This window comes from Rhizobium sp. WYCCWR 11146 (genome assembly GCF_013591995.1).
In the GTDB taxonomy this organism is placed as follows: domain Bacteria; phylum Pseudomonadota; class Alphaproteobacteria; order Rhizobiales; family Rhizobiaceae; genus Rhizobium; species Rhizobium indicum.
The window spans coordinates 1-56,172 of sequence record NZ_JACCEY010000039.1 but is presented as its reverse complement, the minus strand read 5'-3'; the positions used below and the strand labels follow the sequence as shown (position 1 = coordinate 56,172).

Genomic DNA, 56,172 nt, shown 5'->3' with positions numbered 1-56,172 from the left:
AATTGCTCGATTACGTGCTCAGCGCTGCCGACCATATGGAAGACCTGATCGTCAAGGTCTCGGGCTTCACCAAGCTCGAGGCCTCCGGCGGACTGGAGCTCAAGCCGGTCTCGCTCTCCGATGTGCTCGACCAGGTGGAGGACAATCTGCGCCAGCAGACCGAAAGCCGCGGAGCCATCATCATCCGCGGGGCGCTGCCGGAGGTCATGGGCGATGCGACGCTGCTGACCCAGCTCCTGCAGAACCTGGTGTCGAATGCCGTCCGCTATTGCGAGCAGAAGGTTCCGGAGATCAGCATCACAGGCGAAGCGCTGGGCGATACCTGCCGCCTCACGGTACGTGACAACGGGCCCGGCATCGACCCCGAGCACCGCGAGCTGATCTTCCAGCCGTTCAAGCGTCTCGTCGGCCGCGGCATCGAAGGCACCGGGCTCGGCCTTGCCATCTGCCGCCGCATCGCGCAGATGCATGGCGGCTCGATCTGGTGCGAGGCAGAAAATGGGCCGGGCGCCACCTTCATTCTCGAAGTGCCGCTCGCCGAGGCGAGGCCCGCGCCATCAGCCGCATCGGCCGTGCCGCACAGCGCCAGGCCGGCGGAGCAGCCAGGCGAAGGTTCGGGCAGGCTCGCCGAAGTGCTGCTCGTCGAAGACAGCCCGGCCGACATCCAGCTTCTGAAGATCAAGCTGATGCGGCGGGACAAGGTGAATTTCAACCTGCATGTCGCCACCAACGGACGCGAGGCGATGCGGCTGCTCGAAGAGCGCGCCGGCATCGCCGATGTGCCGCAGATCGATCTGATGCTGCTCGACATCAACATGCCGATCATGGACGGCTTCGAGGTGCTGCATGCGCTTTCAGCCGACATCCGTCTCAAGCGAATTCCCGTCTGCATCCTCAGCACGTCAAGCGACGAAAGCGACATGCGGCGGGCCAGAAATCTCGGCGCGCGCGCCTATATGATCAAGCCGCCGACCCTGCAGCAACTGGAAGAGGCACTCGAAGATGTCGAACATTTGGAGTTGTTGCAGCGCGGCGATTCGCTTGCGCTTTGTGCGGAACAAAATTAAGCGATCGTCATTGGCAACGGTATGACCTTCGCAGCTCTCATACTCGCGCTCCTGACGACACCGCTTCAATCAGGACTGCTCTCGATGGTATCAGGCATACATCACATCACGGCCGTCACCCGCAAGGTGCAGGCGAATGTGGACTTCTACGCGGGATTTCTCGGCATGCGGCTCGTCAAGCAGACAGCCGGTTACGAGGACGCGACACAGCTTCATCTGTTCTACGGCGATGCAGTGGGGGCACCGGGCTCGTTGCTGACCTTCCTCGCCTGGGAAGATGGCGCGCCCGGCCGGGCCGGTTACGGCCAGATCAGCGAAATATCGCTGTCGATCAATCCCACCAGCATCGGCTACTGGCTGACGCGCGCCATGAGCTTCGGTCTGAGCTCCGAGGGACCGGCCGACGAATTCGGCGAGCCAGTGCTCAGGCTGAAGGACCCTGACAACATCATCCTCAAGCTCGCGGGCGCAAGGAACCTCGCATCGCCAGCCGCCTGGGACGGCGCCTCGATCCCGGTCGAGCATGCCGTTCAGCGCGTGCGCGGCGCGACCATGCTGACGGAGAAGCCCGCCGAAAGCCGCAGCTTCCTCGAAACGCATTTCGGTTACCGCTTCCAGGCCAGCCGCGGCACGATCGACAGGCTGGTGTCGCAATCCGGCGACGTCATCGACGTGCGCGATGCGCGCGGCTTCTGGTCCGGCGCGCCTGGCACGGGGACGGTCGATCACGTCGCCTTCCGCGCCGCCGACGAGGAGACGCTGCTTTCCGTCCGCAAGGCTCTGGAGGCGACCGACGCCTCGCCGACCAACATGCATGACCGCAAATATTTCCGCTCGCTCTATGCCCGCGAGCCCGGCGGCACGCTGGTGGAACTCGCCACCGACAAGCCCGGCATGACCGTCGACGAAGAGCAGGCCGCCCTCGGGGGGAAGCTGTTCGCGCCACCCGAAGCCATCACCAACCTTCACGACCTGAAGGTGATGTTGCCGCAATTTTCGATGCCCGGCCAGCCGCGTGTCAATTATCGCGAACTGCCATTCGTCCACCGGTTCTATACGCCCCCGGACCCCGATGGCAGCGTCTTCGTTTTGTTGCACGGCTCCGGCGGCAATGAGACGACGCTGATGCCGCTCCTGAACAAGGCGGCGCCGCGGGCGACGCTGCTCGGCGTGCGCGGCCGGGCGACGGAGGAAGGGTTTCCGCGCTGGTACAAGCGCATCACCCCCTTCTCCTTCGACCAGAACGACATCAAGACCGAGGCGGAGGCCTTCGCGGCCTTCATCGAGGGCGCCGTCAAATCCTACGGGCTCGATCCTCAGAAGGTCGTCTATGTCGGTTATTCCAATGGCGCCAACCTTTTGAACTCGCTGCTCTACCTGCACCCGAACCTGGTTCACAAGGCGGTGCTGCTCCGCTCCATGCCTGTACTCAGCGACTATCCGCATGCCGATCTGAAAGGCACGGACCTGCTCGTCATCAGCGGCAAGACGGATGCCTATGGCAAATATGCGAGCGAGTTGGAAGAAAGGCTGAAGAGTTCGGGGGCCACCGTCGATTCCGACGTCATCCCCGGCGGCCACGATCTCGGCGATGCCGACATTCCGATCATCCAGAAATGGCTGTTGCAGGAAAATCGCTGACGATCAGCCGCGGCGAGCAACCATGATGCCGGCAAGCACAACGCCGCCGCCGAGCGCCTGCATCGTCCCGATCGCCTCGTTGAGCAGAGCCCAGGCAAGGATTGCCGCAACGACCGGCTGCAACAGCAGCGTCAGCGAGGAAAAGGCCGCCGGCAGATAGGCGAGCGCATAGGTGATCGCCACCTGCCCGCCGGCATGGCTGATAAAAGCCAGGCCGAAGACGATCGACCAGCCATAGACGGTCGCGGGCAGCATATAGCCCTCGTAAATCAGGCCGATCGGGAAGATGCAGACGGCAGCGCAGGCCGTGCTCCACAGCATGATGCGGATCGTATCGAAGCGGCTGCGCAGCCTGCCGATCGCAAGGATGTAGCAGGCATAGAAGAAGGCGGCGATCATCGCCATGCCGTCGCCGCGAAGGTCGCCATTGCCGATGGCTGCCGGTCCGCCCTTCAGAATGACGACGCCTGATAGCGCCAGGACAAGCCCGAGCGCGAAGACGCGGCTGATCCTCGCGCTGAAAAAGGCGAAGGCGATCAGCGTGACGAAAACCGGTGCGAGATTGGCAAGCAGCGTTGCGTTGGCGACCGACGTCATGGTGAGCGAAAGGTGCCAAGCGGCGAGATCGAGCGCCAACATGACGCCCGGGAGAACCAGCATGCCATAGTCGGAAAGGCTTTGCGGCTTCGGCCCCCTTTCCTTCTTCATGAGCGCGACGATGACGATCGGGATCAACGCCAGCGCCACGCGCCAGAAGGCCGTCGCCATCGGACCGACTTCGGACAGCCTGACGAAAATCGGCGAGCCGCCGATCGCCGCCCCGCCGAGAAGGAGCGCGGCAAGAGCGAAACGATTGGAAGGCGAGGCTTCGGAAAGGGTGGGAGCGGCCTGCGACATGATCTCGATATTTCTGGTCGCCCAAATGCCGGGCCGGCGGGATATTACAGCGCCGCGCGTCTTTTCGAGAGCCGCAAAGGACGCTGTAACACTTTAAATTGCTGCATAATTTTATCCTTAAATCGATTTCGATTTAAGGAATTATGCAGTGATGGCCGACGGACTATCAGAAGTCGATCACCGGGGACAGTCGAAGAGCGGCGTATTGGTGGAAAATCAGGCAGGATGCCTATTCGTCGTGCTGGTCCGCAGCTTTTCGGCGATCTCGGTCGCGACGAAGAAGGCATGCTCGGTCACCTGCGGCAGTCCCATCAGCTCGCCGAAGGTCCCGCGCGCCAGCGGACCGGAGATCAGCAGCGAAGGATCTGCGTTTCCTGACGGACCGATCGCCTCCGAGCGCTCGGTGCAGGCAAGGCCGAGGCCGGTCGGGTCGAGCGTCAGATGGCCACTTGCCGCCAAGGCTGCGAGCCAGGGCTGGGTTTGGAGAATACCGCCATGCGCCGGGCCGGTGGTGACGACGACGGCGTCATAGCGTCCCTCCAACGGCTGGCGCTGATGACGCGGCTGCAGGGTGCAAAGAATGAGCTCGCCCTCGATGCGCGTATCGGCAACCGACCCGGCCAGGATATCGAGGCGACCCGCAGCAACCGCCGCGTCGAGCACGGCCTCGACCTGCGGTGCGATACGGAAACGATGCACATCCCAATAGGGACGCAGATGGCGGACGAGACGGCGTCGTTCGGCAACCGGCAGCGTCTGCCAGAGATCGTATCCCTGCGCCCGCACCTGATCGATCACCCCATGCCAGCTGATGCCCTCTTCCTTCGCCGCATCTACGGCGGCGCGGATCCCTCTCAGCAGCGACACGGCGGAATGGGTCGCATCGGAGATGAAATCGCCGAAGAGCTCCTGCGGTACCGGCGGATGGCCGCGAGACCGCAGACCGCGGCGCGAGATCGCGGTCACCGGACCGTCATGCCCGCGCTCAGCCAGCGAGGCGATGACATCGGCGGCCGTCAGGCCGTTGCCGATGACCAGCACCCGGTCCTGCGGGCGGATCACGTCGAGCGCGCCGGGCTTGGTGGTGTCGGCGACGAAACGGGGATGGGCGGCAAGCCGGCTCGCAAGCCGGCCCGGGGCTGCCGGCGGCGGATGGCTGGTGGCGATCGCGACGATATCGGCCTCCGTCACGCCGCCTCTGTCGTCGAGGATCGACCAGCGGCCGGCACGGCGTTCGACAGCCGTCACTGCGGCGCGGCAATGACGCACGCTTCCGTCTTCCAGCAGCGGCTTCAGCAGCGAGGCGACATATTCGCCGAACAGCCGGCGCCGGGGGAAGAGCGAGCCATCGGGCTGCCTGGCCTCAGGGTCGCCGGCGACGGCGTCGCGGGCTTCGATCCAGGCCAGGAATTCGCCCAGGTCATCGGGCTGCAGGCTCATCTTGGCGGCTGGAACATTGATGCGGTGGGCCGGATCGACCGTGTCATAGGCAAGGCCGCGGCCGAGTTCGGCGCGCGGCTCGAAGACCATAATGGCAGGGCGCTCGCCGCAGTTGGCTCTCGCGAGATGATAGGCGACACCGGCGCCGGAGACACCGCCGCCGATGATGGCGACGACGGGCTGTTCAGACGTCGGGAGAGGCTTGGGCTGCATGGTGGCCGGGATCATTGCTTTCGGTGCCCGAGCATAGAAGCCGGGCATTGGTCACGCAATCCTCCGCCCCCGATTGTCTATAATTATTATGTAGATTTAGCCTTACCCCGATATCGTCGTCGAGAACTCGGGATTGCCGCGGATGGTGTTGCTCACCGTGCAGATCTCGTCTTCGGCGACATGGGCGATTTTCTGCCGGGTTTCTTCGTCGATATCGCCCTTGATCGAAAAAGCGATGTTAAACTTGGCAACGCGCGAAAGGCCTTCCGTCGCCTTCTCGCCGGTGACCTCGGCATTGATCTCGCTGATCTTGTCGAGAATACCCATCTGGCTGGCGGCGATGCGGGCGCTGAGCACCAGACAGGCCGAGAGCGAGGAATAGAGCAGATCGAGCGGATTGAAACCCGGCTGTGACGGCGCGGTGACGATATCGATCTCGCCCTTGGTGGCGGAGGTGATGTGCGGGAAACCGGTACGGCCGACAACGGCGGTGGCGCCGGTCGGGCGGGGACGAGCCTTGAGATCGGGCATGTTGAAAATCCTCTGACGAACATCTTGCAGATGGTGATTTCCGCCTGAGGCGGCAATGGCAAACGCCGCCCATGGGTTTCGGAACCTTTCCACCCGTCATCAGTTGAATACACCTGAACGAAATCCGTGACAAAGGTGGATTGCGATGCCTGACGTCCGCAGCATGGATAACCAAGGCCGGCGGATGGATGCTCGCGATCGACTGATCGTTGCGCTCTATGCGCAGTTGAAAGCCGAGCGGGAAACCCGCGAAACGCTGGAATGGGCGATCCGAAATGGCGCCGTCTCACAGGAGGTGCTGGAAGCCATCGCTGCCGATCCGGTTCCGGTCGTCACCAGCGAGGATATCGCCTCGCTAGAGAAGATCATTGCGCTCGATGAACGGCGCAAACCAAATCGGAACTAGCCGACGACGACATGCACTCTATTTGAGTGAGAAGAGGAGATCCGAAATGGCCGATCTCACCTATCAGGTCGTGCCGCATGACAATGGCTGGGCCTATAAGCTCGGCGACACACTTTCGGAGACCTATGCGACAGCGGACGAGGCGATCGTCCATGCCAAGGACGCCGCATCGCGCCAGAAGATCGGCGATGGCGATGCGCTGCTCGCCTATCCCGCGCCCGACGGCCGCGGCTGGGCATTTCAGGAACTCGAAACCGACAAGAGCGGCAGCCGGCTCTGATCTGCAACGGAGGATGGAATGGCCGCTCGGGCAAGCTGGAAGGGTCATCTGAAGGTGGGCGACCTTGCCTGCGCCGTCGGGCTCTACACCGCCGTTTCCTCCTCCGACCGCGTCTCCTTCAACATTATCAACCGCAGGACCGGCCACCGGGTGGAACGGCAATTCGTCGATAGCGAGACCGGCAAACCGGTCGAACGGGGCGACCAGGTCAAGGGCTACCAGATGGAGAACGGCGACTACATCGTCATCGAGGGCGACGAGATTGCCGAAATCATGCCGGAAAGCGACAAGGTCCTCAATATCAAGGCTTTCATCGCCTACGACGATATCGACAAACTTTATTTCGACCGCCCTTACTATCTCGCGCCCGTCGACGAACATGACGAGGAGGCGCTGTCGCTGATCGCCAGGGGCATGCGTGACGGCAAGGTCGCGGCTCTGGCCGAAGCCGTGCTTTTCCGGCGCAACCGGACGCTGCTGATCCGCCCGCACGACAACTACATCGTCGCGACGATGCTGAATTTCGACTACGAGGTGCGCTCGGCCGATACGGTTTTCGAAGACATTCCCGACATCAAGTTCGACAAGGAAATGATCGAGCTTGCCGGCCATATTATTGGCACCAAGCACGGCAGCTTCGAACCGAGCACATACGAAGATCGCTACGAGGCTGCCCTTGTTGAGCTGGTGAAGGCGAAGATCGAGGGCCGGGTGCCACCGAAGAAGAAACCGGCTCCGGAACGCAAGGTCGTCGACCTGATGGAAGCGCTGCGCCAGAGCGCCAAGATGAGCGGCAAGGCGCCAGCAAAGAAGGCCCCGGCGAAGAAGAAGGCGCCGGCGCGCAGCGACAGCAGCAGCAAGAAGGCAAGCTGAGATGGCCTCGCCCCCTGGCGGGGGATGGGCAATCTCAGGCGCACCCGACCTCGCTCGAATGCATCGGTTTGTCGCGCCGGCGAAGCTACTGGACCTGAAGCGCGTCAAAGTAGATTCCCGCGGTGCGCTTTAAGTCCTTGATCTATTTATGTCGTTTCCCAAAATCGCTGGCCACTTTTTCATTGGGTCGGCTTCTCGCCGCCTTCGGCCGCCAGGCTCTTTTTCAGCGCATCCATGATATTGATGACGTTGCCGGTCGATTTCACCGGTGCAGGTTTTTGCGCGGGCGCTGCCTTCTTCAGGTTCTTCTGCTTGCCGCGGATCATCGACTTCAGACGTTTCTGGATCGGATCCTGCACCATGGTCGGGCTCCAATCCTTCGTCTCCTCCTTCACCAGTTGCGTCATCAGCGTCAGCAGCTTGGTGTCGATCTCGGTTTTGTCGTCGAGTTCAGCCACGGGATCACGCACCTCGTCGCCATAACGCAGGGTCCAGAGAACGATGCCTTTGCCCAGCGGTTCCAGCAGGACTGCACGCTCGCGGCGATAAAGGACAAGGCGGGCAATGCCGACAACGTCATTTGCCTTCATCGCCTCGCGGATGACGCAGAAGGCTTCCACCCCGACCTTGTCCTCCGGCGCCAGAAAATGCGGTTTGTCGTACCAGATCCAATCGATCGAGCCGCGCCGCACGAATGTGTCGATCTCGATTGTGCGGGTGCTTTCGAGCCCGACTTCCTCGATCTCCTCGTCTTCGAGAAGAACATAGTCGTCCTCGCCGCGCGGATAACCCTTTACCTGGTCCCTCTCGGCCACCGGCTTATGGGTGACGCTGTCGACATAGCGGCTTTCGACGCGGTTCTTCGTCTGGCGATTGAGGACGTGGAAACGGACCTTGTTGCTTTCGGTCGTCGCCGGCGTCAGCGAGACGGCGGCGGTGACAAGCGAGAGCTTGAGATAACCTTTCCAGAATGTCTGACGTGCCATGTCTGTCCTGTCTCCCGGACACGGTTGAGCATGGCAATCAACGGCGAGTTCGGTCTTTGGTTCCGGCAATTGAAGATTTCGTTGATCAGATACGGTCGGTGCATTTCCATTTCATGGATCGGCTGCCGTTGGGCCGAGCATTGTAGGCGGAGAGACCAGAGCCACTCTTTCCTTGCCACCGCCATTTTCCTCTTCAATAATGAAAGCCCCAAGACGTCAGGATATCGGTAATCTGAATGTTGCGACTTTTCGCCAACCTCGTCATCGTCCTCGCATGCAATTTCTTTCTCATCGTCGTCAATGCTGGCGCGTCCTTCGCACAGGAATGCCCCGACCCGACAAAAGCGACGAATGCCTCGGCCCAACAAAAGCAGGCAAGCAAGCGATTAAACGCGCTCTTCCCATCTATCGCGCCAGATCGGCCCGATACAATCTGGCTCTTGTCGGCGATTCGCTCGTCGAACTCTGGCAGCCCTGGATCAAGGACAGCTTTCCTACGCGCCCGGTGATGAACCTCGCGGTCGCCGGCGACACCACGCAAAATGCATTGTACCGCCTCGATGGTTTAGACCTTCCGGATTTCCATCCCGCGGATGTCGTCTTGCTTATCGGCACGAACAACCTGGGTGCGAAAACTACGCCATGCGCAGTGGCAGCTGGTGTCGTGGCTGTTGTCAGCAAGGTTCGCGCTCTTTGGCCGGGCGCCCATATTTATGCGTTGTCCATACCGCCTCGGGGCAAGCGCTATGCCTTCTACGAGGATGTCAGAATTCCGGCCAACCAACTTGTCGCATCGTCATTGGCTGAAATGCCGGGTGTCACGTTTGTTCAAATGAACGATGATATGTTGCGGTGCGGTAAGCCAAGCGATAAAGAATGTTCCAACTACAAGCCTGACCATCTTCATTTCAATGAAGGGGCATACAAGCTGATCACGAGCTTCCTCGCCACAGCGGGTCTACAGCTTTGATTTTTGCCGCTCAGGTGGTTACCAAAACGTAAGGCGGAATGTCATGAGCACCTCATTTGACAGCTACCAACCGATTGGCCTGCAAAGACATAGACCCAGAGCTCGCGCGCAATATCGCATTCGGCGTGAAACCCTCGTTCGGATCCTCCTCTCGGCAATATTTTATATTTCCCTCTGGAGAGCGACTGGCATGTGGTACGGGCTGCCCGCCGACTTCCAGGAGGGTGTCGGCAAAGATCCCATGCCAATGCGACTCTTGCTGATGTCGCTCGTTCCACTCATTGGCCTCTACTGCCTGCTGGAGCCCAGGCGAGTCGTTGAATTGCTCCGCAGCGCCTCGCCGCTGGTCGGCATAGTCTGCTTATGTGTCTTTCTCTCAATCGCTTTTTCCGTCAGCGTTACAGCCTCGCTCCGGGCTCTCGTCGCCGTCGCATTGCTGACAGCTGGACCCCTTCTTTACAGAGCCCGTTATGGAGCCGTTGACACATTTGAAAGCTTGGCGAAATTTGCCATTGCGACGGCCTTCATCAATATTCTTTACACGGCAGCCTTTCCCCGGTTTGCGGTGATGAGAGGCAGTTATGCCGGGATGGTGAAGGGGGCGTTCTACCACAAAAACATGCTCGGCCAGTTTTCGGCAACAAACTTCATCCTGCTGCTTCCAGCCCTGCCGATGTGGCGTCTGCGCTATTATGATCTCCTGCGATGGGCGGCAATGCTGCTCTACCTCGTGCTCATCGTGCTGGCGAAATCATCAACGGCGATCATCCTGCTTTCGATCGGAGTAGCCGTATACTACGGAATGAGCTGGATTCAGCGCTTTCCGGGCCGCATCTTCAGATCCTTCGTCGTTCTTCTTGCATTCGCCCTGCTGGGCTTCGTCGTCTCCGTCGCGTTGATGGGTGTGGCACAGGCGATTGCCGAGTCATTCGGGAAAGACCTTACGCTCAGCGGACGCACGAATGTCTGGGAACAGTTGCTGCCGCTGATCTACGAGCGGCCGCTTTCAGGCTGGGGATTTGCCTTGTTCCGACAACCCGACATCATGGAGCAATATGTTCGCCTTACGTGGGACGCTCAATCCACCCACAACACCTATATCGAACTTGCGCTGAACATGGGCATACCCGCCACCATCATCTGGACCTCGTTCGTCGTGGTGCGGCTCGTGGCGAAGATGACCTCGTCGCCCCTCAATCAAGCGCTCGCCATCACCAAGAGAAAGGAGGTTGTCATCATCCTCCTGATCTTGATCGGCGCGTTTACCGAAGCCGGAATGATGCTCGCCCCCTTCATCTTATGGCCCCATACCGTGATCGCACTTACGAGCCTCGGCCCGGAGTTCCTGTCCCGCTTCCGCAAACCGACCCAGGCAGGCGCGCAACATGCATCAGGCTAAAAAGATGACTTCAGATAATCGTAGACTGGTGGGCCTCGATGGGATTCGTGGCTTGGCGGCTATTTGTGTGGCAGTGCATCACACCGAAGGTTTTGTCGGATTTGATGCAGCACCTGCTGCCTATCTCGCCGTCGACCTGTTTTTTTGTCTCAGCGGCTTCGTGATCGGCCACGCCTATGAGAGGAAACTCATTCAAGAGTCTTCGCTCTCTGCCAATGATTTCGCCATCAAGCGTCTCGTCCGCTTATATCCCCTCTATCTGCTCGGCTTGTTGCTCGGTGTACTCGCATATGCAGGCATGTCGCTCAGCAGAAATCAGCAAATGGATCCGATGCTGTTTGCCACCTCGTTGATTGCCTCGATGTTCTTCCTGCCGGCGATCGGTGGAACATCGCTGAAGGCGCCGAACCTGTTCCCCTTCAACGGTCCGTCATGGTCTCTATTCCTGGAGATCGTGATCAACCTCGCCTACGGCTATACGGCGAGATTGCTGTCCAACGGTGTGCTCGCTGTCATCCTGCTTGCGTCATGGGTTTGGTTGGCGGCGCAAACGCTGGCCCATGGAAGCGCCGACCTGATTCCGCTCGACGGCGCCTTGCTCTCCGGATTTCCCCGCGTTCTCTTTTCTTTCAGCCTCGGCATCTTGATGTACCGCTACCGTCAGCGGCTTTCCCCTTCGGGCATCGGAAAAGCAGCCGCAGTGACAACAATCGTCGTCGCGACTGCTCTTCTCGTCTTCCAGGCGCCAGCCGCCCTGGTTGGCATAAAGGACCTGATTGTCATCACTGCTTTATTTCCTCTCGCCGTGCTTGTCCTTTACACAGCCAACTTCGATGGCGTGCTGCGACAGCCCCTTCTTATTGCGGGGGAGGCGTCCTACGCGCTCTATGCAATTCATGTTCCGCTGCTCGGATTGCTGTTGGGAGCCTGGAAGGCCGCTGGCCTGGGACAACCGCCGGCCTGGGCGATCTTTGCCATCGTTCTTCCGCTGATCGTCGTATTGGCCATTGTCGTCACCCGCCTCTACGATGAACCGGTTCGCAAAGCGCTCAGCGCAGGAAAGGCCATGAGGCTTCGCTGGCGGCGATCCTGATTTGGCAAATTAGAGCGTCCTTTCTCCGCCTGAAGGGACGCACGGCGCTCTAATCCCCGTGCAGCCAAGCGATACGCCGCTTAAATCGAGAGATAGCGCTTCTGCCAAGGCAGCCTGTGTTCCTGCCATGCGCGCGGCGTGAAATCGTCATAGGCAGTCTCAGCGATCGCCAGCATCCAGTTCTGCGCCTTGCGGGCCAGCAGGACGCATGACAATTCCATGCCAGGCTCGACCGTAATGGAGGGCCGGTTGGCGCCTGGGATATCGATCCCCTTGTTACGCCATTGGATGCGGATTTCGTCGGGCTCGGATGTCCATTCGCCGGAGGCAACGGAAGCGTTGCCGTCAGGCTTGAAGCGCAGCGGCGGCGGGGTAACATTCAGAAAGCTGCCATCGTTGCGATAGTTGCCATCGATATCACCCGCGGTCGCTTTGCCGTTTCCCTTGAGAACGATATCCTGTTCGCACCGCAGAAATATGTTGCGCCGAAAGCTGCCGGACCACCGACGGTTGGCGAAGAACGCGATGTCGCATTGGCTAATGACGTTGTCGTGGATATCGATGTCTTTGCGAAATGCCTGCTCCTGATCCGAAAAGCCGCTCAGACTGACGCCGCGATTGGTGTTCTCGATCCAGTTGTCATAAATGTGATGGCCGGCGTGGTCGGCCTTGTCGCCGACGCCGTAGCCGAAGGAATAGTCATTCATTCTGCCGTCGCGCATGATGTTGCTGCGCACCACGGCGTCATCCCCGATCGACGAAAAGGAGAAATTCTTGCCGCCGATGAAGTTGTACTCGACCAGGTATTTTCGCGTTTTGTCGCAGACCAGCGCGCCCTTGTTCGATGCGCTCGCCGGCGACTGCAGGAAGAGGTTGCCGCGGATCACGATATCGGAGCTGATATTGTCGTCGCTGTTTTGATAGGCGAACTGGCAGCAGTCTGCTCCCTCGCCCGGGGCCGCGCCGATGCGATTATTCTCCAGCAACACGTGCGTCGTCTTCGTCAGGTAGATGCCGTCGCCGTTCACATTCTCCGTTTCACAGCGCCTGACGGTGAGGTTCTTGCCATTGTGAAATTTGAAGCCTCGAGGAGAGTTCTTGACGATAACGTCTTCGACCACCGTATCGGAAAACACCTGATAGGCGACGCCAACATCGGGCGCACCATCGATGACCTGTCCGCGTGTAGACGCGCCGTGAACTTTCTTTCGCAGGATGGCGGTCATTGCATTTCCTTCGATACTGGTGCCGCGGGGAATTAAGCAGAGGGCATGTGGCGGATGTTTGAATATTTGGAAATTCAGCTTGTAAACCGCCCATCTTTCAGAAACGACAAGGCTTGGCTCCACATCATCTTGTTGACGGGCAAGAAAGTGTGGTTTGCCGGTATGACGATATGCGCAGCCGCGCCGTCGAGACGCGTGCTCTCCACCGAAACCTTTCCATCATTCGGAACCCTGAGGCCAATGATAAGCGAAGAGACCGGATCGATGGTCCGATTCCCGGCGATGATGCCAAGTTCGTAATCAACCGTGCCGAACAGCTCGGTCATTGCGGTTTGATCGGTAATCAGCTGCTGTCCCGCCGGTCCGTAGACCTTCCTGTATAGCGGCCAGGTCTTGAGGAAATCGGCAATCTGACTGCCGTTGTTCGGCGTTCCGACCATCACAACTCTCCCCAGGTTGGCTGGGCGATAGCTCCTGAGAAACGCGCGGATGACCAGCCCACCCATCGAATAACCGACGAAATGGACCCGGCCATCGTCTGCTTTCTTCACGGCGTCGTCGATCTCCGGGCGAATGATGTCGACGAGGTCGCTGATCGAAAACCGGGTGGAGGGGTAACCGACATTCACAACCCGATAACCTTGGCCGGACAAAAAGCTGGCGAGCTTCGCCATGCTTTTCTTCGTCCGGGCAATGCCGTGAAACAGGAGGACAGTGTCGTTCATCATGTGTCCGCTCAACGGGCTGCTATCGATCAAGCTATTCTGTAGCTCTCGCGGTGAAGCTTGTCGATCAATGCGGAATGGCCAGACATCCGAACAGTTTCGTTGCGGCGTATCGTGCTCGAAACCGGAGCACGCAAGGCGTGAAAGCGGGGGTGCGCTTATTCTCACACCCCCGCCACAAGCGCCTTGTTCTTACTTCGAGACGTCTACGGCCGCCTCATCAATAAGGGCCGCAACCTCCAGGGGCTTTGATTGCGGCAAAGCATGGCTTGCCTCCAAGGTCGCGACTTTCCGAGCACTGAGACGAGCCGACATTGCCTTTTGATTTTCAGGAGCAATCATTCTGTCTTCACTTGCTATTTGATACCAGGACGGCTTCTTCCGCCAGGCCGGCGCGGTGATGACGTCTCCAAAGGTGCCGGCAAGCGGCGCTTTTTGGGTCGCCGCCAAAACGAAAGCATCTTCCGGTGATATATCCTGGCAAAAGCTTTCATGAAATTTGTCAGCCTTGAGCCATAGGTAGCTGTCGCTGTCCGGCTCGATATTGGCCATTGCCGCAGGAGGATGCTGTTGGGTGATGCTGCCTGGACTTTCGCCTGCGTCGGGAGCGAATGCGGCGATATAAACAAGCCCCGCGACATTCGGTTGATCTCCCGCTTCGGTGATGACCGCGCCGCCGTAGGAATGACCCACGAGCAGGACCGGCCCTTTCTGCTGGGCCACCATCTTGCGTGTCCGTTCAGCGTCCTCAGCTAGCGAAGTCAACGGCAGTTCGACTGCGTGCACGGACTGATAACCCCTACGCGCCAGTTCGAGTATGACCTTGCCCCAATGTGCGGCTCCACCCCAAAAGCCATGCACCAGAATGATCGTCGGTTTATTACTCATAGTTTTCTCCTGTTTCCTGGGAAGAGCGACACGGCCATGATCGGCGACAAGGGAATCCGAGCCGCCTCCTTCCTCCGCCGTCGACGGAATTGGCGGCGTACTCCGGTGGCCGCCTTGCGAACGGTCCTACATATACATCCAACTGCATTAATTGATTGCATTCAATATAGCTAGATCTTTCCGATGGATGCGTTAAGTCATCTTGCCGCAAACCTTCCTTTGGATACAAGCCGCATCCATTGCCATCGCGGCCGACACCAAAAAGCGGCCGCGAGTCGAGGCAGTCCCCTTCCTAAAGTCCCGCGTAAACAGGTGACAGAGGCTCGTGCTGCTCAAATATTCTGGCTCCTCCCAGTGATTGACGGCCAATTGAATGCATCTGATTTGGGCTTTCGTGCATTCGATTTTGGCGTTCTGTCGCACAGAAAATCAGCTCTGAAATTTTCATTCTAAAAATTGACTTCATAAATGAATGCATTATAGGTCGATTTGACTGCTATTTATGCATAATCAATCTGGCATGGCGCTTGCAATTGGATGGATGCTCCCCGGATGGGGATCGGATTTCAATCAAGGAGCCATCCATGCCCGCAGTGACCAAGCCAGCCAATCAAAAAGGCGACTTTCTTGTCGATTACGAGGACAAGGTTTTCGAAGACGTACAGGCCGGCGAAGGCGAAAAAGCCCTCGTCACCTTCCATACCGTGGCCTTCGAAGGTTCGATCGGATTCGTCAACCTGCTGCAGGCGACACGCCTGAAGCGGAAGGGTTTCGAGACCTCGATCCTTCTCTACGGCCCGGGCGTGACACTCGGCGTCCAGCGCGGCTTTCCGACGCTCGGCGCGGAGGCCTTTCCCGGCCATCTGAATTTCAACAACCAGATCGTCAAGTTCATGGAAGAAGGCGGCAAGGTCTATGCCTGCCGTTTTGCCCTTCAGGCGCTTTACGGCCATGGCGAAGGCGCGCTGATCCCCGGCATCACGCCGATCAGTCCGCTCGACGTTCTCGACCTGATCCTGATCCATCGCCGCGACGGCGCCTTCATCCTTGATACCTGGACGCTCTAAGCAGCAAGCGACGCAAAGAATAAAGGGCGGAGCCTTGGCGCTCCGCCTCCCCACCCGTCAATCGAGGATTTCGTCATGGAGAAAAAACCGAGCGTCCGGGTTGCCGCTGCGCAGATCGCGCCGGATCTGACCTCGCGCGAGAAAACACTGGCCCGCGTGCTGGATGCAATTCGTGAAGCGGCAGCCAATGGCGCCGAGCTGATCGTCTTTCCCGAAAGCTTCGTCCCCTGGTACCCCTATTTTTCTTTCGTGCTGCCGCCTGTTCTCTCCGGCAAGGAGCACGTGCGACTTTACGAGGAAGCCGTCACGGTACCGAGCGCTGCCACCGATGCCGTCTCGGCAGCCGCCCGCGAGCATGGCATCGTCGTGGCGCTTGGCGTCAACGAGCGTGACCACGGATCGCTCTATAATGCCCAGCTGCTGTTTGATGCCGATGGCACGCTCATCCTCAAGCGTCGCAAGATCACCCCGACCTTTCACGAGCGGATGATCTGGGGCCAGGGCGACGCCTCCGGCCTGAAGGTGGTCGACAGCGCCGTCGGACGGCTTGGGGCGCTGGCCTGCTGGGAGCATTACAATCCTCTGGCCCGCTACGCCCTGATGGCACAGCACGAAGACATCCATATCGCCCAGTTTCCGGGCTCGATGGTCGGGCCGATTTTCGCCGACCAGATGGAGGTCACCATCCGCCACCACGCGCTGGAAAGCGGTTGCTTCGTGGTCAATGCCACAGGCTGGCTGACCGACGAGCAGATCGCCTCCATCACGTCCGACGCAGGGCTGCAGAAGGCCCTTCGCGGCGGCTGCATGACCGCGATCATCTCACCCGAAGGCAAACACGTCGTGCCGCCGCTCACAGAAGGCGAAGGCATCCTGATCGCCGATCTCGACATGAGCCTGATCGTCAAACGCAAGCGGATGATGGATTCCGTCGGCCATTATGCCCGGCCCGAGCTGCTGCATCTTGTCATGGATGGCCGCGCCACGGCGCCGATGGTCACTACCACCCAGCCATCCCTCCCCACAGCCGAAGCAAGGATCCTTTCCGATGGAGAATACGACACGTCTGCCGACCGAGGTTCTGATCAACGAATTGCAGTCCTACGGAGCCCGGCTCGTTGACCCCAAGGCCGGACATGAAAGCCGCCGCGGTGGTGCCGGACCTTCCGACCACAAGGCACTGACCATTGACGGCATGACGGTGATGGTGCCGGTTCACACCGCACCTGCGTTCGAGAGCCCCTATCTGGTGGAAAAGCCGGACGATATGGGCCGCAGCCGTATCAGCAGGGACGGCACGGTGCTGGGCGAGGTCTCCTTTCCCCTGCGCCCGCGCTTCTACGAGCGCTCGACCGCCGACGGCATTCCCTATTCGCAGATCGCCGTTCTGCACGGCAAGGACGTGCTCGCTACGACCGTGCTGCAGACCTGCATCCGCTATCAGAGCCGCACCAAGACCTGTCAGTTCTGCGCCATCGGCCAATCGCTGGCAGCCGGCCGTACCATCGCCCACAAGACGCCAGAGCAGCTCGCGGAAGTCGCCAAGGCCGCGGTCGAACTGGACGGCGTCAAACATATGGTGATGACCACCGGGACGCCGAAGGGCGACGACCGCGGTGCTGCGATCCTCGCCGACAGCGCCCGCGCCATCAAGGCGGCCGTCAACATTCCCATCCAGGCGCAATGTGAGCCGCCGGAAGACGATATATGGTTCACCCGCATGAAGGAGGCCCGCGTCGATGCTCTCGGGATGCATCTGGAAGCCGTGACACCGGAGGTGCGTGCCCGCATCATGCCGGGCAAGGCGCAGGTCTCGATCGCCAAATACATGGCCTCGTTCAAGGCCGCGGTGGAGGTCTTCGGGCGCGGCCAGGTCTCGACCTATATCCTGGCGGGGCTCGGCGACAGCCGTGAAGCCATTCTGGACATCTGCGAAAAGCTGGTTGCTCTCGGCGTCTATCCCTTCGTCGTGCCCTTCGTGCCGATCTCCGGCACGCCGCTCGAAAGCCATCAGGCGCCGAGGCCCGACTTCATGCACTCGATCCTCGGCCCCTTGTCCAGGATGCTGGTCGCCAGCGGCTTGAAGGCCGTCGACATCAAGGCCGGCTGCGGCAAATGCGGCGCCTGCTCCGCCCTTTCCACCTATGAAAGGATGCTCACCAAATGATGCTCGAAACCTTTGCTCCCTATCGCTCGAGCGAATTCCAGGTGAAGTTCGCGACCTCCGCCTGGGAACGCAGCCAAGCGCATGCGCTGCGCCGTGCCGTCTTCTGCGAGGAACAACAGATCTTCGAGGGCGATGACCGCGACGCGATCGACGATCAGGCCATCCCGATCGTGGCGCTCTCCATGCTCGGCATTGCCGCCGATCAGCTGGTCGGAACAGTGCGCATTCATCAGGCCGAACCCGGCCTCTGGTGGGGCTCGCGACTGGCGGTCCACCAGGATTTCCGCAAGATCGGCGCCCTTGGAGCGACCCTGATCAAACTCGCCGTGTCCTCCGCCAATGCGATCGGATGCCACACGTTTCTCGCCAATGTGCAGGTGCAGAACGGTCTGCTGTTCCGCAGGCTGCACTGGGATGTGATCGAAGAGTTCGAGGTCTACGGCAAGCCGCATCTCAGGATGAAGGCCGACCTTGCCTATTATCCACCCTGCGCCACACCCGAGGCAGGCTTCACCGCCCTTTCCAGAAAGGCGGCGTGAGGATGGCCGCAATCGACATCAAGAGCCTGGCGGCAAAACTCTCGGCCAGCAGCGGCATCGCCGCCAAGCAGGATATCGGCACGATCGCGGCAAGGCTCGGTCTGCAGGGGCAGCAGATTGCCGTCGGCGACGATTGCGCCGCGCTGCCCGATGGCGACGGTTATCTGCTCTTTGCCATCGAAGGGTTCATGAACGAGTTCGTCGCCGCCGACCCCTGGTTCGCCGGCTGGTGCGGCGTCATGGTCAATATCTCCGACGTCGCTGCCATGGGCGGCCGGCCAATCGCCGTGGTTGATGCCGTCTGGGCCAATGGCGAGACTGGCGCGACACCCGTTCTCGCAGGCATGCGGGCGGCATCCAGCGCTTTTGGCGTGCCGATCGTCGGCGGGCACACCAATATCCGCACCGAACGCGGCCAATTGTCGGTCGCCATTCTCGGTCGTGCCAAGAAGCTGCTGACGAGCTTCGATGCAAAGCCCGGCGATGTGCTGGTTGCGACGATCGACCATCGCGGCCGTTACCGCGAACCCTTCAGCAACTGGGAAGCCGCCACCGACGCCGCGCCGGCGCGCTTGCGCGGCGACCTCGAGCTGCTGCCAGAGATCGCCGAGGCCGGGCTGGCGCTGTCTGCGAAGGATATCAGCCAGGGCGGCATCATCGGCACGGCCATCATGCTGGCCGAATGTTCGCATGTCGGCATCGATATCGACGTCACCGCCATTCCCCTGCCCGTCGGTGTCGCCCTCGACCGCTGGCTCGTCACCTTTCCGAGCTTCGGCTATCTGCTCTCGGTCGCGCCGGAACAGGCGGCCGAGGTCGTCACCCGCTTCACCGCGCGCGGCATCAGCGCTGCGGTCATCGGCGAAGTCGTGGCTGGCGCCGAGGTCGCGCTGGTCGATGGCGAGAGCCGTGCAGTGGTGCGCGATCATGCCGAAACACCGCTGCTACAGCTTGGTCGGCAGGATGTCGCCGCATGAGCCTCCCGCCGCACCGAACGCTACGCATTGCCATGCTGACCCATTCCACCAACCCGCGTGGCGGCGTGGTTCATGCCATGCAGCTTTCGGAAGCGCTGACCTCGCTTGGCCATGAGGTGGTCCTGCATGCGCCCGATGCCAAGGGGGCGGGCTTCTTTCGTCAACCCTCCTGCGGCACCGCCTGCATTGCCGTGCCGCCGGCACCCGCGGACATGACGCAAATGGTCGAGCAGCGGATTGCCGATTATGTCGACTATTTCCGAAGAACCGGAACCAATGGCTTCGACCTCTTTCACGCCCATGACGGCATTTCCGGCAATGCGCTGGCGACGCTCAAGCTGGAAGGCTTGATCCCGAATTTTGCCCGCACTGTCCACCACATCGACCAGTTCGCCGACCCGCGCCTCATGGCTTTGCAGGATCGCGCGATCGATGCGGCCGATATCTTCTTCGCCGTCAGCCGCCTCTGGCAGGACAGGCTGAGAGACGAGCGCGGCATCGCGGCGACAGTGGTCGGCAATGGCGTCGACACCAACCGTTTCTCGCCTGCCTGGAGCGGGGAGCAGGTCGCTCTGCGCGACAGGCTGCAGCTGGGAAGCGGGCCGATCTTCCTCAGTGTTGGCGGCATCGAGGCGCGAAAGAACACCCTTGGTATTCTCGAAGCCTTTCGTCAGGTCCGCGCCATCCGGCCGGATGCCCAGCTTGTCATTGCCGGCGGTGCCTCTCTCCTGGACCATGGCGACTATCAGGAGGAGTTCCGTTCTTGCCTCGCCTGCCTCGGTCGGGACGCCGCAGCGGTGCATATCACCGGAGCGATCGCCGATGCCGACATGCCCAGCCTCTACCGGTTGGCAGATGCGCTGGTGTTTCCCTCGCTCAAGGAGGGCTTCGGCCTCGTCGTTCTGGAAGCCATGGCCAGCGGCATTCCGGTCGTGACATCCTCGATTGCGCCCTTCACCGAATATCTGGGTCCCGGCGATGCGATCTGGTGCGATCCGCATCATCCGGTCTCCATTGCCGAAGGCATGGCGCTGGCGCTGGTCGCACCGATCCGCGAGCAGATCATTCCCCGTGGTCTGGCGGTTGCCGCCCGCCATGGCTGGCAGCAAACCGCGACCGCCCATCTTGCCCGCTATCACACGCTGCTGGAGCCCGACCATGCCTGAAATGCGCTTTGTCATTGCGTGGCCGGATGGCCGCAAGGAGACCTGTTACTCGCCCTCCCTGGTGATCAAGGACTATTTCGCCGAAGGCCAAAGCTATCCGCTGTCCGACTTTCTTGATCGCAGCCGCACGGCACTGACCATCGCCAGCGACAGGGTCAAGGCGAAATACGGCTATCCCTGCTCGTTGGCGCTCGGTCAGCTGTGGCGCATCGAACAGGCCGCCACTCCCTATCTCACCGACGCAGAGGCCGAAGTCCGCTGCGAAAGCTTCATCCTTTGAAAGGACCCATCATGCCTACACCATTCCTCAAGAGCCATTACAGTGCGGTTGTCATCGGCGGTGGCCAGGCCGGGCTGTCGGCCTCTCACTATCTGAAGAGCCAAGGCATTGATCACGTGGTCTTCGAGAAGAAGACCGTTGCGCATAAGTGGAAGAACGAACGCTGGGACGCCTTCTGCCTGGTGACGCCGAACTGGCAATGCCAGCTTCCCGACCATCCCTATGACGGCACGGACCCGCATGGTTTTATGGTCAAGGACGAGATACTCGCCTATGTCAACCGCTTCGTGAAGAAGGTCGATGCTCCGATCTTCGAGCAAACCAGCGTGACGTCGCTCGAAAAGCATGGCGGCCTCTTCCGGCTCGAGACCTCGGCTGGGGCGGTGACCGCCGATGCCGTGGTGATCGCCACCAGCCTCTATGCGGATCCGGCCATTCCGCGTGCGGCCGAGCGCCTGCCCGAGGACATCACGCAGATCCACACCGCCGCCTACCGCAATGCCGAGCAACTGCCGGACGGCGGCGTCATCGTGGTCGGCTCCGGCCAGTCCGGCTGCCAGATTGCAGAGGATCTGCATCTTGCCGGCCGCAAGGTGCATCTCGTGACCGGCAATGCGCCACGTTGCGCCCGGTTCTATCGCGGCCGCGATGTGGTCGACTGGCTTTCCGATATCGGCCAGTACGACATCACGGTCGAACATGATGGCATGACGAAGAAGAAGCACGACACCAACCATTACCTGACAGGACGCGACGGCGGACGCGATATCGATCTGCGCAAGTTCGCGCTGGAAGGCATGGCGCTATACGGCCGCATGTCCGGCGTCGCCGCCGGCCGGATGCTGTTCGAGCCGAACCTGAAGGCCAATCTCGACGGCGCCGACCGTGTCTATAACGGCATCAATGCCCTGATTGACCGGCATATCGCCGAAAAAGGCATCGAGGCTCCGGCCGGATCCCCCTATGTCCCCGTCTGGGAGCCTGGGGCGGAGATTGCCGAGCTCGACCTGAAGGCGGAGGGGATCACCTCGGTCATCTGGGCCACGGGATTCAGCCCGGATTGGTCCTTCGTCGGCCTGCCGATCTTCGACGGCAACGCCTATCCTGTTCATCGCCGCGGCGTCACCGTCGTCAATGGCGTCTATGTGCTCGGACTTCCCTGGCTCTGGACCTGGGGCTCGGGCCGGTTCCTCAGCGTCGGCAAGGATGCCGAACATGTGGTCGGGCATCTTGCGGCTCGACGTTCGGCACAGACATCGTCTCTCAAGCAATCGGTCAGCGCCTGATCATGAGCGCAGCCCTTCTCGGTTTTCCGCCCGCAGGGCCTTCGGCACGCGACCTGATGGAACGTGCCCTTGATCCGCATATACTGCTGGGCATGCCGCATTTGAATGGAAACGGGCTGTCTGAGACCTGGATGATGAAGGAACTCGGCCATCGTCACTGGCTGATGCTCGCCTGTCATCTCCGGCTCGAGAATGCGGATTTCAGAACGGCCGATGGAGAGGAGGCTTATGCCGCGATCTGTGCAACGTCCGTGACAGATGCATGTTTCGACGTCGTGCAGGCGAACGACATTTTGACCATTCATTCGAGACTGTCCGCAGTCTCACGAACCCGGACGTCGACCCGGCACGAGTTGTCCGTCCACGGACGAAGCGTCGGCGCGGTCGAACTCATCTCAACCTTCGTTTACAGAACGATCAAAGATAGCAATCACTCGATTGCCCGTGTGACGTTGCCTGAGCCGCAGGGACAGCGGTTCCAGCCCAGCCGTCTGGCCCAGAATGCTGCTGACATCCGGAGTGGGCGGTTAGGGACGCATTTCGGGTTTCCGGTCCCCGCCAACAAAGCGCTCCGAACCTTTCGGTTTGATCCCAGCACCTCCCAGGAGTTCAACGGCGCAGGACTATTTTACTTTGCCGAGTATCAGGCATTGGCCGATCGCGCTTTGGAAAACTGGTTTCCCCGCAAGGGGCCGGTCGTCCGAAAGGACGTCTTCTTCCTTGGAAATATCGAACAAAATGAAAGCGTTTTCTTCGACCTTGTTGATTTTTCTGACGAGCAAAAAGCTGTCCATGGGCAGTTGCGACGCGAAAATGGGAAAGTGATCGCCAAAATATTCGGGACGTGGACATGTCTTCGCTGAGGCATGCATTGCAGATTTCAGCCGCCTCTCACCTGTCGTTTGATCGCCGACAAAATGCATTCGGAATAGACTACCAGCAGGTAAAACCAGCATCGGCAACGACTGTCGTACCGGTCATGAGGCTTGACGCATCCGATGCAAGAAAATGGACGACGGAAGCGATCTCGTCAGGTTTGCCGAGACGGTGCATCGGAGTATCCCGCAGCCAGACATCGATCATTCCCTCATTGTCGTGACGATACGTGGTCATCGCAGTCTCGATGTAGGTGGGCGCAACGGCGTTGACCCGGATGCCACGGTCGGCCCATTCGGCCGCAAGCGACGATGTCATCTGGTGCACGGCAGCTTTGGCGGCGTTATAGTAGGTTTGCTTCTGCGGGCGGTTCGATATCAGACCCGACATCGACCCGATGTTGACGATCGAGCCCGAATGGGCATTGAGCATATGCCGGGCGAAGGCGCGGTTACACCAAAATACGCCATTGTAGTTGACGTCATTGACGTGGAGCCAATGCTCGTCGGTTACGTCTTCTGCGGCGACGCCGGAACGAGCGATCCCTGCATTCGCAACCAGGATGTCCACCTTGCCATAGGTCGAGACCACCCAGTCGGCCAGCCTATCGACTTCCGCCGATTTCGTAACATCGACCTGGTAGGTGGCGACATCATATCCCTTTGCTTTCATTGCCGCCGCGCCCTCATCGGCGATTGCCTTATCAATATCGGCAATGACAACTTTTGCTCCGTGTTCGGCAAGCGCCTCGACGCAGCTTAGCCCTATGCCGCGTCCGCCACCCGTAACGACAGCGACCTTGCCATCCAGGCGAAACTTTTCTGCGTACATTTGTGTCCTCCACATAGTCTTCAAAGATCAATGATCTTCTTGACGAACTTGCTCTGCGAGATTCAAAAACGGATGGCGGCCCGGCTGGTTGAAGTGCTTGAGGCGAACATCGAGCAACCTCTCGATCTGATCTGCATTGAACTCCTTGGCGCCGCCGTAGGAGGCCGCGAGGTAGACGACCTTGGCGTAGTAATCGAGTGCTTCCATCTTGAAATAGGCGCTGTTCAAATCATGCCCATAAGTCAGGGCGCCATGGTTTTCGAGCAAAAGCGCATCGTGCCTTTGCAGGTAGGGTATGATGGCGTCGGACAGTTCCGGCGTGGACGGAAGGCCGTACGGGGTCAACGGGACTTCGCCCAAAAACATTGTCGACTCAGGCATGATCTGTTGGGTCAGCGGCTTGCCACAAATGGCATGCACAGTGGCGTAAAGCGGATGCGCATGCACGACGGAACGCACATCGTCGCGATGATCGTAGACACACAAATGCATGCCAATTTCGGTGGACGGACGATATACCCCATCACCGATGGGCTTTCCGCTGCGATCGATATGGCAGATCATTTCCGGCTTCATAAAGCCCTTGGAGACACCGGTCGGCGTGCAAAGAAGCGTACCGTCATCCAGTAGAACGGAAATATTGCCGTCGTTGGCCGCGCCCATCTCACGCGCGTAGGCGCGTCGGCCCACCTCGCAGATAAATTCACGCAGTTCGAGATTATTTTCCATGATCCTCCCCTTCAATTCCGGATAGGACCATAACCGCAACAGCGATGCAGTCAACAAAAACAGAAATTTTAATGTTTGAAAATGTTGTTTTTAGTAGAGAACCGGGATATCAAGCTTCTGAAAATGTTTGATCCATTCCGGGGAAGGCTGACGATCGGTGATAACAGCGTTGATTTGATCAACAGGGCAGACGCTGGTGAGCGCCGAACCATCAAACTTGTCCCCGTCGACGAGGAGACACACCTTTCGGGCGGCGGCAATGAACGCACGCTTGACTTCAGCATCCGGAAGGCTCGCATCCATAACGCCTCCCGATATCGAGATGGCCTTGCAGCTGATGAGTGCGATATCGGCATTGAATTTGGCGATTGCCTGCGTCGCCAATGTTCCAACGAAGGTCATCGACTGCTTACGCAGCTCGCCGCCGACAGAGACGATAGTGTGCTGCGTTGCTCCGGGATTGGCGGTAATGCGTACAGAATTGGTAATCAATGTTAGGTCGTGATGATCTTTAAGCGCGCTGAGCACTTCAAAAGCTGTCGATGAGGAGTCAATCATAACGGCATACGCATCGTGCACCAATGCAGCCGCGAGAGCGGCAATCTTCCGCTTCGCCTCGATATTGGTGACCTGACGCATCCGGTAGGGAAGATCTTCCGCTTCGGCTTCCCTTGCTACCGCCCCTCCGTGTGTGCGGCTCAGAAGTCCGCTTCCATCCAAGGTCTGCAGGTCGCGGCGGATCGTCTCTTCGGTGACGCCAAAAGACTTGCTGAGATCAGTGACCTGCACCGTTTTGTGACGATAGACCAGGTCAAGAATTTTCTGTCTTCGTTCGACTGCGAGCATTTTTTAGGGAAAACCCATTGTTATTTCTGAGGATAGTAATTCAGGATATCGGCCGACTTTTCAATCACGATGCGAGCCGCTGCAAGGTTTTCGATCAAACCAAGGCCAATCAGCTGCATTGCGATATTTCCCCAAGCACTTGCTTCGATTGGTCCGACGGTGACAATGCGGCTGGTGCGGTTTGCTATCATTTGGCACAAAAGAGCGTCCTGGCCCCCGCCACCACAGATCCGAAGGCGGGCCACAGGCTCGTTCGTCTGCCGTTCGAGCGCCAAAAGACTTTCTGCAACGTCTTCAATCAACCCGCGGTAAACGGCAAGTGCGAGAGTGCCGAGGTCGTCATTGGTGCATCCAGCGAGTTCGGGGCAGGTGCGCGTCAAAGCGGCCACAATGTCGGGCGGATCGAAGAAAACTGGATCCGACGGATTGATCGAGGCTGACATCCCACGTGCGGAGGCAATCGTCGCAAGGTCTGACATTTCAGCGAAGCTGATCTCCTGCCCGACGCGCTCCGACCAGTGCGCACGAAGCTTTTGCAGCAGATGTAACCCATTCAAACTTCGTAAGAAAAGCTGACGACCTTCAATGCCACCTTCGTTCCCGAAACCGCTTAACCGGGCGTCCTCCGAAGTGATCGCCTGACGCACCTCGCGGCCGATGATTGACCATGAACCACAGATCAGGAATGCTTCCTGCGTACGTAGTGGAAGTCCGCATACTGCGCTTGCAGTGTCGTGGGCCGCGACAGAGATCACGGGAATTCGGTTGTGTAGTTGAAGTTCCAATTGGAGCTCTTCCCGAAGCCGGCCAAGGACCGTGCCTGGCTGCTTTAACGGTGGAAGCAGGCCGAGGGGGATGCCGGCGCTGCTGCAGATGGAACGATCCCATTTTCCGTCCAACGAGAGAAGGCCGGAGGTGCGCGCAAGCGTAAGGTCGCCGCCGACTTCCCCTGTCAGGTAATAATTGACGGCATCGGCGATCATCAGCACGCGCTGGCTGGTGGCGTTCACCGATGGATCTTCCCTGCCTGCGCTGAAAAGCTGATAGACCGTGTTGATTGGGAGAACCTGCGAACCGGTCCGTTCGAACATTTCACCGGGTGTCATGGGAAAGGCGTCATAGCCTCGCTGGGAACGGGGATGCCGGTAGTGGTGAGGCGCAGCTTGCAGCTTTCCAGAGGCGTCAACGAGAGCATAATCTACCCCCCAACTATCCACGCCGATGGAATCGATCTTCGCGCAACGCTCGAGTGCCAGCTGCAAGCCTTTCTTGATTTCCTCAAGCAAACGATTGAGGTCCCAGTGAGGTCCATCATCGAGGCGCATCTCTATCCCGGAGAACCGGTGAACCTCCGAAAGATCGATCTTTTGTCCGTCGAAACGGCCCAGCATCGCCCGCCCGCTGCCAGCGCCCAAATCAACTACGAGGCAATTGATCATTTTGCTTCTCTCAATAAATGGCTCGGACGCCCGCCAAAGCGACAGTATCAGACCGCAAACACAAACCAATCTTTATAAATGTGACTTTATGTGATTTTATTTTTGACTTGTATAGCGCCCCGGTTTGCGGTTTCGAAGCGACAGAAAAGTCTTCGAACAGCGGCGCGCTTGATGCGGCGTTCCGCGAGTGATCTAGTGGACTGACAAATGGAAGTGAACTTCAGCAGTCCGTCTGATGAATGTTCGACCGCTCCTGTGCTAGCCTCCTATGCGCGTCCGAAAAAACGCGCGGCGCTATAGAGAAAGAAATGCGAGCACGTGACGACCAGCATCAGACATATCGCTAAACTTGCAGGAACGTCAGTCTCTTCGGTCTCGCGCGTGCTCAACAACAGCGGTTACGCCTCGCATGAGCTCAGGGACCGTGTCGAGGCGGCAATCCGCACACTGAACTACACGCCCAGCAAGGGTGCCCGTATGCTGCGCGGCGCCCCAAGCCGGATGATCGGACTGATGCTGCCGTCGATTGAAGTGCCTTTCTTCGGCATCCTGGCCCATGCCATCGAACAGGAACTGTTTCAGCAGGGCTATCAGACGCTGATCTGCAGCACGGCGGAAAATATGGACCATGAGGTGCGCTACATCTCCATGCTGCTCGCCCAGCGCGTCGACGGCGTCATCGTGGCGAGCGCCTTCGGCAGCACCGAGCATTTCGGAGTGCTGCGTGACGCTCACATTCCAATCATCGCCATTGACCGCGAGTTGAGCGGCATCGCCGACGACGCTGTCATGGCCGATCACGAGGAAGGCGGACGGCTGATGGCGCGCCATCTGATCGACCTCGGCCACCGGGCGATCGCCATCGTCGGCGCGCCGGCACACAGCCAGCCTATCCAGCTTCGCCTGCAAGGCATCACGGCCGAGATGGCGAAAGATGGGATCGCACCCGCCATCGTGGCGATGGCAGAAGAGCACAGCTTTGCAGAGACCTACCGGCTGGCGCGCGAGCTGCTGGCGTCTCGACCTGAGGTCACCGCAATCATCGGCACGACCGATGTTTCGGCGATTGCCGCAATCCATGCCGTCCAGGATCGCGGATTTTCCGTTCCGGGCGACTATTCGGTCGTGGGCTTCGACGATCTGCCCGAGGCAGCCTACGTCTTTCCACGGCTGACAACGGTCGCACAGCCGATCCGCGATGTCGGGCGACAGGCAGCACGGCTGCTGGAAGCGCTGATCGACGAGCACCAAACGGGAGACGAATCTCGACAGGGCGCGATCGTAAAAGTGCCGGTCACGCTGATCGAGCGCGATTCCACCGGTCGCGTCCGCAACTGAGATGTGACCCCGATGCTAGGGCCGGACGATGACCTTGATCTCGCCTGGCAATGGCGCGTTGCCCACCACGTCGGCGACCTCCTCGAGACCGATGGTTTTGGTGACCAATGCGTCCAGTTCCAACGCCCCGCTCGCGACCATTGCCGCAGCGCGCGAATGGGTGAAGGGGTTGAGGTAGGCCGGCCTGATATCGACTTCGTTTACGAGCAGATCGAAGGGCAGAACCGGCACCTCGACACCCGCCGGCGTCACCCCGAAAAGCACGAAGGCACCACCGCGCCGCGCCATTTTCAGACCGGTTTGAAGCGTCTCGCTGACGCCGGCGCATTCGATGACCACGTCGGCGCCGCCTTTGGTAAGTTCTCGAACGGAAGCGATTGTGTCTGAAGAAACCGGGTCGAAGGCGTGCGTCGCCCCCAGGCTCAGAGCGGTTTGGCGTCTCGATTGCTGCCGCGTAATCAAAATGATCTCAGCTGCCCCAGCCAGGCGGGCCAGTTGCACCATGAGCAGACCGATCACGCCCCCGCCGAGGATCGCGACGCTGTCGCCCGGACGGATCCTTGCCTTGTCGATCGCGTGGATACAACAGGCCAGCGGTTCACTGAAGGCGCCGTGAACGGGATCGAGGTCGGCCGGCAGGATGAAGGCCTGCGCGTGTGGCACCGCCACATATTCCGCAAAGCCGCCATCCCGTGTCACGCCGATGGCGGTCAAGCTCTCGCATAAGTTCGGCCGCGCCTGCGTGCAAGCCCGACAGATGCCGCAGGCGATATTGGGGTCGACCGTCACAAGCTCACCGCCGGTAAAGCGGGTAACGGTATCGCCGATCGCTTCGACTATGCCGCAGAATTCGTGGCCCAGCGTCACGGGGATCGCCGTCGGATACTCGCCCTTGTACATGTGGCGATCGGAACCACAGATGCCGGCCACTGCAATCCGGACAAGCAGCTCGCCTGGCCCGGCAACCGGTTTCTCAACGCTGCGCATGGTCAAAGACCCGATCGACTCCAAGCGTACAGCCCTCATTTCACTCCTCCCGACCTCAAGTTCGATTGCCTATTCGTGCTGATGAAGCCGCCTTGCTGGATGATGCGCCCGCGACGCGGCTCAAGCGCTCAGCTCATGACATTGCCGCCATCGACATTGTAGCACTGCGCCACGATGTATGCTGCATCGGGGCCGGCCAGGAAGGCTGCCATGGCCGCTTGTTCTTGGGGCGCGCCAAATCGTCCGGCGGGGACGGCGGCGGCCACGCGGCGCTTGACGTCGCCGGGTTTCAAGCCTTCGCGGCTGCCGAGTTTTGCATCAACGACGTCCCACATCGGTGTATCGACGACGCCGGGAGCGATGGCGTTGACGTTGATGCCGTAACGGATCAGCTCCAGAGCGCAGCTTTGCGTAATGCTGATGACGGCCGCCTTGGAAGCGCAGTAAGCCACTGCCGGTCCTTCGCCCCGGCGCCCAGCCTGGGACGAGAAGTTGATGATGCGTCCACCTTCCCCTCTTTCCACCATGTGGCGGGCAACGGCCTGCGTCATGAAGATCAGGCCTTCGATATTGACCTGAAATACCCTCGCGGTCCGTTCCCGGGATATTTCCAGAATCGACTCGACGTCGTAAATGCCTGCGGCGTTGACTAGGATGTCGATCTTGCCGGCGGTTGATATAGTGAAGCGGACAGCTTCTTCGATGCTGTCCTGGCTGGTCACATCAAGCGCCACACCCCAGGCACCAGGGCCGATCGCTTCCGCCACCCGTGCGCATCGTTCACCGTCAAGGTCCGCCACGACAACCCTCGCGCCTTCGGCGGCGAAACGTTCGCATACCGCCTTGCCGATGCCGCTCGCTCCTCCTGTGACCAATGCCACCTTGCCGGAGAGCCGCGCCGTTTCCGCATATATCATCGCACTGCCTCCGCGGTCGCGCCTAAATCGGCAAAGGTGCCGTGCGCGGCTGCCATAATGAATAGCTTCATGTTTGCTCCTCCCCTTTATAACGATAATCGGAGTCGCCCTCCTGGGGCGACGCCAATGGGCTAAGCGGTTTCCGGGTTCGTCTCCTGCGCCTCGCGAAGAAGGACAGACATGTCGGGGATGCCATCGGTGGCTGTCGCCCCCTTGAGGCAACGCGCAGCTGCGGCATGGGCGACGGCGCAGATATGCTCGACAGGCCAGTTTTCATGCAGGCCGTAGAGCACGGCGGCGCAGAAAGCGTCTCCTGCGCCGACGGTACTGACGATGTCGTCGGGATCGACAGGTCGTGAACGCGTGATGATCGGGGAAGCGCCAGGCGCGAACCAGAAGCAGGTTTCCGGCGCATGGATGATCGCTCCCTTGGCGACACCAGCCGCAAGCAGGCGCTCGCCCGCTTCCAAAAGCCCCGCCTCGATCAAATCTCCCTTCGCATCGCGAACGGCAACGTCGGTTGCCCGCCCCGCTTCCATCTCGTTGATGATCAGATAATCGCAGAAGGGCAGAGCCACACCGACCTTGGCCGCAAATTCCGGGTCTTCGCTCGAGACGAAATCCACGCAGGTCGTAAGCCCGGCGCGACGCGCGGCCTCCAGCAGGCGCGATGCTCCCGAACGGCCGTCGGGGCCGATGCCGTCGAGACCCGGCAACAGCATGAGATAACCCAGATAGAACAGCCGATAGCCGGCCTTGACGAAGGTTGCGGGTGAGACAAGCTCATCCGTGACGGCATCGTTGGCGCCGCCATGATAGAAGAAGGTCCGGTTCTGGCCGGGCACATTCATGACATGCGTATGCGCCGTGACGCGGTCGGAAAGCGCCGTCAGCCCACCGACATCGACGCCGGCAGGTGCAAGGCGGGCCTTGACGATCTCTCCGTCCTGATCGGCGCCGATGCATCCCGCCGCCGCCAGCTTTCCGGGAAATCCGAGCGAGGCCAGATCGGTGACGACATTGGCCGCCCCGCCGCCCACGCCCAGATCCTGGTGCAGGATATGGGCGAGATTGCCCTGTTCGGGCCAATAGGACAGGGTGTGGACGCGATCGACAATGAAGTTTCCCACGCAGACGATGCCGCCCTGCTTTCGACTGTCGCGATCGTGAACCTCCTCCCCGGCTCGCATCAGCTGGCTCCTTCGTTCCACAAGGGTCTCAGCGGCGGCTCGTCTTCCTCGATCGCGGCAAAGCGCCCGATCGGCTCCAGAAAGAAATTATCGCTGTTGTCGTCGTTGACCTGGCTGACCTCGCCGACAAGGACAGGTCCGCCGCCTTTCCTGCCGTAGAAGCGGTGATAAAGCCCGGTGCGGATCGTCACGCTCTGGCCAGGCTGGAGAACCAGCGGCTCCCATGCGGCAAGCCGGCGCGGCAGCCCGTCTACCGGAACCGTCACATCCTCCGTCAGAACATTGCCATCGGCATCGGTTGCTGCGAATTCGATGACGAGATCGCCACCGGCGCGATTGATGATGTCTTCCATCTTCGCCGCATGACGGTGCGTCGGCGTGAGCTGCCCTTCCTCGACGAAGAGCAGCTTTTCGGCATAGGTCCGCTCACCCTCGATATCAACGATGCCATTGCGCAGGCAGAACAGCACGAGGCCGCATTCGGCGAACCGGTCCGAGCCGAAATCAGTGACATCCCAACCCAGCTGATGGGCGCGCAAATAGGCTGAAGCCTCGGGATGAGTGGCAAAATCCGCCGCCGTCCAATATCCCCATGCCGGCAGGGACCAGTGCCAGCGCTCGAGGGTCTCGGTTGCCCGCAGCAAGGCGGCGTTGATCACAGAGCGCTGCATCAGACGGATGCCCCGTCATACGCGACCGGTACCACGACGTCCTCGCGGCCGGATTTGAGGGCTGCCGTCAGGACCGCATGATGCGCCTGCGCTTCCGCCGGCGTCGCGCAGCCGAAACCGTTGGCGTTGCCGCCGGCAAGCTCATCGACGAAGGCCGCCCACATCTGCTGTATGGCGTCGGCAAAACCGAATTCGAAGATCTTGCCTGTAATGGCTGGAAACAGCGAGCCATAGCCGAGATCCTCGGTGCTCCAGGCTTGCGCACCGCCATTATAGTCCATCCATTGCCACTGGCGCGGCGACTTCGTGCTGAAGAATGCGCTTTTCTTCATGCCGAGAACCCTGATGTACCAGGTGTTGGATTCGCCGGGCGCGATACGCCAGGTTTTCAGCACCATCGGGAAATCCTGATCGCCGGTGCGCACACGGCTGCTGATCGTGGCATTGTCCCAGGTGGTGCAGGGCAGCATGCCGCCCTTGCCGTCAGGACGTTCGGTGACCTTCTTGACCAATTGCGCATGCAGGGTGGTCGGGCGCCAGCCGAGACGCAGCGGCACGTGCAGCACATGCATGCCGAGATCGCCCATGCAGCCATAGTCGCCATTGATGTCGGCCATGCGCTTCCAGTTGATCGGCTTCTGCCGGTCGATATCCGAAGAGTGCAAGAAACCCGCCTCGACTTCGAGGATTTCCCCCATCTCGCCGCTTTTTGCGAGCGCGATGACCTTTTGTGCGCCGGGGAAGAAAGGCATTTCCGAGGAGCAGCGGACCAAGAGTTCGGGATGCTCGGCAAGAACCGCCATGATTTCCCGGTTCTGCGCGGCGTCCATGCCGAAGGGCTTTTCGCCGAGAAGATGTTTTCCGGCCTTCAGGATGTCGATGTGGAATTGCTGGTGCAGCACATGCGGGACTGCGCAATAGACTGCATCGACCTCGGGATTGGCCAGAAGCTCCTTATAGTCGGCGGTGAACTGGCGAACAGTCGGCACATGATCCCTGAACCAGTCGAGCAGCGTCGCGTTGGTATCACAGACGGCGACGATTTCCGGTCGCGCCTTCACATCGGCCAGATGCAGCCAGCGCGCCGCAGCGCTCGCGAACTCGCGCCCCATCAGACCGCAGCCGATGACGCCGAAGCGGAATATTTTCGTCATGACATCTCCTCCCAGACGCGCGTCAGCCAATATGCAGCGAGGCTTGCTCGACGGAAGCCTTGTCATGGACGATTGCCATCAAGGCCCGCGTCATGCCGCCGGGATTGTGATGCTGGATGACGTTGCGGCCATAGACGATGCCACGGGCGCCCTGCTCCATCAACTGCTTGGTGCGGATCAGGATTTCCTGATCCGAAACGCGGCCGCCGCCGCGCACCAGCACCGGCAGACCTTGGGCGATCTCGACCACGCGATGATATTCCTCGACATTGTCGCACGGGTCGGCCTTGATGATATCGGCGCCGAGTTCGGCCGCCTGGCGCACCAGCGGCAGGATCTTGTCGATCGTGCCATCGACCATGTAGGCGCCCTTGGAATTGTCCTGCATGACAAGCGGCTCGACCATCAGCGGCATGCCGTAGATCTCGCATTCGCGCTTCAGGCTGTTCACATTGCGCACGCAGGCGCGGTAGACTTCCGGCTGGTCCGGCAGCATCAAGAGATTGACGACGACACAGGCAGCATCCAACGCGACGCCCTGTTCCACCGCCCTGTCGATCATTTCGGAAAACAGCTGAGACGGAAGGGGATTGCCATAGATGTTGGCGATGTCGGTGCGCAGCACCAGTGCCGGACGATGCTTGCCGGGAATAGCCTGCAGAAGGGGTGCCGTCCCCGGCGGCAGCTGAATGGCATCCGGCGCCGCGTTCGCGATCACCTCGATGGCCGTCTTCATGTTCTCGATGCCGGAAAGGAAGGTGCGTTCATTGAACATGCCGTGATCGATAGCAACGTCAAAACAGTTTCCAGACACGCCGAAAAGTCGGTTCAACCGCGCGGATTTCATCAGCTTCCTCCCAATATGGCAACGTTTCCACACCTGGATAAACGCAGCAGGAATGCGAGTCAAGATAATGTGGTAACGTTTCCATACCGGTTTCCAGGTGTGGACGAGGCGCTGCTCGCACCTCGTCCAGGAAGGACTACCAGCAGGTAAAACCTGCATCGACGTTGACGATCGCCCCGGTCATCAGGCTGGCGGCGCCCGATGCGAGGAAGAGGACGGCGCTGGCAACCTCCTCCGGCGTTCCCATTCTTCCCATCGGCGTGTCGGCGAGCCAGAGCGGGATACGCTCGCGATTGGCTTCGACGGCCACCACCATCGGTGTCTCGATATAGGTGGGCGCGACGGCATTTACCCTGATGCCGTGGTGCGCCCACTCGGCTGCCAAAGAGCGCGTGAGGTGATGGACGGCCGCCTTGGAGACGTTATAGGCCGTCTGAGGCTGAGGCCGGTTGCAGATGTGCCCAGACATCGAGCCGAGGTTCACGATGGCGCCGCGTTTCATCGAAATCATCGGACGACCGAAGGCGCGCGAGCACCAGAAGACGCCATTGAGATTGACGTCCATCATGCGCAGCCAATCCGCGTCGGTGAGATCCTGCGCCGGAACGCCGCTCTGGCCAATTCCGGCGTTGTTCACGAGGATCGTCGCCGGTCGCCCGCCGTCGGCGAGCTCAGCCGCGATCGCGTCCATTCGGGCCGCGTCGGTGACGTCGCCGACCCGGACTTCGACGTCGTAGCCTCTGTCGCGCAGCGCAAGCGCTTGCTCAGCGTCGGCCTCGCTGCGTTCGATGACGACGACGGCGGCGCCCGCCTCCGCCAGCGCCTCGGTGCAGCAGAGCCCGATCGCACGCCCTCCGCCTGTGACCACCGCCCGTTCGCCGTCGAGGCGAAATTTCTGCTGGTAGCTCATGTCACGTCTCCTCAAATGTCAAAGGCGCTTGGAAGCACGACGATATCGCGGATGGTGACGTTGCGCGGCCGGGTCAGCATGAAGATGATCGCGTCAGCGACTTCCTTCGGCTCAATCAAGGCTCCGGCCTCCTTGGCCTTGCGAAGGTTTTCCTCCGGCCAATCCGCAAGCAAAGCGCTGATCACCGGGCCTGGAGAAACCGACCCCACACGAATGCCACTTTTCAGAAGCTGGCGTCGCATCGTCTGGACGAAGCACGACATCGCCCATTTCGATGACGAATAGACCGGTTCCCATGGAATCGCCGAGTGTCCAGCAACGGAGCTGGTGACGACAATGTCGCCAGTGCCACGTTCGATCATGTGCGGAATGACGCTTCGAACGTTCTTGATGACGACGTTGACATTGAGATTGAGCATCCGATCGATGGTATCGAGGTCGGTTTCCATCAGGTCGCCGCCGATATAGGTGCCTGCATTGGCATGCAGGATATCGAGCTTGCCCGTCTTCGACAGGATGCCCTCGAGCAATCCCGCACACTCGCCCGGATCCAGCAAGTTGATCTTGAGCGGAATAGCGCGCTCGCCAAGCCGGGCACAAACCGTCTCAAGGGCCTTCTCATCGCGATCCACCAGCACGACCGTCGCGCCAGCGGCGAGCATTGCCTCCGTCGAAGCGAGTCCTATTCCGGATGCTGCGCCAGTAACCGCCGCGATCTTCCCATTCAATTCCGTCATCGATTTTTCCTCCTGTCTTGATTCTGATTGCTAATTATTCCCGACGCCGCAGGCGGCGTGATAGTCCGAGAGACTCTTTGTCACTCTCCAGATCAAAACCTGTTCCGGATCGAGCGGCGCATCTGCGAATTCCTGTGCGGCCGGCATGTGCTGCCAAAACAAGGGCAGCGGTACGATTTGCCCTCGAAGCGCCTCGCACAGCTGCCGGACGGGATCTTGGACTTCAGCCGACGCCCAATAATAGCGAATGCGGTCAGACAGCGAGTAATGCCGCAGCCAGCGCATCTCGGCGTTTGTGCCGTGGTAGTGGCGGCTCCAGTTGCCGGGCTGATCGAGCATCAACGCTTCCATCGCGGCATAGAGCGGACGCTGGCCGTAATCGGGCAAGAGGTCCGAAGCGATGGCATCCAGCGCGTAGAGCGCCTCGCGCAGGACGAAGGTCAGCTCGGGACCGACCTTCAGAATCGGAAACCCATCTTCCACCAGCGCGGTCAACGGCAGTGTCCCCTGATAATCCGTCGAGTGAGCTTCGAACACGAATTGCGGCTCGTCGGTGAGCACCGATTTCAGCGGGTCTATCTTGCTGCGGTCATAAAGGATGACATTCTGATTGCCGAACTCGACACCCGGCTGAACGACCAGGCCGATGGCGCGTCCGAACGCCTCCGCCAGGCCTGCCTCCGCAAAGACCCCGCGGTGGACTTCGATCGTCTTCAGCGCCGCTGCGGCAGCCGTCGGTTCGATGGTTGTCAGGGCATGGTCGGCCCCGCCTGGCGGCGGCACTTCGGTGCCGATGACGTAAACCGGCATTGCGCCGCCGCTCTTCTTCGCCGACGCCTCGGCGACCGCCGCAAGCCGGGCGGCACGATGGGCCGTGGTTTCGTCGTCGAGCGCCACCGGCTCGCCCTTGCAGCCCATCGAGGCATCGAGGTGAATCTTGCGAAACCCGGCATCGACATAAGCGGCAACCATCTTCTCGGCCTCGGCCATGGCCTCTTCGGCCGGGCGGTCACGCCACGGATTGGGGCCGAGATGATCGCCGCCGAGAAGGATGAGTTTTTCGGGGCACCCCTCCTCCGCCGCGATCTTCATCACGAGAGACGCGAAGTCGCTTGGCGTCATTCCTGTGTAGCCGCCGAGGTGATTGACCTGGTTGCAGGTGGCTTCGATCAGGACGGTGCTCTCGTGTTGCTTCCCGTGTCGGAGTGCTGCCCGAAGCACGATCGGATGGGCGGAGCATACGGAGGTCACGCCTCTCGGATGGCCTTCGATCCTCAGCCTGGCCAGTTCGTTGAGATGCACCTGCATCACGGTCGCCTTTCCGTTGAAGCGATGAACGCATCGAGTTCTTGCTGAGTGCCGGCACCTTCCATCGGTCCGAGGACCGTCACGTTGCGGGCGCCGGCGGCCGAGCCGTAGGTCAGAGCCTGCTGCGGAGACATTCCGAGCCGTCGGCAGGTGAGATAGGCACCGCCGAAGCAGTCGCCGGCGCCCGTAGGGTCGACCTCCTGAACGACAAATGCCGGGGCGTCGATGCGGTCTCCTTGCCTGCCGAAATAGGTCGCGCCGTCGGCTCCGCGCTTCAGCACGATCTCCTTGACGCCCACCTCGAACAAGCGGCGGATCGCTTCTGCCTCGCCTTCGACGCCGGCGGCACGCTCAAGCTCCTCTCCGGACGGCAGAAGCAGATCGGCGGCAGCGACAAGCTTGGAAAAGCGGCGCTCGGTGTCCTCGTTCAGCTTCAATTCCTTGCGAATGTTCGGATCCACCGAGAGCGTTCCCCCGCGCGCCTTGACGATGTCGACGGCCTTGTCGATCACTTCGCGCGCACTAGGGACCGACAGAGCGGAACCCATCACGTGAAGATGCCCGCTGCGATTGATGAGATCGCCGACCGCTTGAGACCAGCCGAAGCGCGCAGCTGCTGATGTGGCGATGTTGTAGACGAAATCCCGGGAGCCATCCTTGCGGTAGCGGACAAAGGCGCTTCCCGTGGGATAGTCCGGATCGATCGAGATCGTCGAAACATCGACGCCGTCGTGTTTGAGGCGATCGGTATTGACACGACCGAAATCGTCATCGCCGACGGCGCCGACCATTGCGGCCTTTCCGCCGAGGCGGCCGCACTGCGAGATGAAGATCGCCGGCGCCCCGCTCGCGAACGGACCGACAAGCGGCTGGGCTCTGAGAAACCCGTCTCCGACCGTCGTGGCGACGATCTCGACGAGGATCTCCCCTACGCAAACCGTGGGACCAAGCTGGTCCGGAGCCAGTACTGAGGTCATTTGCAATCCCGCTTTCGATAGTTCTTGTCGTCAACTCGTCGCCGACTGGACCGGCGCACCATCCTCGCTGCCGAACTCCTCGCTCTCCAGGGACAGAAAGCGCTGGTGCAACATGCATGCCGCTCCGAAGGCGGAGCCGAACTCCGCATCATCGTCCACGACAATCTCCGGCATGGGGAAAGGTATATTCTGGCCCTCCGACATGTGGACCGCCACGCGGGCGGCCACCATCGGGTAGAGGGATGCCACGGAGCCACCCAGCACGATCCTGTCGGGGTCGAGCAGACGACAGGCCTGCAGCAATGCGTAAGCGAGATGGCGCGACCAGGTTTCGGCGATATTGACCGCGGCCGGGACACGGTCATGAACGTCGCCAAGGAACTCCTGCAGATCGACGTGCTTACGTCCAATAGCCTCGCGATACTGCCTGATCAGCACTTCGCGACCGATCAGTTGCTCAAACTTCTGACCGCCGCTTCCCGGCACCAGGGTGTGGCCGATTTCTCCCGCCAGGCCGTGGCCGCCCCGGAACAGCTTGCCATCGATCATGATGCCGCCGCCGACGCCGGTTTCCATGAGCAGGAACAGGGTCACGCCTGAGACGCCGTGACGGTAGCTGTCGCCGATCGCAAACGCGTTGGCGTCGTTTTCAACCGCGATCGGGACAGCGGCCGGGACGGCGGCCAGGAAGGCAGATCGCCCAATCTCCTTCAACGACACCTCTCGCCAGCCGATGATGGGTGCGAGGGTGACAATTCCGTCCGGCCGGATGTGGGCCGGCGCCGATATGCCGAGACCCTTGCACCGTCCGATCATCCTCTTCGCCATTGCGCCGACGATCAACTCGACGCCCTGCGCCACGGCCTCCTCCACCGTCGAAGACGGCGTGTCGAACGCCATCTTCCGACATGCCCGGACTTCGGCGGAGAGATCGACAACTGCAGCCGATATATGCTCGACGCCAATCTCGATCCCGACGAAGAATGCGGCATCGGGAACCAGTTCGAGCATGATGCCCGGACGACCGGCACGGGAATGCTCCAGGCGCTGCTTGCCGCTCTCGTCCGACTCCTGAACGAACCCGCCTTCCGTCAATTCGGCGACGATCTCTCCCGAGGATGAGCGATTCATCCCGAGTTTCCGGGCGAGATCCGCCCGGCTGAGGCTTCGGTGGGCATAGATCGTCTGCAAGGCGGCGACGATATTGTTCTGCCGGATCCTGCGCGGCGAGCTTCCGATGGAGACGGTGTCGTTCATATTTCAATTCCCTTCAGTCGGCCCAACCCTTACACGACTGGAACAGGCTGTCAGAGGGATAATCAGGGCCGCGCGTTTGTGGCGCGGCGGCGCTTGGCCTCGTCATATTTCAGCTCGATGTAGCGCTTCGCGTGCGCCGCAAGCGGATCATTATCCTCCCAGGTGTCGCGCCAGATCGCACAGGCGAGCGACAGGCCTTCGTCCACGACCGTCGTCGAGAAGCTTTCGAACACGACGTCGCGCTTATAGTCGATGTCGAGCAGAGCGTCGAAGATCAGATCGAAGTTGATGACACCGTCGCCGAGATAGCCGCGATTGCTCTCGCCGATGTGGAAGTAACCGATCTTGTCGCCGGCCAGGCGGATCGCCGCGGCCGGATTGGCTTCCTCGATATTCATGTGGAATGTGTCGAGGTGGAGACGGACATGCTCCGATCCCGTCTCGGCGATGAACTTCAGCCCCTGCGCCGCCGTATTCAGCAGGTTGGTCTCGAACCGGTTGACAACCTCCAGGACGAGGTCGACGTTCGCTTGTCTGGCGACTTCGGCGGTCGCGGCGATCGCGGCGACGCTGTTGTCCCAGCCCTTCTTCGTCGGCTGGCGATTGTACTTGGTATGCGCGGAATAGAGAATCCCGCCCAGCTTGTTGCCGCCGATATCACGGACCGCCCGAACGGCGTCGGCCAGCGTCTGCTTGCCGGCGGACACCGCAGAGGTATCCTCGCTCGATACGTCCTTGTCGAGCGGCAGACCCATCGTCACGCCAATCTCCACGTCAAGCGACTGCGCAAGTTTTGCCAGTCGATCGAGATTGAATTTCTCGGGGCGCAGATAGGCAAATTCGATGGTGCGATATCCGTGTTCGGCCGTCTTGTTGAGGGCCATTTCCAGCCCTTCCTGCGTTTGGCCGCCTGTCCATACAAATGAATGGATACCCAATCGACGCATAGCCTTTTCCTCCAAGAAATGCCTTTGGTTGCGCACAGTGCTATGCCATTTAGTTTGGCAAGACAACAAATAATTTTGGCTTAAAATCTTTTGCTGCTTTGCAAAATTACCTTGCAACGCAATATTTTAAGTCTTCGGACACCGCATTCCGTCCTTCAACGGAAATTAGTTTCTGCAAAAATCAAAGGGATAGATCCACGATTTGCATGTTTAGACAACAAATGTTGCGTCGGTGGTTTTTTTGGCCTACACAAAAGGCCGGCGAAATGATCTCGCTGCACTTTGGGAGGATTGAAAATGAATTATGCTTTGAAGGCTAGCGCGCTTGCGCTGACGCTCAGCCTCGCCACTACCGCGTCGCCGGCCTGGGCTGACTTCTGGTCCGACGCCGGCGCCAAATTCAAGGGCGTGACACTGCATGGCGTCACCGAAAGCACCCCGCCATCGAACTACATCAGGAACGTGCTGGCTCCGGAATTCGAAAAGAAGACCGGCATCAAGGTCGACATCGAGACGACGTCCTGGGATCAGATGTACGACAAGGCCATCAAGGACATGGAAGCCAAGACCGGCATCTATGACATGGTCTACATCGAGCAGGACATCATTTACTCCTATCTCGCCAGGAATTTCCTCGTCGACATCACGAAGACGCTGAAAGACCAGCCGGATCTCAAGGCGCCGACCTACGACGACGCCAACTTCACCAGCTTTGCCGACTACTTCAAGGACGCGAGCGGCGATCTCTTCGGTGTTCCGATGGAAGCCTTCCTGAAGGCGTATCTCTATCGCAAGGACCTCTTCGACGATCCGAAGATCAAGGAAGCCTTCAAGAAGGAAACCGGCAAAGACCTGAAGCCGGCGACCACACACGCGGAATACACCGAGATCGCCGACTTCTTCACAAAGTACGGCAAGGACAACGGTATGGAGCTCTGGGGCACCACCGCTCAGGCACATACAGGCCATCCGGCGTCCTGGTATGAATTCTTCGAGTCCATCGCGCCGACCTTCGGCGTCTACAATTGGGGCATCGACGCCAAGAACAACTATGCGGCGACGGTCGAACATGGCGGCGCGATGAACGGCGACAAGGCAAAGGCCGCGTTGAAGTACTGGCTGCACCTGCGCGACATCGCTCCTCCGGAATCGACGCAGTCAACCTGGACGGAAACTGCAACGACGTTTGCCGCAGGCCGTGTCGCCCAGGGACTGATCTACGGTGAGAACGCCGCGTGGATCGCAAGTGATCCGGCGCAGTCGAAGGTGGTCGGCCAGGTCGGTTTCGCTCTGCCGCCGCTCGAGCCGGGCGTGCTGGACGACGCGAAAGCCGGAAAGGGTTATATCGGCTATTACGATGGCGGTGCCTTCGGCGTGCCGGTCACGTCCAAGAACAAGGAAGCGTCGCTGCTGTTCCTCGAATTCATCGGTCAGAACGAAGTGCAGCCCGATTGGGCGATCGCCGCACCGCGCATCACCAATACGGCGACGTTCGACGATCCGAAGGTGAAGGAGATGGACGTCAAGCTCGGCGGCTTCTACACAATGCTGAAGGACGACGGCAAGCTCTTCGCCGGCGCTCCCCCCTACCCCTTCCATGCGCAGGTGCGTGAAGCGACCGCTCCTATCTTCTACGACATCCTGACCGGCAAGATCGGGCCCGATGAAGGCCTCGACCAGATGGCGGCCAAGGCCGAAGAAGAGCTCACTTCGCTCGGCTATCGCAAATAAAACATCCTCCCCAACTTGACGGGTCGTTCCGACGACCCGTCATCTTCCGTTCCCAGATGGAGCGGACGTCCACATAACGTTCAATGGGGGATAGGCGATGCATTCGCAGAAGCTCGGGTGGCTGTTGCTGTCACCGACCATAGTGATCCTCGGACTGTTCGGGATCTTTCCTTTCATCTACGTCCTCTGGGTCTCTTTCCATTCATGGAACCCGTTCGCGGCCAATCCCGGCATGATTTTCAACTGGGCTGAGAACTATCGGCGGCTCGTCTTCGACCCGCAGTTCCTGGCATCGCTCGGTATAACCCTGACATTCGTCTTCTTCGCGGTCGTGTCAGAGCTGGTCCTTGGCTACATCCTCGCCCAGGCGCTGCTCAAGGACTTTCCCGGAAAAGCGGTGTTTCGCACGATCCATACGCTGCCGCTGATCATGGCGCCGATCATCGTCGGCTCAGTCTGGAAGCTGATGACCACCCCGTCCATCGGCATCATTCCCTATCTTCTGAGGAGTTGGTTCGGCTACGATCTGAATATCGGCCAGAGCGCCGTCGCGGCCTTCACCGTCACTGTCATCATGGACATCTGGCACTGGACGCCGCTCGTCACCCTCTCGCTGATCGCCGCACTCGTCTCGCTTCCATCAGACCCCTTCGAGCAGGCGCAGATCGACGGCGCCGGCAAAAGCCAGATCTTCTGGCACATCACGCTCCCCCTGATCCGCCCGGCCCTGCTCGCCACGGTGTTCATCAGGCTGATGGACGCGCTGCGCACCGTCGACGAAGTCCTGATGCTGACCGGCGGCGGTCCGGGTTCTTCGACGCGCTACATCGGCGTCCATATCTTCAGGGAAGTCTTTCCCAAGACGAATTACGGCTACGGTTCGGCGATCTCCGTCATCGTCCTCTATCTCACCATCGTCGTCTGCTGGCTGCTCTATGTCGGCCTGATTGCGCCCCGCGTGAAGAGAGGTTGAAGTGATGAAGACCCGTTTTCCCTGGCTTCCGGTCGTCCTGTGGACCTTGATAAGCCTCGCGACCCTTTTCCCGATCTACTGGCTCTTCGTCATATCGGTGAAACAGCCGTTCGACCTGTTTTCGACGCCCGATGTCATTCTCCGGAGCTTCTTCTGGAAGAATTACCAGGACGTGCTGACCAATCCGACCTTGCGCGGATACATGCTCAACTCGATGATCATTTCGTCGGGCAACGCGCTGCTCGTCACCACGCTCGGCTTCCTTGCCTGCTACGCCCTGACGCGCTTCGACCTCGCCGGCAAGGAAAGCATCTTCTTCTGGACGATCACCAACCGCATGGCGCCGCCGGCGGTCTTCCTGCTGCCGCTTTTCCTGCTGCTGACGCAGGTCTACAGGATCGGCGACTTCTCGCTCGCCGATTCCAAGCTGGGCATGATCCTGGTCTATTGCTCCTTCAACCTTCCCTTCGCCATCTGGACGCTGCGTCCGACCGTGGAAGGCATTCCGAAGGAATTGGACGAGGCGGCCTACATGGACGGCGCGAGCCCATGGACCGTCCTCTATGATATCATCTTTCCTTTGGCACGGCCCGGACTTGCGGTGACGCTGATCCTGACCTGGGTGTTTGCGTGGAACGAATACCTGCTGGCAGCGACGCTTACCAATTTCCATGCGCGGACTCTGACCACCGGCCTGTCGGAATATGTGACGACGACGGGGACGGCCTGGGGCATCATGGCCGCGATCTCAATGCTGACATTGGTTCCGGCGCTCATCGTCTTTTCGGTGGTCCAGCGTCACATCGTCGCCGGCCTGACCTTCGGCGCCGTGAAAGGATGAAACGATGACGTCTCAATCAGAAAATAACGAACCCAAGCCAGGCTTCCTGCCGATCGAAACGAACTGGTTCGACCGGCTCTTCATCTCGATCGTGATCTGGGTCGCGCTCTCGCTGTTCTGGATGCGGTTCATCGAACCGTTCGGGCTTTCGGTATGGTTTGCGGCGGCGATCTCGGCAGTCCTTGGCGCCTATATCGTCTGGAAGGGATGAGATGATGAATTCCGTCAACGACATCAAGTCACAATCTGCACTGCTTTAGGGGGAACGACATTGGCAAACGTACAGATTAGCGACGTCACCAAGAAATATGGCTCTCTTCAGGTCATGCATGGCGTCAGCGTCGACATCGAGGACGGCGAATTCGTCGTGCTGGTCGGTCCATCCGGCTGCGGCAAATCCACCCTGCTCCGGATGATCGCCGGGCTGGAGACGGTCAGCAGCGGAGATATCCGGATCGGCAGCCGTGTCGTCACCAACGCTCCCCCGAAGGAGCGTGACATCGCGATGGTGTTTCAGAGCTACGCGCTCTATCCCCACAAGACCGTCGCCGAGAATATGGGCTTTCCGCTGAAAATGGCCAAGCGTCCGAAGGCTGAGATCGACGAGAAGGTTGGCAGGGCAGCCGAGATCCTCGACCTGACGCGTTATCTCGACCGCTATCCGAAACAGCTGTCGGGCGGACAGCGCCAACGCGTGGCGATGGGCCGTGCCATCGTGCGCGATCCGCAGGTCTTCCTCTTCGACGAGCCGTTGTCGAATCTCGACGCCAAACTCCGCGTCACCATGCGCGTCGAGATCAAGGAGCTTCACCAGCGGCTGAAGACCACCACAGTCTACGTCACGCACGATCAGATCGAGGCGATGACGATGGCCAACAAGATCGTGGTGATGCGCGACGGCAGGGTCGAGCAGATCGGCAAGCCTCTCGATCTCTACGACTTCCCCGTCAACCTCTTCGTCGCCGGCTTCATCGGCAGCCCATCAATGAACTTCCTTCAGGGCCGCATAGCCACAAGCGACGGCAGGAAGGTCGTCGTCACCGACCAGGGCATCACCCTTCCGCTGGCGGACACAAATGCGGATGAAGGACGAGCCGTGACCTACGGTATCCGACCGGAGCACATCACGATCGGCGAGGAAGGCGTTCCCGTCGAAGTCTCGGTGTTCGAGCCGACGGGTTCAGAGACATTGATCTTCGGTCGCACGGGAGGCGTGCCGATCGACGCCCTGATCCGTGAGCGTATCGAGGTCGACCCCGGACGGACGATGTACTTCCACATCGATCCCCGACGTGCGCATATCTTCGATCGGGAAACAGGCCAGAGACTGTAGGAGGACGACCCATGGAGTTCAGAGGAAAGACGGTGATCGTGACCGGCGCCGGCAAAGGCATCGGACGCGAAATTGTAAGGATGCTCGTCGAACGGGGTGCGCAGGTCGTCGCCCTGACCCGCAGTGCCGCCGACGTCGACGCGCTGCGAGGGGAATTCGGCTGCCGGGCAATCCAGGTCGATCTCGCAGACGCCGATGCGACCAGACAGGCGGCGATCGCCGCCCTTCCCGCAGATTTCCTGATCAACTGCGCCGGCACGACCGAGCTTCAGCCATTCCTGGAGACAACCGTCGAAGCATTCGATCGCCTTGTCGCGGTCAACACGCGTGCTCCGATGATCGTTGCCCAGGAATATGCCCGCTCGCTGATCAAGGAAGGCCGTCCAGGCGCCATCGTCAATGTCTCGTCGGTCGCATCCTTCGTCGGCATCCCCGACCACGCAGCCTATTGTGCATCGAAGGGTGGATTGGATGGCTTGACGCGCGTCATGGCAAAGGAGCTTGCGCCTCACGGCATCCGCGCAAACGGCGTCCACCCAACGGTGACGTTGACGCCAATGGCGGTGAAGGCATGGAGCGATCCCGAGAAGGCCGCGGGGATGATGAAGCGAATTCCGGTCGGTCGCTTCGCTGAGCCGGCAGACATTGCCGAGGTTGTTCTTTTCCTGCTGTCCGACCAGGCTGCCATGGTGAATGGCATATCGATGCCGGTGGACGGCGGCTACATGATTGCCTGAAGTTCAGGACGAACGTGTCGTACGAGCCTGCGATTGCAATAGGGGATGCGGCGAGGTTGACCGCCGCACCAAACGGCGCAGTTCATCCTGATCAACAAAATGATCCGTCACGCCAGCCTCTTTATCCGGATGGCTGAAGACAAGTCCGTCTGAATCCTCAAGCTTCAGAGCTTGCTCCGTATTCATGATCCCCAGTGCCTGGCGCTCGTATTCGGACTCAAGCGCCGCCTCGACGATGGCTTTTTTCTTGCGCATGTCCATTTCCTCCGTTGCTCAAATGGTAACGGACGGGCGGACTCGCGGTTCCCATCAGGGCATCACGATATGAGACCCATTGAAACGAATGCTCGCCGATAACATTGCCCGCCATCGCGCGGGCCGAACTGTTTTTATGCCCTCGCTGCGAGGTTTGGCGCTGCCACAGCATGGCACTATCGATCACCGCGCCGCCGGTGAGGCGGCAAGAACGGGCAGTCGTCTGAGATTTGATGAACAACGCCGGCAAGATAGGCGGAGGAGCTGCGATCGTTTTGAGGGGTCTTTTTATTCGTCAAGCAGTTCCCGCAGCGAGAAATATTTTTGACAATTAGCAAATCCTCACGAACTCGACCTCCAACAGCTTTCCTAACTTTTCGATGCTGCTCCCAATGTGTCCGACGCCGACTGCGCAATGATGCGCCGGTCCTTCGGCGTTCCAATTCTCGACGAACGCGCGCGCCCCGATTGGAAACTGATAGCGGCTGTTGGTGTTTCCAATCTCCAGGATCGGTCCGGGCACCGATTGTCCTTCGGCGCACAACAGCTTCACTTTTCCGGCGCACTCCACCACGGAGAGCAGTGTTACCGGGCCATTCTTAACCGACATTTCGACACTTACGCCGGAGCCGACCTTGCCGTGATAGACCTCCAGAGGACGGATCTTGGTTCGACCCTCTGCAATTTTGGTATGGCCTGGGCCATCATGGCCCATTAGGACCACATCTGCATCGAAATCCATTGCATAATATTCGGTGAAGGAACCTCCGGTGCCGAAGCTGTCCATGATCTTCATGGCCTGCGCGTTCTTGATCTCATATTCGCCAGCAACCGGTATGCCTTCGGCGGTGAGCATCGAACAACCAACGATTACCGACGTGATGACGTCCTCGTATTCATGCCCGGACACCGATTCATAATAATAGGCGAGCGAGCCGAGACGCTTCGCGTCGACGAGTTTGCGCAGCGCGACAGCAGTTCTTGCCGCCCGCGCCAGTTCGTCTGGATCGCAATCCGGCTGCACGTCGAATTCCGTTCGGATTCTGTCCAAGCAGGCCGCCACTTCCGCCTCGCCAACGTCGCGTCTGAGGCGTGCTAGTTCGTCAATCTCCACCACTTCGATGTGTGTCCCGAATGCCGTGCTTTGGGCTGTGAGATCGGAATAGATATCGAGCATGCCGTTGTAATAGCGCCCCATGACGCCAAGGCGATTATGCGACATGACGTGGGCTACCCGTGCGGCCTCGATCCACTCCTCGATCTCGTTGTCGACAAACGGGTCATCGTTGAGAACGCCTGTTACTTGGTGGAACCGAATGCCCGCTCGAGTGAACACATTGGCAATCTCGGGCACCGGGCATGCAGCGCAGTGCGCCAGCCACTCGCCGGTCATGGCAGTCCTGTTGCCGAGTGCGTTGAAGGACGCGTAGTCGATCGCACCAGCCGGCTGCAGATTCAAAATAATGACCGGCACCTTTGCACGCCGAACAACCGGCAAGACGGTCGACGATAGAGCGTAGGTGGTGATGTAAAGGAAAATGATATCGACATCGGCCTGGCGAAACAGATGGCCGGCATCGACGGCCTTCTCCGGCGTATCGACGAGGCCAAGATTGACGACTTCGACCCCGGGCCGTTCCAGCTTGGACGCGACGACATGTACATATCCCCGCAGCCTTGCTTCGAGACCGGCAAACTGCGGCCAATAGGCCTCCAGACCGATACCGAACAGGCCGGCCTTCAAAGGGCGATCAGACATTCCAATTTCTCCTGGAATTATAGCGGGGTCAGCCCTGCAGGCGGACACGAAGCTGGTCGAGGCCCACGGCCAGAAGCAACACGACACCGCGCGTGACATCCTGCCAGAAACTGGACACGTTCATGAGGGTCAGGCCGTTGTTCAGAGTTCCGAGGATCAGCACCGCAATCAGCGTACCCCAGACGCTTCCCCGCCCGCCAAAGAGGCTGGTGCCTCCAAGAATGATAGCGGCGATGATCGTCAGCAGATGCTGACTTGCTGCATTCGGGGCGGCCGCGCCGAGCATTGCTGCAAGAATGATACCGGCGGCAGCGCCTGAAATGCCTGAGATCACGTAGAGGATCATCTGGGTGCGCTCGACAGGCACGCCGAGAAGGCTGCTGGCCTCGGGATTGCCGCCGGTTGCGTAGACAAACCGTCCGAACGGCGTCTTGGCAAGCACGAGCCAAAGGACGGCAAAGACGATCAGCATGACGATGACGGGAAACGGCACGGAAAAGATGCGACCTGAACCAAGCCAGTTGAAGGCCGGCACGAAAAGCGGCTTGCTCAAGCCACCCGTCATGACCATCGACAGGCCCGAGAAGATGCTCATCGTCCCGAGTGTCGCGATCAGGGGATTGAGGCGCAGCTTGGTGACGATCACGCCATTCAAAATTCCGACCCCGGCGCCGATGACCAAGGCTGTCAGGCATCCAACCCAGATATTGATCCCGTTGGAATGCATCAATGCAACGATGACGCCGGCCAGTCCGGCAACGGCAGCCACCGACAGGTCGAGTCCACCGCCAATGATCAGCGGCGTTCCGGCTGCGGCCATGAGCCCGATGAAGGCCATGTTCGTGCCGATATTGGCAAGATTGCTCACCGACAGAAAGAACGGCGACAGCATAGCGAAAGTCGCAAGAAGGATGACATAGAAGCCCAGCAGAACCACGATCCCGGCGGCCGGTCTGGCAAGGATGTCCGTCATCGACTGGCGTTGGCTGGTCGTCTTGGGTTCGCTTGCAACGATCGAGTTTGACTTGTTCATGCTTTCTCCAATTCGTTCGTAGCAGACACGGAGTGCGACTCCGCCGCCTGCATCAGCTCGGCCGCCGATGCATTGGCTCCCAATGCGGCCACGGCCCGGCCCTCTTCGAAGACGATCGCTCGGTCGGCAAGACCGGCGACTTCCTCAGCGTCCGATGAGACGAGGAGTATGCTCAATCCGTTCGCTGCGAGCCGGCGGATCTCCTCATAAATCTCTCGTCGAGCGCCGAGGTCGACCCCGCGGGTCGGTTCCTCGAGAATGAGCAGCTTGGGGTCGCCGAGCAGCCATCGCGCCAGGCACACTTTCTGCTGGTTGCCGCCGGACAGGAGTCTTATTTCCTGCTCCGGACCCGTCGTCTTGACGCGCAGGGTGCGGATCCAGTGTTGCGACATTGCCCGCTCCCGATTGTCATCGACGAGCCCGAAGCGCGTAAAGCGCGTGAGGTAAGGAAGGGTCGTGTTGGTACGGACGGTGAGGTTGGCGATCAGGCCTTGCCGCTTGCGTTCGGCTGCAACGAAACCAATACCGCTTCGAATGCTTGCCCGCGGGTTCGACAACGCCGTTTCGGCTGTCCCCATCCGGATTGAACGGACCTTCGCCTTGGGCTCCGCCCCATAAATGGCTCTGCCGACCTTCTCAATCCCGGAGCCGATCAGGCCGAACGCACCCAGGACCTCGCCGCGGCGCACCGAAAAGGACACGTCGCTGAGCCAGCCTGGCAGCGACAGTCCTTCGACAGCCAGGATCGTCTCGTCCGGCAGGGATTGCGGCTTTGCCGGAAAAAGATCGCCGAGATCGCCTCCCAGCATCGCCCGCAGCACCTCGTCGTGACTGGTGGCGCTCGTCTGGAACTGTCCGCGTACCTCGCCGTCCCGCAACACGACGATCCGGTCGGAGAGGCGAAACACCTCGTCGAGGTAGTGGGAGATATAGATGATCGTGACGCCGTCGGCGCGAAGCGCATCGATCACCCCGAACAGGGTTTCGGCATCTGCTTCTCCGAGTGCAGCAGTCGGTTCATCCATGATCAGAATACGGGCCTGGCCGGCCAATGCCCGGGCGATCTCGACGATCCGCTGCTCCGGAAGCGATAGTGATCCCATTCTCCGGCTCGCAGAGACATGACCGAGCTTCAGTCGGCCGAGCAGCGTCGTCGCTTGCCTCTGCATGGCGGCACGGTCGACGAAACTTATGCCGGCGATCTTGCGCTGGGGCATCGATCCCAACGCGATGTTCTCCGCGACCGACAAGTCCGGATGCACGGACAGTTCCTGCGGCATCAAGCGAATGCCCGATGCTATGGCCGCACGTGCCGACGTGATGTCGACTGCGGCCCCATCGATCTGTATATGTCCGGCGTCGCAGGAATAGACGCCGGACAGGATCTTCATCAGCGTGGATTTGCCTGCACCGTTGGCGCCGAGCAGTGCCACGACCTCGCCGGCATCGGCCGAACATGTGACGTTTTTCAGGACCTGCACGCCGGAGAAGGACTTCGTGACGTTGGTGATTTGGAGCCGCGCTACGCGGCTCTCCGTGCTCGATACCGTCTGCATCAAAATCTCCTCCGACCCCAGATCATTGCTTGGGGAGAATTGCCTCGTAGCCCTTCAACCAATTCTCTTTTTTCAGACCAGAGAGATAGCTTGCGAACTCTGCCTCGGGAAAGGTGTAACCGTCGGCTTCACCGGCGCACGCGAATTCCTTGTAGAATTTGCAGATGTTTGCCTTGGTTACCATCTGATGGGTGACGAAGGTTGCCTCCGGCACGGCCTTGCCGGCGAGCGCAGACAGTGCAATCGGAATGAGATAATTCCCGTAGCTGCCTGGAAACGAACCCGTCGCCGCCACGAGTTTCGGGTCCGTGGCAAGCGCCTCGGCTTCATCCGCGCCGTTGCCGACGGCTATGGCCTGATCAACACGTCCGGCTGCTCGGACGGCCTGCAGCATGCCCATGGTCGCCTGGTCGTTGATCGCGATGATCAGGATCGGCGCTCCTGGCGGAATGCGGCCGAGTACGTTGTTCATCTGGGTATAGGATTCCTGCAGCGTATTCTTCGTATCGATCTCGATGATGTGGTCGGCCGGGAAATCCTTGGTCAGGGCTAGGAAGCCGGCGCGCTGACCTTCCGTGCGCATGCGCGGGATGACGCCCGACTGGGGCAGTGCGCCGATGACGAGATAGCCGCTTTTTACCGTGTCCGCGCCAAACTGTTTTGCCGCAGCCGTTGCAAGGTAGGACCCGCCCATGAAACCGGACTTCGGATTGTTCACGCCGAAGAAACTTGCACCGGGCATGGGGATATCGATTGCCGTGACCTTGGTGCCGTCTTGCTTGAACACGTCCATCACGGTCTGACCGAAGTTTGCGTCGGTCTGAAACTCGATGACATAGTCAACCTTGCGTTCGGCAAAAGACTTGGCATTGGCAAGCGCGGTCGGGCCATCGAGTCGGTTGTCGGCGACGACGAGTTCCACGCCGGCAGCATCCGCGTTTGCCTGAATGCCTTTCTCCACGAGCACGCCGAAAGCGATGTCACGCTGAAGATTGGCGAAGCCGATGCTGTACTTGCTGCCGTTTTTCGGAGGCGTCACTTTCGACGCGTCGGCGGCCATGGCCTGGAGAGCCTCGGCCGAAAGCATATTGCCGTCGAACTTCGCGGGATCGAACCCGTGGAAATCATCGGCATAGGCAGCAGATGCGGCGAGGCAAGCGGCTGCGACCAGCAGTCTGGCGTGAGTTTTCATATCTATTCTCCTCCCAGCCCCTACCCTCCCCGGCAGCGGCGATAGCTGATGCAATCAGCGTTCGGCAAAATTCGATCAACTTTGCCCTGACCTGATGACGGTACCATCGGCCACACCTGTTGACACGACGCCAAAATCCACAAAAGTGATCATTTGCATACAAAAAATGATCCTAAAAAGGCGACGTCAAATGACGGAAAACTACTTCGTCTACATGCCTGACAACAGAATTTCTGCAGCATGGGGCTGCACCGCTGTCTCGACGGGCTATTCGGTCATTGCGCCGCACTCCGATTACCCTCCGAGCCGTCATCCGGACGACCATCACTTCAGCTGGTCTCGCGGCCGCATCCTTCAGGCCTATCAGGTCGTGCTGATCAGCGCCGGCAACGGGAAGCTCGAATTCGGCAACCTGCGCCGACAGGTGCGCGTCACGGAAGGATCGATTTTTCTCCTGTTCCCGGGCGTGTGGCACAGGTTCGCGCCCGATCGGCGAACCGGCTGGACCGAGCACTGGATAGAGTGCCGGGGAACCGCTTTCGACTTTGCAGTGGATGCTGGCCTCCTGCATGTCGAACGCCCGCTCAACCCGGCAAGCGATGAGATCAATCATGTGTTCGCCGCCATCCATGACTTGGCGCGGCAGGATCCCGTGCTTCATCAGCTGGTGATATCCACGCTCGGGTTGCAGCTCCTTGCGCTGCTCTGCCGGCCGGACGATCTGGCAACCGGCGCCGGCGCGCGCCTCGTCGATCGGGCGCGCATGATCCTGATGGAGCGCTGCGGAACTTCACAATCGGTCGAGGATCTCGCAGCAGAGATGGGGGTGAGCTACCCCTATTTTCGCCGGCTGTTTCGTGAGCAAACCGGGATGTCGGCGAAACAGTATCAAATGAACGTCCGTGTTCAGCGAGCACGCGACTTCCTAGTAAATACCGACAAATCGGTAAAAGAAATCGCCGGCCTGCTCGGCTTTCATTCCGCCTTCCATTTTTCCAGCCAATTCAAAAATGCGGTTGGCTGCGCACCGACGGAATATCGTAGGACCTCTGAGAATTGAGAAGTCTGCCGATCCGTGGCACCGCGCGATCCCAGACGTCCCTCAGTCTGTCTTCGATGTCCGGAACCAGCGGCAGCGTCGAAGACGCAGAAAAGATCATCGCGCAATATGGAGCCGATCGGAAGGCATCCGACAAGGCTGCATGCCGTTTCGCGGCGTAGAAACGAGAGCGGCTGCTCGACGCTGCAACCAGTGGAGAAGCCGCATGTCCGCCAGTCGCTGAAGAGGCGGCGCGCCGGGCAATGGGAACCACAGTTTTCGGAAGACCTCTTATTTCATTGAAAGCTAATTTGAACTCCGTTAGCTTCCTTTGCGGGAGGACTACAATGCAACACATTGATTCGATTACTGCCGAGCCTATCGTAGCGGCGAAGGTCTGGTGCATCGCGGACTTCTGCTCGCAGCACCGATTGGATGGCAAGGAGCAAGCCAAGCTTACTGCTTTGTTCGGTGAGTTCGCGACCATCAGCGAACTCGTCCACAATGTAACGCGTAGATCAAGGTCAAGGTGAAGAGGCCGACCCGCGAAACGGCTGACGTTCCATGCGCTCACCTGGCCGGCGGCACCAGCGAGCGTGCGATATCGATGATGTCGTCACGCGAGGTGGTCGGGTCTTCCCTGTTCCAGGCCATCACGATATGAGACCCGTTGAAACGAACGAACGAACGCCGGTACTGGCGACACCGCCTAACCCGGCGAGACGTCAGGCCCACCGGCGGCTCTTTGAATTAAGCGGGCAACCACTTCAGTGCGGTTCTGCGCCTGCAACTTGCGCATTATGTGTTGCAAATGCATCTTCACTGTATGCCCCGACAAATTGAGTTTTCCTGCAATCACCTTATTTGAACAGCCGCATTGCAACTCTGCGAGGACATCCGCTTCCCGGGGAGTGAAATCAGCGATCGCCAAGTACTGCGTCCTATCATCCAAGCTCTTTTCGGCTTCATTTCTGGCCGGACTATGCTCGTTTGAGCCGTTTGTACCAGCTCCCAATAGCTGCGGGAAAAATGTTCCTCCTGCCAGAACGAGACGAAGACCGGCAAGAGCAATGTCAATGGGAAGTGAAGTCGAGAATAAGCCGCGGATGCCCATCTTGAGTGCCTGACGGGCTATGATGGCGTCATCCGTACCTGAGAGCAACGTGACAGGAGCCTCAGGAAAACGTGCAGCAATCGCCGCGAGATCATCACGCAGGCTGGTGCTCTCAACACTTCTGCCAGCCAGGCCCAATACAATCAAACGCACCTCTGCTCCAAGAGCACTATCGAGACTCTCGGTTGAGATCAAATCTATAACGTTCCACCCGGCGAGTTCACGCTCAAGAAGCTTCACCACGGTGGTGCGCGCCAATGTAGAATTCTCGATGATGATCACAGTTGGTGCATTGCGCCCGATACGGCGCCTAGTTCCAGTAATGTCGGACACTTGCGTGCTCCCCACGAATATTTGCAACGCAACAGCTATTCATATTATTCCTGTTCTCACTACATGTCATGAGAAAAAGTGAGTGTATTTCGGATATTAATAGTCTGACCTCTCATGATAATTCTTATAGTTTATAAGATATCAACGATAGATAACTGGGCTTGCAGAGCACATTGAAGAGATTTTTCATGAATTCCTGCTGGTTCGACTTGTCGCTGCAGACTTTCCAGCTTCGCCGAATTCACGTACGGCAAGCGCGTCAACAAAGCTTTCAAAGGCACTGAAAAGGCAACCGATCTGCTACAGACCCATTTCGGAAAGCGCCATTGGATATAACGAGTTGCCGATCGGCTCGGCTTTGTTTCCATATCTCAATTCAAAGCAGTCGCAGACCCGACAGCAAAAAAGCCTGAGATCGCTGACTACCCGTTATGATTAGTGAAACTGTGCTCTAATGACGCATTAATACCAGTTAGCATTGTTCTCCCGCAGACAGCACTGCGCCGGCACCGACCGATAGCGGCCGGAGGTCACGGCCCCTGGCGGCCGAAATCGGCGACAATGCGGATGAGGTCATGGTGGAATGTTCAGTTCTGAGTGAGCCGACCGTTGCGTGCCATGTCGGCCCAAAAGACGAGAGCCCGGCGGAGGAAGCGTTCAACATATGGCCTGATAATGGCACAAAGAACGGTTTCGTGCGGTTGAGCCTCCGCAATGCAAGTGGGGAGGCTATTCGCTAGAGCAATTCCAGCAAAAGTGCATTGCGGTTTTTGCGTCCGGAATTACGTGGAAACAAAGAGATAGAGCATTTCCGTGCTTCGAAGAAAAATGGAAAGGCTCTAGCCATGCATGAAGCTCAGAATGTCGTCTACGAGAGCCGAATGGGCATCCGTGAGGTTACCGTCTCCACCGTGGCCCGCGATGCCGGCCAACTGAAGCGCTTGCTGATCATAGAGAACATGATCGGTCTGTTGGGCATCCGCCGTCCCGCCGGCGGGAACGGCAATGTTGATGGGATGGAAATAGCCGAAATTGACGTCTACCATGCTGCCGGTTGACGATCCGTCCCCACCGCCGCCACCTGCGTGATTGCCGGTATAAATCGTATCTGACGACAAGTTGAAGCCACCGCCATTGCCGCCGATGCCTGCGATCTGCACAGTGCCCTGATCGAAAATGACATTGTTTGTCTGATGAGCCTCTGCGGAGCCGCCTGCGGCGCCGATGGCGATGTTGATCGGTGAAAAGATGGCAATACTCACATCGACCATGCTGCCGACGAAATATCCATCGCCGCCATGGCCCGCATAAAAGTCGCCGGTCAATGTGAGCGCAGTTCCCGGGCTCATCGACGTGCCGTGGCTCGCGACGTTATGGTCTCCGCCCGAGCCGCCCATGCCGCCGATCTGGGTTGCGCCCTGCAGGAACAGTGCGTTGTTCGATTGCTCAGCGTGAGCCGTCGCGCCAGGGCCTGCAGCCACGGCAGTATTCACGGGGGCAAACAGCGCGACTTCGGTGCTGACGAGTCCACCGTAGAAAAGCCCATTGCCCCCGCTGCCGGCATGATTGGCGCCATCGCCGCTACCGATGGCAACATTGCCGCTTCCGCCATTCCCGCCTATCCCCGCCATTTCGGTGGGATGCTGATTGATGAGCGCGTCGTTGCCCTGGAAGGCGTCTGCACCGGAATGAGGTCCCGCAATGGCGGCATTGGACGGCGTGAAGACGGCCAGTGCGTTGCTGCTGATCACGCCTTCGCTGATCCCGTCACCACCGCTGCCGGCTGAATTATGGCTCTGACCGGAAGCGACATCCAATGGAAGCCAAGTCGGCACCAGCGCCAGATGCCCCGCGGCCACGTTGGAGGCGAGGTGTTGATCGCTGCCCGTCTTGGGCAGGTCTTCCAATGAGGGACGAGTTTCCGCCATTACCGTCTCCATTCGCCGGCGACTGCACGTCCACCGAGCATGCGGCGCTATGCAGCCTGAATTGTTCAGGCATTGTGCATCTGAACGTGGGAAAAGCAGAGCCTGCAATTCGTCTACATCCTGTCGGCTAGTGCTGTAGCCATTTGGCTGTCATGGCCGCAGCGCCCGTTGTGCGAGTTTGCGAGCATTAGAGCCTTTCCGGGTTAGATTGCAGCATTCTGTTGGCTCAAACGGAGTCGGATGGTCGACCGGCCGGCGCGCGTCGTAGCC

54 protein-coding genes and 2 pseudogenes (1 of these 56 only partly in view) are annotated in these 56,172 nt (G+C 59.8%); 25 read left to right on the top strand and 31 right to left on the bottom strand.

Features of this window, described 5'->3' with window-relative positions; all coding sequences use genetic code 11:
• Both HX899_RS32425 and HX899_RS32420 read left to right on the top strand, forming a co-directional pair.
• Positions 1 to 1,067, top strand: partial view of a response regulator gene (locus HX899_RS32425; RefSeq protein ID WP_171599684.1) — the 3' portion only. Its footprint begins 529 nt before the window's first position; only the last 1,067 of its 1,596 coding nucleotides appear in the window; the start codon falls outside the window, past its left edge; the stop codon is at positions 1,065 to 1,067.
• A 21-nt stretch (positions 1,068 to 1,088) separates the two neighbouring features.
• A complete protein-coding gene (locus tag HX899_RS32420) occupies positions 1,089 to 2,708 on the top strand; it encodes a VOC family protein (protein WP_181294412.1) in 1,620 nt (539 codons plus the stop codon).
• Between the two features lie 3 nt (positions 2,709 to 2,711).
• Here HX899_RS32420 and HX899_RS32415 read toward each other — a convergent pair whose 3' ends face one another.
• From HX899_RS32415 to HX899_RS32405, 3 genes are all read right to left on the bottom strand, one after another.
• Positions 2,712 to 3,605, bottom strand: a complete 894-nt coding sequence (locus HX899_RS32415) for a DMT family transporter (protein WP_181294411.1) — start codon at positions 3,603 to 3,605, stop codon at positions 2,712 to 2,714.
• A 216-nt stretch (positions 3,606 to 3,821) separates the two neighbouring features.
• Positions 3,822 to 5,306: an FAD/NAD(P)-binding protein gene (locus tag HX899_RS32410; RefSeq protein ID WP_181294410.1), complete on the bottom strand. Its 1,485-nt coding sequence runs from the start codon at positions 5,304 to 5,306 to the stop codon at positions 3,822 to 3,824.
• A gap of 54 nt (positions 5,307 to 5,360) precedes the next feature.
• Positions 5,361 to 5,789 (bottom strand): OsmC family protein, encoded by a 429-nt coding sequence (locus tag HX899_RS32405; protein WP_181294409.1) that lies wholly within the window; start codon positions 5,787 to 5,789, stop codon positions 5,361 to 5,363.
• Between the two features lie 145 nt (positions 5,790 to 5,934).
• Between HX899_RS32405 and HX899_RS32400 the strand changes: the two genes are divergently transcribed.
• Genes HX899_RS32400 through HX899_RS32390 form a run of 3 tightly spaced genes read left to right on the top strand, consistent with a single transcriptional unit; the run spans position 5,935 to position 7,348 of the window.
• Positions 5,935 to 6,195, top strand: coding sequence for a hypothetical protein (locus HX899_RS32400; RefSeq protein ID WP_003545458.1), 261 nt, complete (start codon positions 5,935 to 5,937; stop codon positions 6,193 to 6,195).
• 46 nt (positions 6,196 to 6,241) lie between these two features.
• A complete protein-coding gene (locus HX899_RS32395; RefSeq protein WP_181294408.1) occupies positions 6,242 to 6,475 on the top strand; it encodes a DUF2188 domain-containing protein in 234 nt (77 codons plus the stop codon).
• An 18-nt stretch (positions 6,476 to 6,493) separates the two neighbouring features.
• Complete coding sequence (locus tag HX899_RS32390; protein ID WP_181294407.1) at positions 6,494 to 7,348, top strand: Ku protein; 855 nt, start codon at positions 6,494 to 6,496, stop codon at positions 7,346 to 7,348.
• 179 nt (positions 7,349 to 7,527) lie between these two features.
• Here HX899_RS32390 and HX899_RS32385 read toward each other — a convergent pair whose 3' ends face one another.
• On the bottom strand, positions 7,528 to 8,334 hold the full coding sequence (locus HX899_RS32385; protein WP_181294406.1) for a Ku protein: 807 nt from the start codon (positions 8,332 to 8,334) through the stop codon (positions 7,528 to 7,530).
• A 236-nt stretch (positions 8,335 to 8,570) separates the two neighbouring features.
• Between HX899_RS32385 and HX899_RS32380 the strand changes: the two are divergent.
• The 3 genes and pseudogenes from HX899_RS32380 to HX899_RS32370 all read left to right on the top strand — a co-directional run bounded on the left by HX899_RS32380 (position 8,571) and on the right by HX899_RS32370 (position 11,796).
• Positions 8,571 to 9,304: pseudogene (locus HX899_RS32380) on the top strand (GDSL-type esterase/lipase family protein).
• Positions 9,305 to 9,347: 43 nt separating this feature from the next.
• On the top strand, positions 9,348 to 10,703 hold the full coding sequence (locus HX899_RS32375) for an O-antigen ligase (RefSeq protein ID WP_138334403.1): 1,356 nt from the start codon (positions 9,348 to 9,350) through the stop codon (positions 10,701 to 10,703).
• On the top strand, positions 10,690 to 11,796 hold the full coding sequence (locus HX899_RS32370; RefSeq protein WP_180194659.1) for an acyltransferase: 1,107 nt from the start codon (positions 10,690 to 10,692) through the stop codon (positions 11,794 to 11,796). Before HX899_RS32375 ends, HX899_RS32370 begins: the two co-directional genes overlap by 14 nt.
• An 80-nt stretch (positions 11,797 to 11,876) precedes the next feature.
• Here HX899_RS32370 and HX899_RS32365 read toward each other — a convergent pair whose 3' ends face one another.
• The 3 genes from HX899_RS32365 to HX899_RS32355 form a co-directional block, all read right to left on the bottom strand.
• The gene (locus HX899_RS32365) at positions 11,877 to 13,022 is read right to left on the bottom strand and encodes a right-handed parallel beta-helix repeat-containing protein (protein ID WP_181294405.1); all 1,146 of its coding nucleotides are present in this window, start codon (positions 13,020 to 13,022) and stop codon (positions 11,877 to 11,879) included.
• A 74-nt stretch (positions 13,023 to 13,096) separates the two neighbouring features.
• The gene (locus HX899_RS32360) at positions 13,097 to 13,747 is read right to left on the bottom strand and encodes a triacylglycerol lipase (RefSeq protein ID WP_181294404.1); all 651 of its coding nucleotides are present in this window, start codon (positions 13,745 to 13,747) and stop codon (positions 13,097 to 13,099) included.
• Positions 13,748 to 13,939: 192 nt separating this feature from the next.
• Positions 13,940 to 14,635, bottom strand: a complete 696-nt coding sequence (locus tag HX899_RS32355) for an alpha/beta hydrolase (RefSeq protein ID WP_181294403.1) — start codon at positions 14,633 to 14,635, stop codon at positions 13,940 to 13,942.
• 584 nt (positions 14,636 to 15,219) lie between these two features.
• On the opposite strand from HX899_RS32355, the gene HX899_RS32350 reads away from it, so the two are divergent.
• The 9 genes from HX899_RS32350 (at position 15,220) to HX899_RS32310 (ending at position 22,980) form a co-directional block, all read left to right on the top strand.
• Positions 15,220 to 15,702, top strand: coding sequence for an MSMEG_0572/Sll0783 family nitrogen starvation response protein (locus HX899_RS32350; protein WP_003545449.1), 483 nt, complete (start codon positions 15,220 to 15,222; stop codon positions 15,700 to 15,702).
• A gap of 75 nt (positions 15,703 to 15,777) precedes the next feature.
• Positions 15,778 to 16,824, top strand: coding sequence for a Nit6803 family nitrilase (locus tag HX899_RS32345; RefSeq protein WP_181294402.1), 1,047 nt, complete (start codon positions 15,778 to 15,780; stop codon positions 16,822 to 16,824).
• Positions 16,751 to 17,869, top strand: a complete 1,119-nt coding sequence (locus HX899_RS32340) for an MSMEG_0568 family radical SAM protein (RefSeq protein ID WP_138388113.1) — start codon at positions 16,751 to 16,753, stop codon at positions 17,867 to 17,869. The genes HX899_RS32345 and HX899_RS32340 overlap by 74 nt, the downstream gene beginning before the upstream one ends.
• Positions 17,866 to 18,408, top strand: coding sequence for an MSMEG_0567/Sll0786 family nitrogen starvation N-acetyltransferase (locus tag HX899_RS32335; protein ID WP_138334410.1), 543 nt, complete (start codon positions 17,866 to 17,868; stop codon positions 18,406 to 18,408). Before HX899_RS32340 ends, HX899_RS32335 begins: the two co-directional genes overlap by 4 nt.
• A gap of 2 nt (positions 18,409 to 18,410) precedes the next feature.
• Positions 18,411 to 19,385, top strand: a complete 975-nt coding sequence (locus tag HX899_RS32330; RefSeq protein WP_181294401.1) for a sll0787 family AIR synthase-like protein — start codon at positions 18,411 to 18,413, stop codon at positions 19,383 to 19,385.
• Positions 19,382 to 20,551 carry an MSMEG_0565 family glycosyltransferase gene (locus tag HX899_RS32325; protein ID WP_181294400.1) on the top strand — a complete coding sequence of 390 codons (1,170 nt, stop codon included), beginning with the start codon at positions 19,382 to 19,384 and terminating at the stop codon, positions 20,549 to 20,551. Before HX899_RS32330 ends, HX899_RS32325 begins: the two co-directional genes overlap by 4 nt.
• Positions 20,544 to 20,831: an MSMEG_0570 family nitrogen starvation response protein gene (locus HX899_RS32320; RefSeq protein WP_181294399.1), complete on the top strand. Its 288-nt coding sequence runs from the start codon at positions 20,544 to 20,546 to the stop codon at positions 20,829 to 20,831. The genes HX899_RS32325 and HX899_RS32320 overlap by 8 nt, the downstream gene beginning before the upstream one ends.
• A gap of 11 nt (positions 20,832 to 20,842) precedes the next feature.
• Positions 20,843 to 22,117: an MSMEG_0569 family flavin-dependent oxidoreductase gene (locus tag HX899_RS32315; RefSeq protein WP_181294398.1), complete on the top strand. Its 1,275-nt coding sequence runs from the start codon at positions 20,843 to 20,845 to the stop codon at positions 22,115 to 22,117.
• Between the two features lie 2 nt (positions 22,118 to 22,119).
• On the top strand, positions 22,120 to 22,980 hold the full coding sequence (locus HX899_RS32310; RefSeq protein WP_181294397.1) for a Pnap_2097 family protein: 861 nt from the start codon (positions 22,120 to 22,122) through the stop codon (positions 22,978 to 22,980).
• A gap of 70 nt (positions 22,981 to 23,050) precedes the next feature.
• Here HX899_RS32310 and HX899_RS32305 read toward each other — a convergent pair whose 3' ends face one another.
• The 4 genes from HX899_RS32305 to HX899_RS32290 all read right to left on the bottom strand — a co-directional run bounded on the left by HX899_RS32305 (position 23,051) and on the right by HX899_RS32290 (position 26,838).
• Entirely contained in the window at positions 23,051 to 23,824 is a 774-nt protein-coding gene (locus tag HX899_RS32305; RefSeq protein ID WP_171599701.1) for an SDR family NAD(P)-dependent oxidoreductase, read from the bottom strand.
• A 27-nt stretch (positions 23,825 to 23,851) separates the two neighbouring features.
• On the bottom strand, positions 23,852 to 24,553 hold the full coding sequence (locus HX899_RS32300; protein ID WP_181294396.1) for a class II aldolase/adducin family protein: 702 nt from the start codon (positions 24,551 to 24,553) through the stop codon (positions 23,852 to 23,854).
• 90 nt (positions 24,554 to 24,643) lie between these two features.
• Positions 24,644 to 25,399, bottom strand: coding sequence for a DeoR/GlpR family DNA-binding transcription regulator (locus HX899_RS32295; protein WP_181294395.1), 756 nt, complete (start codon positions 25,397 to 25,399; stop codon positions 24,644 to 24,646).
• A gap of 20 nt (positions 25,400 to 25,419) precedes the next feature.
• Complete coding sequence (locus tag HX899_RS32290) at positions 25,420 to 26,838, bottom strand: rhamnulokinase family protein (RefSeq protein WP_181294394.1); 1,419 nt, start codon at positions 26,836 to 26,838, stop codon at positions 25,420 to 25,422.
• Between the two features lie 318 nt (positions 26,839 to 27,156).
• On the opposite strand from HX899_RS32290, the gene HX899_RS32285 reads away from it, so the two are divergent.
• On the top strand, positions 27,157 to 28,176 hold the full coding sequence (locus HX899_RS32285) for a LacI family DNA-binding transcriptional regulator (protein ID WP_181294393.1): 1,020 nt from the start codon (positions 27,157 to 27,159) through the stop codon (positions 28,174 to 28,176).
• Between the two features lie 15 nt (positions 28,177 to 28,191).
• Here HX899_RS32285 and HX899_RS32280 read toward each other — a convergent pair whose 3' ends face one another.
• The 12 genes from HX899_RS32280 to HX899_RS32225 all read right to left on the bottom strand — a co-directional run bounded on the left by HX899_RS32280 (position 28,192) and on the right by HX899_RS32225 (position 40,078).
• Entirely contained in the window at positions 28,192 to 29,202 is a 1,011-nt protein-coding gene (locus tag HX899_RS32280) for a zinc-dependent alcohol dehydrogenase family protein (protein ID WP_138388124.1), read from the bottom strand.
• Positions 29,203 to 29,291: 89 nt separating this feature from the next.
• Positions 29,292 to 30,080, bottom strand: a complete 789-nt coding sequence (locus HX899_RS32275; RefSeq protein WP_181294392.1) for an L-iditol 2-dehydrogenase — start codon at positions 30,078 to 30,080, stop codon at positions 29,292 to 29,294.
• A 131-nt stretch (positions 30,081 to 30,211) separates the two neighbouring features.
• Positions 30,212 to 31,270 (bottom strand): carbohydrate kinase family protein, encoded by a 1,059-nt coding sequence (locus tag HX899_RS32270; RefSeq protein ID WP_181294391.1) that lies wholly within the window; start codon positions 31,268 to 31,270, stop codon positions 30,212 to 30,214.
• Positions 31,270 to 31,941 (bottom strand): D-lyxose/D-mannose family sugar isomerase, encoded by a 672-nt coding sequence (locus tag HX899_RS32265; protein ID WP_180194643.1) that lies wholly within the window; start codon positions 31,939 to 31,941, stop codon positions 31,270 to 31,272. The genes HX899_RS32270 and HX899_RS32265 overlap by 1 nt, the downstream gene beginning before the upstream one ends.
• On the bottom strand, positions 31,941 to 33,095 hold the full coding sequence (locus HX899_RS32260; RefSeq protein WP_181294390.1) for a Gfo/Idh/MocA family protein: 1,155 nt from the start codon (positions 33,093 to 33,095) through the stop codon (positions 31,941 to 31,943). The genes HX899_RS32265 and HX899_RS32260 overlap by 1 nt, the downstream gene beginning before the upstream one ends.
• 22 nt (positions 33,096 to 33,117) lie before the next feature.
• Positions 33,118 to 33,942: a class I fructose-bisphosphate aldolase gene (locus HX899_RS32255; RefSeq protein WP_180194641.1), complete on the bottom strand. Its 825-nt coding sequence runs from the start codon at positions 33,940 to 33,942 to the stop codon at positions 33,118 to 33,120.
• A gap of 136 nt (positions 33,943 to 34,078) precedes the next feature.
• Complete coding sequence (locus HX899_RS32250) at positions 34,079 to 34,852, bottom strand: SDR family NAD(P)-dependent oxidoreductase (RefSeq protein ID WP_171599706.1); 774 nt, start codon at positions 34,850 to 34,852, stop codon at positions 34,079 to 34,081.
• Positions 34,853 to 34,863: 11 nt separating this feature from the next.
• Positions 34,864 to 35,589, bottom strand: coding sequence for an SDR family oxidoreductase (locus tag HX899_RS32245; RefSeq protein WP_181294389.1), 726 nt, complete (start codon positions 35,587 to 35,589; stop codon positions 34,864 to 34,866).
• 30 nt (positions 35,590 to 35,619) lie between these two features.
• Positions 35,620 to 36,897 (bottom strand): D-tagatose-bisphosphate aldolase, class II, non-catalytic subunit, encoded by a 1,278-nt coding sequence (locus HX899_RS32240; RefSeq protein WP_171599708.1) that lies wholly within the window; start codon positions 36,895 to 36,897, stop codon positions 35,620 to 35,622.
• Positions 36,897 to 37,874 carry a sugar kinase gene (locus HX899_RS32235; protein WP_181294388.1) on the bottom strand — a complete coding sequence of 326 codons (978 nt, stop codon included), beginning with the start codon at positions 37,872 to 37,874 and terminating at the stop codon, positions 36,897 to 36,899. The genes HX899_RS32240 and HX899_RS32235 overlap by 1 nt, the downstream gene beginning before the upstream one ends.
• 30 nt (positions 37,875 to 37,904) lie before the next feature.
• Complete coding sequence (locus HX899_RS32230; protein ID WP_181294387.1) at positions 37,905 to 39,131, bottom strand: ROK family transcriptional regulator; 1,227 nt, start codon at positions 39,129 to 39,131, stop codon at positions 37,905 to 37,907.
• Positions 39,132 to 39,193: 62 nt separating this feature from the next.
• Positions 39,194 to 40,078, bottom strand: a complete 885-nt coding sequence (locus HX899_RS32225; protein ID WP_171599710.1) for a sugar phosphate isomerase/epimerase — start codon at positions 40,076 to 40,078, stop codon at positions 39,194 to 39,196.
• Positions 40,079 to 40,375: 297 nt separating this feature from the next.
• Here HX899_RS32225 and HX899_RS32220 point away from each other — a divergent pair, with 297 nt between their 5' ends.
• The 6 genes from HX899_RS32220 (at position 40,376) to HX899_RS32195 (ending at position 45,693) form a co-directional block, all read left to right on the top strand.
• Positions 40,376 to 41,809 carry an extracellular solute-binding protein gene (locus HX899_RS32220; RefSeq protein WP_064647819.1) on the top strand — a complete coding sequence of 478 codons (1,434 nt, stop codon included), beginning with the start codon at positions 40,376 to 40,378 and terminating at the stop codon, positions 41,807 to 41,809.
• A gap of 97 nt (positions 41,810 to 41,906) precedes the next feature.
• Positions 41,907 to 42,782 carry a carbohydrate ABC transporter permease gene (locus HX899_RS32215; RefSeq protein WP_003545408.1) on the top strand — a complete coding sequence of 292 codons (876 nt, stop codon included), beginning with the start codon at positions 41,907 to 41,909 and terminating at the stop codon, positions 42,780 to 42,782.
• 4 nt (positions 42,783 to 42,786) lie between these two features.
• Complete coding sequence (locus HX899_RS32210; protein WP_003556379.1) at positions 42,787 to 43,623, top strand: carbohydrate ABC transporter permease; 837 nt, start codon at positions 42,787 to 42,789, stop codon at positions 43,621 to 43,623.
• A gap of 4 nt (positions 43,624 to 43,627) precedes the next feature.
• The gene (locus HX899_RS32205) at positions 43,628 to 43,834 is read left to right on the top strand and encodes a DUF2160 family membrane protein (RefSeq protein WP_003545406.1); all 207 of its coding nucleotides are present in this window, start codon (positions 43,628 to 43,630) and stop codon (positions 43,832 to 43,834) included.
• A gap of 60 nt (positions 43,835 to 43,894) precedes the next feature.
• Positions 43,895 to 44,956, top strand: coding sequence for an ABC transporter ATP-binding protein (locus tag HX899_RS32200; protein WP_181294386.1), 1,062 nt, complete (start codon positions 43,895 to 43,897; stop codon positions 44,954 to 44,956).
• 11 nt (positions 44,957 to 44,967) lie between these two features.
• The gene (locus HX899_RS32195) at positions 44,968 to 45,693 is read left to right on the top strand and encodes an SDR family oxidoreductase (protein WP_138334433.1); all 726 of its coding nucleotides are present in this window, start codon (positions 44,968 to 44,970) and stop codon (positions 45,691 to 45,693) included.
• A 3-nt stretch (positions 45,694 to 45,696) separates the two neighbouring features.
• Here the strand turns inward: HX899_RS32195 and HX899_RS32190 are convergent, their stop codons facing one another.
• The 5 genes from HX899_RS32190 to HX899_RS32170 form a co-directional block, all read right to left on the bottom strand.
• Positions 45,697 to 45,954 carry a hypothetical protein gene (locus HX899_RS32190; protein WP_064647809.1) on the bottom strand — a complete coding sequence of 86 codons (258 nt, stop codon included), beginning with the start codon at positions 45,952 to 45,954 and terminating at the stop codon, positions 45,697 to 45,699.
• A 325-nt stretch (positions 45,955 to 46,279) separates the two neighbouring features.
• Positions 46,280 to 47,707, bottom strand: a complete 1,428-nt coding sequence (locus tag HX899_RS32185; protein ID WP_138388135.1) for an arabinose isomerase — start codon at positions 47,705 to 47,707, stop codon at positions 46,280 to 46,282.
• A gap of 28 nt (positions 47,708 to 47,735) precedes the next feature.
• On the bottom strand, positions 47,736 to 48,740 hold the full coding sequence (locus tag HX899_RS32180; protein ID WP_138388136.1) for an ABC transporter permease: 1,005 nt from the start codon (positions 48,738 to 48,740) through the stop codon (positions 47,736 to 47,738).
• Positions 48,737 to 50,296 carry a sugar ABC transporter ATP-binding protein gene (locus HX899_RS32175; protein ID WP_138388137.1) on the bottom strand — a complete coding sequence of 520 codons (1,560 nt, stop codon included), beginning with the start codon at positions 50,294 to 50,296 and terminating at the stop codon, positions 48,737 to 48,739. The genes HX899_RS32180 and HX899_RS32175 overlap by 4 nt, the downstream gene beginning before the upstream one ends.
• A 22-nt stretch (positions 50,297 to 50,318) precedes the next feature.
• Entirely contained in the window at positions 50,319 to 51,488 is a 1,170-nt protein-coding gene (locus HX899_RS32170) for a sugar ABC transporter substrate-binding protein (protein ID WP_138388138.1), read from the bottom strand.
• Between the two features lie 190 nt (positions 51,489 to 51,678).
• Here HX899_RS32170 and HX899_RS32165 point away from each other — a divergent pair, with 190 nt between their 5' ends.
• Positions 51,679 to 52,548 (top strand): AraC family transcriptional regulator, encoded by an 870-nt coding sequence (locus tag HX899_RS32165; protein ID WP_246413133.1) that lies wholly within the window; start codon positions 51,679 to 51,681, stop codon positions 52,546 to 52,548.
• A 549-nt stretch (positions 52,549 to 53,097) separates the two neighbouring features.
• Here HX899_RS32165 and HX899_RS35375 read toward each other — a convergent pair.
• From HX899_RS35375 to HX899_RS32155, 3 genes and pseudogenes are all read right to left on the bottom strand, one after another.
• A pseudogene (locus HX899_RS35375) lies at positions 53,098 to 53,181 on the bottom strand (LysR family transcriptional regulator); the annotation flags it as partial.
• Positions 53,182 to 53,236: 55 nt separating this feature from the next.
• Complete coding sequence (locus HX899_RS32160) at positions 53,237 to 54,001, bottom strand: response regulator transcription factor (RefSeq protein WP_138388139.1); 765 nt, start codon at positions 53,999 to 54,001, stop codon at positions 53,237 to 53,239.
• 812 nt (positions 54,002 to 54,813) lie between these two features.
• Positions 54,814 to 55,902, bottom strand: a complete 1,089-nt coding sequence (locus HX899_RS32155) for a hypothetical protein (protein ID WP_171599717.1) — start codon at positions 55,900 to 55,902, stop codon at positions 54,814 to 54,816.
• Positions 55,903 to 56,172: the final 270 nt, after the last annotated feature.

Excerpts from the sequence above, each read along its gene's own strand:
- HX899_RS32420 (WP_181294412.1), top strand. The coding sequence starts at position 1,089 with ATGACCTTCGCAGCTCTCATACTCGCGCTCCTGACGACACCGCTTCAA.
- HX899_RS32415 (WP_181294411.1), bottom strand. The coding sequence starts at position 3,605 with ATGTCGCAGGCCGCTCCCACCCTTTCCGAAGCCTCGCCTTCCAATCGT.
- HX899_RS32410 (WP_181294410.1), bottom strand. The coding sequence starts at position 5,306 with ATGCCCGGCTTCTATGCTCGGGCACCGAAAGCAATGATCCCGGCCACC.
- HX899_RS32405 (WP_181294409.1), bottom strand. The coding sequence starts at position 5,789 with ATGCCCGATCTCAAGGCTCGTCCCCGCCCGACCGGCGCCACCGCCGTT.
- HX899_RS32400 (WP_003545458.1), top strand. The coding sequence starts at position 5,935 with ATGCCTGACGTCCGCAGCATGGATAACCAAGGCCGGCGGATGGATGCT.
- HX899_RS32395 (WP_181294408.1), top strand. The coding sequence starts at position 6,242 with ATGGCCGATCTCACCTATCAGGTCGTGCCGCATGACAATGGCTGGGCC.
- HX899_RS32390 (WP_181294407.1), top strand. The coding sequence starts at position 6,494 with ATGGCCGCTCGGGCAAGCTGGAAGGGTCATCTGAAGGTGGGCGACCTT.
- HX899_RS32385 (WP_181294406.1), bottom strand. The coding sequence starts at position 8,334 with ATGGCACGTCAGACATTCTGGAAAGGTTATCTCAAGCTCTCGCTTGTC.
- HX899_RS32375 (WP_138334403.1), top strand. The coding sequence starts at position 9,348 with ATGAGCACCTCATTTGACAGCTACCAACCGATTGGCCTGCAAAGACAT.
- HX899_RS32370 (WP_180194659.1), top strand. The coding sequence starts at position 10,690 with ATGCATCAGGCTAAAAAGATGACTTCAGATAATCGTAGACTGGTGGGC.
- HX899_RS32365 (WP_181294405.1), bottom strand. The coding sequence starts at position 13,022 with ATGACCGCCATCCTGCGAAAGAAAGTTCACGGCGCGTCTACACGCGGA.
- HX899_RS32360 (WP_181294404.1), bottom strand. The coding sequence starts at position 13,747 with ATGAACGACACTGTCCTCCTGTTTCACGGCATTGCCCGGACGAAGAAA.
- HX899_RS32355 (WP_181294403.1), bottom strand. The coding sequence starts at position 14,635 with ATGAGTAATAAACCGACGATCATTCTGGTGCATGGCTTTTGGGGTGGA.
- HX899_RS32350 (WP_003545449.1), top strand. The coding sequence starts at position 15,220 with ATGCCCGCAGTGACCAAGCCAGCCAATCAAAAAGGCGACTTTCTTGTC.
- HX899_RS32345 (WP_181294402.1), top strand. The coding sequence starts at position 15,778 with ATGGAGAAAAAACCGAGCGTCCGGGTTGCCGCTGCGCAGATCGCGCCG.
- HX899_RS32340 (WP_138388113.1), top strand. The coding sequence starts at position 16,751 with ATGGAGAATACGACACGTCTGCCGACCGAGGTTCTGATCAACGAATTG.
- HX899_RS32335 (WP_138334410.1), top strand. The coding sequence starts at position 17,866 with ATGATGCTCGAAACCTTTGCTCCCTATCGCTCGAGCGAATTCCAGGTG.
- HX899_RS32330 (WP_181294401.1), top strand. The coding sequence starts at position 18,411 with ATGGCCGCAATCGACATCAAGAGCCTGGCGGCAAAACTCTCGGCCAGC.
- HX899_RS32325 (WP_181294400.1), top strand. The coding sequence starts at position 19,382 with ATGAGCCTCCCGCCGCACCGAACGCTACGCATTGCCATGCTGACCCAT.
- HX899_RS32320 (WP_181294399.1), top strand. The coding sequence starts at position 20,544 with ATGCCTGAAATGCGCTTTGTCATTGCGTGGCCGGATGGCCGCAAGGAG.
- HX899_RS32315 (WP_181294398.1), top strand. The coding sequence starts at position 20,843 with ATGCCTACACCATTCCTCAAGAGCCATTACAGTGCGGTTGTCATCGGC.
- HX899_RS32310 (WP_181294397.1), top strand. The coding sequence starts at position 22,120 with ATGAGCGCAGCCCTTCTCGGTTTTCCGCCCGCAGGGCCTTCGGCACGC.
- HX899_RS32305 (WP_171599701.1), bottom strand. The coding sequence starts at position 23,824 with ATGTACGCAGAAAAGTTTCGCCTGGATGGCAAGGTCGCTGTCGTTACG.
- HX899_RS32300 (WP_181294396.1), bottom strand. The coding sequence starts at position 24,553 with ATGGAAAATAATCTCGAACTGCGTGAATTTATCTGCGAGGTGGGCCGA.
- HX899_RS32295 (WP_181294395.1), bottom strand. The coding sequence starts at position 25,399 with ATGCTCGCAGTCGAACGAAGACAGAAAATTCTTGACCTGGTCTATCGT.
- HX899_RS32290 (WP_181294394.1), bottom strand. The coding sequence starts at position 26,838 with ATGATCAATTGCCTCGTAGTTGATTTGGGCGCTGGCAGCGGGCGGGCG.
- HX899_RS32280 (WP_138388124.1), bottom strand. The coding sequence starts at position 29,202 with ATGAGGGCTGTACGCTTGGAGTCGATCGGGTCTTTGACCATGCGCAGC.
- HX899_RS32275 (WP_181294392.1), bottom strand. The coding sequence starts at position 30,080 with ATGATATATGCGGAAACGGCGCGGCTCTCCGGCAAGGTGGCATTGGTC.
- HX899_RS32270 (WP_181294391.1), bottom strand. The coding sequence starts at position 31,270 with ATGCGAGCCGGGGAGGAGGTTCACGATCGCGACAGTCGAAAGCAGGGC.
- HX899_RS32265 (WP_180194643.1), bottom strand. The coding sequence starts at position 31,941 with ATGCAGCGCTCTGTGATCAACGCCGCCTTGCTGCGGGCAACCGAGACC.
- HX899_RS32260 (WP_181294390.1), bottom strand. The coding sequence starts at position 33,095 with ATGACGAAAATATTCCGCTTCGGCGTCATCGGCTGCGGTCTGATGGGG.
- HX899_RS32255 (WP_180194641.1), bottom strand. The coding sequence starts at position 33,942 with ATGAAATCCGCGCGGTTGAACCGACTTTTCGGCGTGTCTGGAAACTGT.
- HX899_RS32250 (WP_171599706.1), bottom strand. The coding sequence starts at position 34,852 with ATGAGCTACCAGCAGAAATTTCGCCTCGACGGCGAACGGGCGGTGGTC.
- HX899_RS32245 (WP_181294389.1), bottom strand. The coding sequence starts at position 35,589 with ATGACGGAATTGAATGGGAAGATCGCGGCGGTTACTGGCGCAGCATCC.
- HX899_RS32240 (WP_171599708.1), bottom strand. The coding sequence starts at position 36,897 with ATGCAGGTGCATCTCAACGAACTGGCCAGGCTGAGGATCGAAGGCCAT.
- HX899_RS32235 (WP_181294388.1), bottom strand. The coding sequence starts at position 37,874 with ATGACCTCAGTACTGGCTCCGGACCAGCTTGGTCCCACGGTTTGCGTA.
- HX899_RS32230 (WP_181294387.1), bottom strand. The coding sequence starts at position 39,131 with ATGAACGACACCGTCTCCATCGGAAGCTCGCCGCGCAGGATCCGGCAG.
- HX899_RS32225 (WP_171599710.1), bottom strand. The coding sequence starts at position 40,078 with ATGCGTCGATTGGGTATCCATTCATTTGTATGGACAGGCGGCCAAACG.
- HX899_RS32220 (WP_064647819.1), top strand. The coding sequence starts at position 40,376 with ATGAATTATGCTTTGAAGGCTAGCGCGCTTGCGCTGACGCTCAGCCTC.
- HX899_RS32215 (WP_003545408.1), top strand. The coding sequence starts at position 41,907 with ATGCATTCGCAGAAGCTCGGGTGGCTGTTGCTGTCACCGACCATAGTG.
- HX899_RS32210 (WP_003556379.1), top strand. The coding sequence starts at position 42,787 with ATGAAGACCCGTTTTCCCTGGCTTCCGGTCGTCCTGTGGACCTTGATA.
- HX899_RS32205 (WP_003545406.1), top strand. The coding sequence starts at position 43,628 with ATGACGTCTCAATCAGAAAATAACGAACCCAAGCCAGGCTTCCTGCCG.
- HX899_RS32195 (WP_138334433.1), top strand. The coding sequence starts at position 44,968 with ATGGAGTTCAGAGGAAAGACGGTGATCGTGACCGGCGCCGGCAAAGGC.
- HX899_RS32190 (WP_064647809.1), bottom strand. The coding sequence starts at position 45,954 with ATGGACATGCGCAAGAAAAAAGCCATCGTCGAGGCGGCGCTTGAGTCC.
- HX899_RS32185 (WP_138388135.1), bottom strand. The coding sequence starts at position 47,707 with ATGTCTGATCGCCCTTTGAAGGCCGGCCTGTTCGGTATCGGTCTGGAG.
- HX899_RS32180 (WP_138388136.1), bottom strand. The coding sequence starts at position 48,740 with ATGAACAAGTCAAACTCGATCGTTGCAAGCGAACCCAAGACGACCAGC.
- HX899_RS32175 (WP_138388137.1), bottom strand. The coding sequence starts at position 50,296 with ATGCAGACGGTATCGAGCACGGAGAGCCGCGTAGCGCGGCTCCAAATC.
- HX899_RS32170 (WP_138388138.1), bottom strand. The coding sequence starts at position 51,488 with ATGAAAACTCACGCCAGACTGCTGGTCGCAGCCGCTTGCCTCGCCGCA.
- HX899_RS32165 (WP_246413133.1), top strand. The coding sequence starts at position 51,679 with ATGACGGAAAACTACTTCGTCTACATGCCTGACAACAGAATTTCTGCA.
- HX899_RS32155 (WP_171599717.1), bottom strand. The coding sequence starts at position 55,902 with ATGGCGGAAACTCGTCCCTCATTGGAAGACCTGCCCAAGACGGGCAGC.